The following is a 56,608-nucleotide window of genomic DNA, read 5'->3' on the forward strand; positions in this document are numbered from 1 at the left end:
GTAACGCCCGCGCACCTCGCCGCCGGTGACCGATTCCAGCATGAAGGAATTCGGCTGTGCCTCGGCAAGCTTGAGCATCAGCGAGACGGGCGTGTCGAGATCGGCGGCCAGCCGCGCATAGACGAGCTGGTTTTCACCCTTGGCCCAGCGGGCCTCGAACTCCTCGAAGGAGGGGGAGAGAGCGACCACCTTGGGCCTCCTTACTGCATCTGCGACTGCACCGCGGTCACGGCCTGGCTGTCGAGGCTGAGCCCCGCTTCGGCCTCCACGGCGGTCGCGTAGAAATTGAGCAGGTCATTGGCGAGCGAGCGCGAGAGCTGGCTGCCGATCTGGCCCGAAATCAACGTGGTATCGGCATCAGTCATATCCGCGGGGATCACCTTGTCGGTGACGATCACATAGACTTTGCCATTGGCGGTCACCTGCGCGGGTTTGCCCGGATCGGTTTCGAAGACCTTCGAGATCACCGCCGGCGGCAGTGCGTTGCTGAACCCGCCGCGGCCGATGCTGGCGATCGTGGTGGTCAGCAGCCCCGTTGCGCCGAGCGACTTGCCCCCTTCAACCTCTGCGACGATCTCCTTGGCGCGCGCCTCCTCGGCGGTGACCAGCTGATCGGCATGCCATGCCTTCGCCACCTCGTCCTTCACGCTGTCGAAGGGTTTGGGCGTGGGCGGCACGATCTTGTCGAGACGCAGCGCGAAGACACCACCATCCGAGAGCGTCTCGAGATCGGGATAATCCTCGGTCGTCGCGGCGTCCGCGGCCTTGCGGAATTCCTCGTAGCCCGCGATCCCGTCCGTGTCGCCCGCGGTATAGGCAATGGTCCCGAGCTCCATGTCGGTCTCCTTGCCCATCTCTTCGAGCGTTGCGCCGCCAGCCAGACGGTCCTGAAGGTCTTCGCTCATCTTGCCGATCTCACGGCGCGCCTTGTCGGCCTCGGCCTCGCCTGCGAGCTCCTCGCGCGCATCCTCGAAAGAGGTTTCCTGTGCCGCGATCACCGCGTTCATCTTGTAAAGCGCAGGCCCCAGATCGGTCTCGACCGGACCCACGACACCGGGTTCGCTCAGCGCGAAGACCGCATCGCCTGCCTTGCCCAGCTCAGCCTTGGTCACGTCGCCCAGATCCGCATCTTCCAGCGTCAGGCCGCGCTCCTTGGCGAGATCGGCAAAGCTCGTGCCTGCGTCGTATTTCGCCTTTGCAGCCTGCGCCTCTTCCATGTTCGGATAGACCAGACGCTCCACCAGACGCTTCTCGGGCTGCTTGAACTCGTCGATCCGGCGCTCGTATTCGGCCTTCAACGTCGCATCGTCGATCGCCACCTTGCTCTGGAGCATCTCCGGGGTCAGCCAGGCATAGGTGATCTCACGGGTCTCCGGCGCGGTGAACTGCGCGATATGGTCGTTGTAATAGGTTTGCAGCTCGTCATCTGTCGGCTGCGCCACCGGTGTGGTCAGATCACCCTCGGTGATCTCGGCCCAGGTGAAGCCACGCTTTTCGCTGACGAATTTCGTGTAAGCATCGGTGACGGCCTGCGGTGCCTCGACTCCGCCCGCGACCGCGCCCTGCACGATCGAACGGGAAAGATCGTCGCGCAGCTGTGCCTCGAATTCGTTCTCCGTATAGCCCTGCTGGCGCAGCGCGAATTTATAGGTCTCGCGATCGAACTTGCCCGAGGCATTGTGGAAGGCCTGGATGTCAAAGATCTGCTTTTGCAGCTCGGCATCGCCCACGGAGATCCCCAGCCGACGCGCGGCCTCCCCCAGAGCGGCCTGACCGATCAGCGTACCCAGCACCTGCTGGTCGAGACCCGAAGCGCGCATTTGCGCCATCGTGACCGGCTGGCCGGTCTGCTGGCTGCGGCTCTGCATCTCCTGACGCAGCGCGCGAGCGTAGTCATTGACCGAGATCTGGGTTTCCCCCACCGAGCCCACCGACTTGATCGAGCCGGAGAAGCTCTGCAACCCGAAGCCGCCGAGACCCAGGATCAGCATGGCCAGCAAGATCCAGACGACGACACTCTTGCCGTGGCTGCGCAGCTTCATCGGGGTTCCTCCTCGGGCGTTTCTCTTTCGAGGCTGTTTAGGGCTTTGACCAAAGGCCTGCAAGGTCAGGCGCGCGCAAGCTCCGCAAGCCGTGCGCGCAGCGTCGTGATCCCGTCCGCATCGACATTGGCAAAGGCGATCCGCATCTGTCGCGCGGCCCCCGGAGCGCCCTCGGGCATGAACATCGTGCCGGGCAGCATCAGCACACCCGCCTCGCGCACGAGAGCCTGCGCAAATTCGGCTGACGGGCGTGGATCGGAATGGGTGACATAGGCGAAATAGGCACCGCAGCCCATCAGGTCCCAACCTTCGAGATCGGCGAAGGCCGCTTCCATCGCGGCGCGGCGCGCGAGGATCTCGGCGCGCTCGCCGGCGACCCATTGCCGGAGATTTCGCATGCCCCAGAGCGCGGCGATCTGACCCAACTGAGACGGGCAGATTGCCACCGTGTCGAGGAATTTCTCGATCTCCGCCAGCCGGTCCGTGCCCGCCACGATCGCGCCCACGCGGTGCCCCGTGAGCCGGTAAGCCTTCGAGAAGGAATAGAGATGGATGAAATACTCCGCCCAGTCTGGATCGGCGAAGAGATCATGCGGCGCCCCGGACCGGCTGTCGAAATCGCGATAGGTCTCGTCGACGATCAGCGCGATGCGATGGGTGCGGGCCAGTTCGGCGAAGGCGCGGATCAGCTCGGCAGGATATTCCGCCCCGCCCGGATTGTTGGGCGAAACCAGCACGATCGCGCGGGTGCGCGGGGTGATCAGCGCCGCCGCTTCGTCGGGATCGGGCAACAACCCCGCGCCGGTGGCCAGTGGCACGGTCTGTACCCCCGCCATATCGAGCCACATCTTGTGATTGAAATACCAAGGCGTCGGCAGGATCACCTCGTCGCCGGTGCCTGCGAGGGTCGCCATCGCGGCACAAAACGCCTGGTTGCAGCCCTGAGTGATCGCGACCTGAGACGCGGCGATCTCACCGCCATAGGCGGCCGACCATTGCGCGGCAAGCTCACTGCGCAGCCCGAGCATGCCCAGAACGGGGCCGTAAAGATGCGCTTGCGGATCGCTCAGCGCGGCCTCCGCGATCGCCTGACGCAGCGCCTCGGGCGGTGGATCCACGGGGGCCGCCTGAGAGACATTGATCAGCGGGCGCTCGGGCGAGAACGTGACGCCCTCCAGCCAGCGCCGTGCCTCCATCACCGGGGGGGAGAAGGTTGCGGCGAGTGCGGGATTGAGCGGATGGGGCATGGATGTCCTCTTGGCTGACCGCGCGAGATCACCAGAGCGCCGCGTCCTTGGCAAGGGGCGGGAGCCTCCGGCGGAGATATTTAGATCAAGAAGAAGGAGACGCGTCTGCCTGTCTTCTTCTTGATGAAAATATCTCGGGGGTGAGGGCGCGAGCCCGAGGGGGCAGAGCCCCCTAGCGCGGGGAACGCCAGGCGAAGCCGTGCCGGACGCTCCATTCGCGCAAGGTCAGCGCGATCACCAGCAGATCGAGCAGGGTCAGCAGCAGCATCGAAATTGCGTGATGCAGGCTCCACAGATACATCTGATAGGCGACAAAGGCGGACATCAGCACGATCGCCATCGGATAGGCCCAGATCAGCCCGCGCATCAGCAAGACCACCACGATCAGTTTCAGCGCGCCGTGGCTGCTGAAATAGAAGCCATAGAAGCTCTGGGTCTCGATCGAGAAGTGATGGGCCGCGTTCAGCAACGCATTGGCGATTTGATCCTTGGGATCTTCGCTCAATTCGTGCCGCGTGATCCAATGCGCCGCATCGAGCACGGCGTTTTTCGGAAGGCCCAGAAGCGCGAGCCCCGAGAGCGTTTCGGCAAGCTCGAAGAAGCCTTTCAGGATCAGGCTCGCTTCGAACAGCCAATGCAGGAATTGCCCAAGCCGGGTGCCGGGCGCTCCGAGTTTCACGGCTTATTCCGTGCCCCGATAAGGCTGGACATATTGCAGCGCCATGTCCCAGGGGAAGAAGATCCAGGTGTCCTGGCTGACCTCGGTGATATAGGTATCGACCAGCGGCGCGCCTTTCGGCTTGGCATAGACGGTGGCGAATTGCGCCTTGGGGAAAAGCTCGCGCACCAGTTTCAGCGTGTTGCCGGTATCGACGAGGTCGTCGACGATCAGAATGCCCTCGCCGCCGTTTTCCATGATATCGGGCTGCGTCGGTTTGATGACCTGCGCCTCGCGCTGTTCCTGGTGGCTGTAGCTTTTCACCGAGATCGTATCGACCTTGCGGATGTCGAGCTCGCGCGCGACGATCGCTGCGGGAACCAGACCGCCGCGGGTGATGCCCACGACCGCGCGCCAGTTGCCGTCATCAGGTCCCTTCCCGTCGAGCCGCCAGGCGAGCGCGCGCGCATCGCGGTGGAGCTGATCCCAGCTGACATGGAAGCCTTTTTCGTGGGGCAGACGGTCGGACATGGTGTTTTCCTCAGGTCAGGGCGAGTTTCAGACCGAGCAGGGCGAGCAGCCCGCCGAAGACGCGCTCGATCACGGTTTTCAGGTTGAGATAGGCCGCACGGGTTTTCTCGAGCGAAAAGATCCGCGCCACCAGCACATTCCAGACGGTATCGTTGAACATCACGATCCCAAGGATCGCCGCATAGGCCCAGCCGGGGGCCGAGGGCGGGATGAACGTCAGGAAGACGGTGCCGAAAAACACGGCGGGCTTGGGATTGGCGAGCTGGGTCGAGATGCCAAGCCAGACCAGCCGCGGCACCGAGCGGGTGCGGGGCAGGTCGGGGATGTGCTGATCCAGCGGGTCGCCCGCATGGCGCCACATCTTGAACGCGAGCCACAGCAGATAGGCGGCGCCCGCGAATTTCAGCGTGGTCAGAAGCGCTGGGGCCACCTTGAAGACCAGCGCGAGGCCGAACAGCGCTGCCGCCGCCCAGATCACCGCGCCAAGCCCGATCCCCACCGCCAGCCACACGCCGCGGCCGAAGCCTTCGCGCAGGCTGGTGCGTGCGGCCAGCAAAACGGCCGGCCCTGGCGACATCGCTGCCGCCAGTTGCACGAAATAGATCGCCATGAGGGCCGCGAGGCTCATCGCGAGCGCCTCAGTCCTTGCGGCCGGTGACCACGTCGATATCGGGCGCGTCCACCGCCTTCATGCCCACGACGTGATAGCCCGCATCCACATGCAGCGTCTCGCCCGTGGTCCCGGAGCCGAGATCCGAGAGCAGGTAGAGCGCGGCTTTGCCGACCTCTTCCTGCGTCACGTTGCGACGCAGCGGCGAGTTCAGTTCATTCCACTTCATGATGTAGCGGAAATCGCCGATGCCCGAGGCCGCGAGCGTCTTGATCGGACCGGCCGAGATCGCGTTGCAGCGGATGCCGTCCTTGCCCAGATCCTCGGCGATATATTTCACCGACGCTTCCAGCGCGGCCTTGGCCACACCCATCACGTTGTAATGCGGCATGACCTGCTCTGCGCCGTAATAGGTCAGCGTCAGCAGCGAGCCGCCCTCGGTCATCATCGCGGCAGCGCGTGCGCAGACAGCCGTGAAGGAATAGACCGAGATGTCCATCGTCATGGTGAAATTGTCGCGCGAGGTGTCGACATAGCGGCCGCGCAGCTCGTTCTTGTCGGAGAATCCGATCGCGTGCACGACGAAGTCGAGCTTGCCCCACTTCTCTTTCAGCGTATTGAACAGCGCGTCGATCGAAGCGCCGTCGGCCACGTCGCAATCGACGAGGATATCCGAGCCAAGCTGCTCGGCCAGCGGGCCCACGCGTTTTCTCAGCGCATCGCCCTGATAGGAGAAGGCCAGTTCGGCGCCCGCATCCGCAAGGGCTTTGGCGATGCCCCAGGCGATGGATTTGTCATTGGCGAGGCCCATGATCAGTCCGCGCTTGCCCGCCATCAGGTTGTTCGACATGTCAGGTTTTCCCCCGCTTCGCTCTGGTAAGTTCGAATGCTTTAGGCGAAAGGTGAGGATGCATCAAGGCCGCTGACCCCTCGTCAAGCTTCGCGGCACCGACGAGAGGACCAGGGCGCGCAGAAAGCTGGAGGTGAGTGATGAGCGACCGGAGCGGGATTTTTGCGGGCGATGACCCCTATGCGATTGCGCAGCGCTGGCTGGGCGAGGCCGAAGCGACCGAGATCAACGATCCCAATGCGATCGCGATCGCGACCGTCGATGCCGATGGATTGCCGAATGTGCGCATGGTGCTTTTGAAGGATATCGAGGGGCGCGACATGCCCTCGGGGGGCGCGTTCGTCTTCTACACCAATTACGGCTCGGCCAAGGCGCGCGAGATCGAACAGGCGGGCAAGGCGGCTTTCGTGATGCACTGGAAATCGCTCCGGCGTCAGATTCGGGTACGCGGGCTGGTTGAGCGCGAGGAGGGACCGCAGGCTGATGAGTATTACGCTTCGCGCTCGCTCAAATCGCGGCTCGGGGCCTGGGCCTCGCGACAAAGTGAGCCTTTGTCATCGCGAACTGCGCTCATGGCCGAGGTCGCGAAAGTCACCGCAAGCCACGGTCCGAACCCGAAACGCCCGCCCTTCTGGGGAGGGTTCAGAATCAAGCCCTTGGAGATCGAATTCTGGGCCGATGGCGCCTTCCGGTTGCATGATCGTTTTCGTTGGCGGCGACAAACCCTTGCCGATGAGTGGGAAATTTCGCGCCTAAACCCGTGAATTTCACGCTTCGTGAATTGCAGAGGGTCTTGATTTACGAGGATTTCTCTTGAAGAGTTCGCCCGAGGTCGCATTCTCGTGGAGGATGTGGCAGGACGCGAACAGGAAAGCCCGAAAATGCAAACGGGATGGAAGATGCTGGGGGAAACGGTGACCGATCCGGAAGAGATCACAGGCACCGTGAAATGGTTCGACCCGGTGAAGGGGTTTGGATTCATCATTGATGATCGGGGTGGGCCCGACATTCTCCTGCATGCGAATGTGCTGAGAAATTTCGGACAGGGCTCGATTGCCGACCACGCGCAGATCCGGGTGCGGGTGCAAGTCACGCCGCGCGGGGCACAGGCCGTCGAGGTGCTCGAAATCGCGCCGCCCGAGGGAGAGACACTCGCGCCGATCGAGGATCTGGGTGAAAACACGCCTGACGAGATCGCGGCGCTCCCGCTGGAGCCCGCGCGGGTGAAGTGGTTCGAGAAGGCCAAGGGCTTCGGCTTTGCCAATGTGTTCGAGCGCGACGAGGATGTCTTCATCCACATGGAAGTGCTGCGCCGGTCGGGCTTTGCCGATCTCAGCCCCGGCGAGGCGGTCTGCCTGCGTGTGATCGAGGGCAAGAGGGGCCGCATGGCCGCACAGGTTCTTGCATGGGACGCTTCACTGAAATCCGGGCGCTGATCGCCTTTGCTTCCGTGTTTTTTGCCGCCCCTGCATTCGCGCAGGCGGGCGAGGCGGTGCAATGCCGCGAGGACTTGGCGATTCTGCGGCAGGGTGGCACCCGGGTCGAGTTCCATATCGAGATCGCCGATGATGCGGGTGAGCGCGCACAGGGGCTGATGGGCCGGACATCCATGGCGAGCGGGGCGGGGATGCTTTTCATCTATCCGGCGCCGCGTGAGGTGTTTTTCTGGATGCATGACACGCCGCTGCCACTCGACATGCTCTTCATCGACGCGGCGGGGCGGGTGGTCAATGTCGCGGCGAATGCGCGGCCCAATGACGACACCCCGATTCCCTCCGGCGCGCCGGTGCGTTTCGTGCTCGAGATCAATGCCGGGCTCGCCGCGAAACTCGGTCTCGGGCCGGGGGCCGAGCTTGCCCACCCCTCGATCGACCCCGCTCTGGCGGCTTTCCCGTGCAAATGACCCTTTCCTTGCGCCGGACCTCTTTGTAAGGAGGGGGCGTCGGGGCGTAGCGCAGCCTGGTAGCGCGTCTGTTTTGGGTACAGAAGGTCGTGAGTTCGAATCTCGCCGCCCCGACCATTTCCCGCGAAAAGCCCGAACAGAGTGGTCACTACATCTTGTAGGCGTGCCGAATTGTGGCACCAAGGTCACGGCGGGCGGCTTTGCCCAAAAAATCGGCAATCAGGCGGGAATAAATCCACAAGATATTGTGGTTTGTGGATCGTTTGCCGCAATTACGCCCTATCCCTGCGGTAAGCCCCAATGAAATTTGGCGTTTTTTCATGCTGCATTGCGGCGCTTGCGCGTTAACGAAATGTGGATGAATCGAGCAGGCTGCTCAGGGAAGGGGTGGTCAACTGAAAAATGCTGGTTTTCGTCATTAAAGTTTCGTTGACGCGTTGCGCGAGCTACGGCAGGTTGTGTCGTGTCGGCAGCAAAGCCACCAGATATAGTGGCGGCGGCAGGCTAAGGGACAGATTTCGATGATGCTCGCCTCGCAAGAAAGGCGCGCCCGCCTCGTGGTATCGACCGCGAGACGCTAAGCTGTCTTTGCCCGTCCGCCCGCCGCGATTGACTTTATTTTGAACGGGGACAGGGCAATGAAGATCGAACGCAAGTTCACCACCGAAGACACCGGCGCCTACGGTGCGCTCGCCTTCACGACGACGACCTCGGAGATTCGCAATCCCGACGGCAAGGTGGTGTTCCGCAACGACTCGGTCGAAGTGCCCGAGGGCTGGAGCCAGGTTGCCTCCGACGTGCTCGCCCAGAAATACTTCCGCAAGGCCGGCGTTCCCGCGGCCCTTAAGAAGGTGCGTGAAAAAGGCGTTCCGGAATTCCTGTGGCGTTCGGTTCCCGATGAGGACGCGCTCGCCCAGCTCCCCGAAGAGGCGCGCTTCACCGGTGAGAACTCGGCCAAGCAAGTCTTCGACCGTCTCGCTGGCGCCTGGTGCTACTGGGGCTGGAAAGGTGGCTACTTCACCACCGAGGCCGACGCGCAGGCTTACTACGACGAGATGCGCTTCATGCTGGCCGAACAGATGGCCGCGCCGAATTCGCCGCAATGGTTCAACACCGGTCTGCACTGGGCTTACGGCATCGACGGCCCGGGTCAGGGCCACTTCTATGTCGATTACAAGACCGGCAAGCTGACCAAATCGGCTTCGGCCTACGAGCATCCGCAGCCCCATGCCTGCTTCATCCAGTCGGTCTCGGACGATCTGGTGCAGGAAGGCGGGATCATGGACCTCTGGGTCCGCGAGGCGCGCCTGTTCAAATACGGCTCGGGCACCGGGACCAACTTCTCGTCGCTGCGCGCGGCGAACGAGCCTCTGTCGGGCGGCGGCAAATCCTCGGGCCTGATGGGCTTTTTGAAGATCGGCGACCGCGCGGCGGGCGCGATCAAGTCGGGCGGCACCACGCGCCGTGCGGCGAAGATGGTGATCTGCGACATGGATCACCCCGATATCGAGGAATTCGTCAACTGGAAGGTCATCGAAGAGCAGAAAGTGGCGAGCCTTGTCGCGGGCTCCAAGCTGCACGAGCGCGAGCTCAACAAGATCTTCGAGGCGATCCGCGAATTCGACGGCTCCGACGAGACCTCGGTCGATCCGACCCAGAACGAGGCACTGAAAGAGGCGATCCGCTCCGCCAAGCGCGTGATGATCCCCGAGACCTATATCAACCGCGTGCTCCAATACGCGCGCCAAGGCTACAGCTCGATCGAGTTCCCGACCTATGACACCGACTGGGACTCGGAAGCCTATGTCTCGGTCTCGGGCCAGAACTCGAACAACTCGGTGCGCGTCACCAACGCCTTCCTGAAGGCGGTCAAGGACGATGCCGATTGGGAACTGGTGCGCCGTACCGACGGCAAGGTCGCCAAGACCGTGAAGGCGCGCGATCTGTGGGAGCAGGTCGGCCATGCCGCCTGGGCCTGTGCCGATCCGGGCATCCAGTTCCACGACACCGTCAACGAATGGCACACCTGCCCCGAGGATGGGCAGATCCGCGGCTCGAACCCGTGCTCGGAATACATGTTCCTCGACGACACGGCCTGTAACCTCGCCTCGATGAACCTGCTGACCTTCTACAAGGACGCCAAGTTCGACGCCGAGAGCTACATCCACGCGACCCGCCTGTGGACCGTGACGCTGGAAATCTCGGTGCTGATGGCGCAGTTCCCCTCGAAGGAAATCGCGCAGCGCTCCTATGACTTCCGCACGCTGGGCCTTGGCTACGCGAATATCGGCGGCCTGCTGATGAACATGGGTCTGGGCTACGACTCCAAGGAAGGCCGCGCGCTCTGCGGTGCTTTGACCGCGGTGATGACGGGTGTTTCCTACGCCACCTCGGCCGAGATGGCGGGCGAGCTGGGCGCTTTCCCGGGCTATGAGAAGAACGCAGCCCATATGCTGCGCGTCATCCGCAACCACCGCAACGCCGCCTACGGCAACACCTCGGGCTACGAGGCGCTGGAGATCAAGCCGGTCGCGCTCGACCACAAGAACTGCCCCGATCAGGACCTGATCGAGCTGTCGCACAAGGCCTGGGACGAGGCGCTGAGCCTCGGCGAGAAGCATGGCTACCGCAACGCGCAGGTCTCGGTGATCGCGCCGACCGGCACGATCGGTCTCGTGATGGATTGCGACACCACCGGCATCGAGCCTGACTTCGCGCTGGTGAAGTTCAAGAAACTCGCGGGCGGCGGCTACTTCAAGATCATCAACCGTTCGGTTCCGGGCGCGCTCGAGACGCTGGGCTACAGCTCGTCGCAGATCGAAGAGATCATCGCCTATGCCGTGGGTCACGCCTCGCTTGGCAACTGCCCCGACATCAACACCACCGCGCTGATCGGCCACGGCTTCGGCCCGCGCGAGATCGAGAAGGTCGAGGCCGCGCTGCCGACCGCCTTCGACATCCGCTTCGTCTTCAACCAGTGGACGCTGGGCGAGGAGTTCTGCACCAAGACGCTGGGCATCCCGGCCGAGAAGCTGAACGACCCGACCTTCGACATGCTGCGTCACCTCGGCTTCACCAAGAAGCAGATCGACGCCGCGAACGACCATGTCTGCGGGACGATGACGCTGGAAGGCGCGCCGCATCTCAAGGACGAGCACCTGAACGTGTTCGACTGCGCCAACCCCTGCGGCAAGAAGGGCAAGCGCTACCTCTCGGTTGAAAGCCACATCCACATGATGGCGGCCGCGCAGAGCTTCATCTCGGGCGCGATCTCGAAGACGATCAACATGGCCAACCACGCCTCGATCGAAGACGTGAAAGCCGCGTATGAACTGAGCTGGTCGCTCGGCATCAAGGCCAACGCGCTCTACCGCGACGGCTCGAAACTGTCGCAGCCGCTGGCCGCAGCGCTGGTCGAGGATGACGAAGAGGCCGAGGAAATCCTCGCCACCGGCTCCCCGCAGGAAAAGGCCGCCGTGCTCGCTGAGAAGATCATCGAGAAGGTGATCGTCAAGGAATACGAGCGCAGCCACCGCGAAAAGCTCCCGACGCGCCGCAAGGGATACACCCAGAAGGCGGTCGTGGGCGGCCACAAGGTCTACCTGCGCACCGGCGAATATGACGATGGCAGCCTCGGAGAGATCTTCATCGACATGCACAAGGAAGGCGCTGGCTTCCGTGCGATGATGAACAACTTCGCGATCGCCGTCTCGGTCGGTCTGCAATATGGCGTGCCGCTGGAAGAGTTCGTGGACGCCTTCACCTTCACCAAGTTCGAACCCGCCGGCATGGTGCAGGGCAACGACTCGATCAAGAACGCGACCTCGATCCTCGACTACGTGTTCCGCGAACTGGCCGTGTCCTATCTCGACCGCACCGATCTGGCCCATGTGAAGCCGCAAGGCGCGTCTTTCGACGATATCGGCGGCGGCGAGAACGAGGGCAAACTGGTGGACGGCAATGTCGAGCCGGTCTCGGATAAGGCCTCGAAATCGCTCGAAGTGCTGCGCCAGATCTCCTCGACCGGCTACCTGCGCAAGCGCCTGCCGCAAGAGCTTCTGGTGCTGCAAGGCGGCAGCGGGGTCGAAACTCTGACCGCGCGCAGCGTGCAGGCCAGCGTGACCACCACCACCGCCGTGGCCTCGGGCTCAGTGCAGATGGATGCGCGCGCCAAGGCGAAGATGCAGGGCTACGAGGGCGAGGCGTGCGGCGATTGCGGCAACTACACGCTCGTGCGCAACGGCACCTGCATGAAGTGCAATACCTGCGGGGCGACCAGCGGTTGTTCCTGAGGGACAGGGGCTCCGGCGCTGGCCGGGGCCCCGACGACGAACCGGGTGTAGGGTCCGGGGGACAGAACGGAAGCGCCAAGGGCGCGTGACAGGAGCGGAAATTGGAACTGATCGTCGGCAATAAACGAGTGATGCCCAAGGCGCTGCGCCGGATCCCCGGCGGAGTGGAGGCTGAACTCGTGGGCGAGGGGCTGACCTCGGTGCTCGATGCGACCTTCGCGGGCGCCTCGATCGAGTGCCTGGGCGGGGATCTCGACCACCACGCGCTCGACGTGACCGATATCCGCATGGGCGGTGGCTCGACCACCGTCACCCTGATGACCGCGCGGGAAATGGCGCTGCATTGAGATTGAGGGTTGGGGCGCAGTGCGGCTACACCGCGCCCCGGCTTATCCTCCACTTCACCAGTGCGGGTGGGGGATTAACCAAATCGGTCCTGTCGGGCCGGTTTCAAAGGACTAACAACGTTCTAGAACGGAGATCAATAACGCGCTGCTTACCCACAGGAAATACATGGGTTATCCCCATGCTGTCTGTGAATAAGAGGACGTTTCGCCATGGCAAAACGGAAAAACTCTGAGGTGACGAGTGCCAAGGCTGCATCTGCTGCGGCCAAGGTGCTCCGCGACCGGAAGTCCTCGCCAGCTGCCAAGACAGCAGCGGCGTCGGCGCTGACACAGCGCCCGAACAAGAAGTGAAAATGTCTGGAGGTGGCGTGCTGCCTCCAGACATAGAAGATCCGGGGCGGGTGCGCTCGCCCTAGACGCTGAGAAGGCCCAGGCAAAACGACGATAAGCTCGGGCGGTCAACGAATGAGCCTGATCGGCGAAACTGGCCCCCTCCGGTCCCCAGCGGAGGGGGCCGCATTATGTTCGCCAGAGGGCTGCAACGAAAAAGGGCGGCCGTTTGGCCGCCCGAGTGGTCCGGTAAACCCGATCCGTCAGATCCCGTCGCCGACGAAAGCCTTCTCGACCACATATTCGCGCGGTTCGGAATTGGCGCCCTCGCGCAGGCCGAAGCCTTCGAGCACCGCCATCACGTCCTTGTTGAAGGCGAGTGAGCCGCAGACCATCGCGCGGTCGGTTTCCGGGTTCATCGGGGCGATCCCGAGATCCTTGAAGACCTTGCCGTTCTCGAGGTTGTCGGTGATCCGACCCATGTGGTGGAATTCTTCACGGGTCGTGGTCGGGTAGTATTTCAGCTTGCCCTCGACCATCTCGCCGATCAGCTCGTCATTGACGAGGTTCTCGACCAGTTGCTTGCCGTATTCCAGTTCCTCGATGGTCCGGCAGGTATGCATCATGATGACCTCGTCGAACTTTTCGTAGGTCTCGGGGTCGCGCATCAGCGAAGCGAAGGGCGCGATGCCGGTTCCCGTCGCCAGGAACCACACCCGCTTGCCGGGCAGAAGCGCGTCATGAACGAGCGTGCCGACGGGCTTGGGGCGCAGGATGATCTCGTCGCCCGGCTGGATATGCTGGAGCTTCGAGGTCAGCGGGCCATCGGGCACCTTGATCGAATAGAATTCCAGCTCCTCGTCCCAGTTCGGCGAAGCGATCGAATAGGCGCGCAGCAGCGGTTTGCCGTTATCGCCCATCAGGCCGATCATCACGAACTCGCCCGAGCGGAAGCGCAGGCTTTGCGGTCGCGTCACGCGGAAGGAAAACAGCCGGTCCGTCCAATGCGTTACTTCGGTCACTTCCTGGGCGTCGGGCAGGGTCTTTACCTTGGGGATCTCGGTCACGGCGCTCTCGTTCATTGTCACATCTCTCTCGGGCCGGGGCAGGCGCCTCGGTCAGGCAAATATGCAGATCGGATACAGCTTGCGAGAGGGCTGGCCCTTGATCTGGCTCAAATGCCGGTCGCGTTGGGGTTTATCGGATATCGGATGCGGGCGAAAGGCTCAGCCCGCGAGCCGGGCGCGGTAGTCATGCGCGGCCCAGTCGGCGCGGAAGAGCCATTGCGGGCTGGGCTGGCGCTCGGCCATCTCCGGCGGAATCTCGACCTCGTCGAAACCCACCCGGCGCGCCATCGGGTATTGATCCGCGATCAGCGGGCCGGCTGCACGCAGCCGGCCGGTGAAGCCGAGCGCCCGGATACGGCGCGCGAGCGTGAAGCCGCGCCCGTCCGAGAAGGCCGGGAAGAGCACACGGATCATCTGCGCACCCTCGATCAGCGCGGGCAGGTGGCCAGCATCGGTTTCGGGCGCGATGTCGAGGCTCGCCCCGGTGAAATCGTCTTCGTGGAAGCCGTCGTCGCGAACGATCACGCTCATGCCACTTTCTCCTTGTTCTCAATCTCTTGCGCGCCGCTCTTCACGCGAACGGCCTTGCCGCCGATGAAATGGATGCCGCATTCGGTTTTCGCAGCACCCCGCCAACGGCCCGCGCGCTCATCCTCGCCGGGCTTCACGGGCGAGGTGCAGGGCGCGCAGCCGATGGAGGGATAGCCCTGCGCCACGAGCGGATGCCGCGGCAGGCGGTTCTCGATCATGTAATCCTGCACGTCCTGCTTGTCCCAATGGGCGAGCGGGTTGATCTTCATCCGGCTCGCGGTCTCGACCTCGAAGAAATCGAGCGCCGCGCGCTGGCCGCCCTGAAAGCGTTTGCGCCCGGTGATCCAGGCGTCATAGCCCGAAAGCGCGTTCTCCAGAGGCACCGTCTTGCGCAGGGTGCAGCAGGCATCGGTGCTGAACTGGTGCAAGGTGCCGTCGGGATCGTCGCGCGTAATCGCGGCCTCGGCGGCACGGATCACCTGCACATTGGTCAGCCCGAGCTTGCCCGCGACCTCCTCCTGATAGGCGAGGGTTTCGGCAAACAGCATCTGGGTGTCGATGAACAGCACGGGCGTTCCCGGTGCGATCACCGAGACCATATGCAGCAGCACCACCGATTCCGCCCCGAAGGAGGAAACCAGCGCGACCTCGCCCACATCCGGGTCGCGCAGCGCGCGTTCCATCACCGCTGTCGCCGCGTGGTGGCGATAGCGGGCGTTCAGCGCGGTGACGCGGTCCTCGATCCCGATCCGGTCATTGAGCGGCATGACGTTGGGCCTCTTGGTAGAGCGCATCCTTGAACGGCTCGGGGCCGAGACGGCGCAGCGCCTCGAGGAAGCTCTCCGCCTGCGACTGGCGCAGGTCGAGATAGGCGCGCAGCAGGCGCTCCAGCGCGGGGATCACCTCCGTATAGGCAAACCCGGGGCCCGCGCGTTCGCCAAGCGCCATCGTCTCGGCCGCGTCACCACCCAGCGTGATCTGGTAGTTCTCCACGCCCGCGCGATCGAGGCCGAGAATGCCGATATGGCCCAGATGGTGATGGCCGCAGGCATTGATGCAGCCCGAGATCTTGATCTTGAGCGTGCCGATCTCCTGCTCCAGCCCGAGATCGCGGAAATGGGTCGCGATCTGTTGCGCCAGCGGGATCGAGCGGGCCGTGGCCAGCGCGCAGTAATCCATGCCGGGGCAGGCGATGATATCCGAGGTCAGTCCGATATTCGCCGTCGCCAGCCCGCCCTTGCGCAAGGTTTCGAACAGCGCGGGCAGGTCAGCCTTCGCGACATGGGGCAGGATCACGTTCTGCTCGTGGCTGATGCGCAGCTCGGACTGGCCATAGCGTTCGGCGAGTTCGGCGAGCAGACGCATCTGGTCCGAGGTGGCATCGCCCGGAGGGGCGCCGTGATCTTTCAGGCTGACCGTGACCACCGCGTAATCGGGGTTGCGATGCGCGCTGACCGACCGGGCGGCCCAATCACGCAGAAGCGCGTCGACATTGAGCGCGGTCTCGAAGCTGACGCTTTCGCGCGCGGGCAAAGATGGCGGCGCGAATTGCGCCTTTAGACCCGCGAGGATTGCCTGATCGGCACCCTTGAAGGCCGCGCGACGGGCCGAAAATTCCGCTTCGACCAGATCGGAAAAGGCCTCAATTCCAAGCTCATGCACGGTGATCTTGATGCGGGCCTTATACTTGTTGTCGCGCCGGCCCGCGAGATTCCACGCGGCCACCACCGATTCCAGATAGGGCACCAGATCGGCGGCGGGCAGGAAGTCGCGCAGCTCTTTTCCGATCATTGGCGTGCGGCCCAGACCGCCGCCCACGAAGACCTGAAAGCCGATCTCGCCGTTACGCTCGACCAGTTGCAGGCCGACATCATGGGCGCGGATCGCGGCGCGGTCAGCGCGCGCGCCGTTGATCGCGATCTTGAACTTGCGCGGCAGGAACTGGAACTCGGGATGGTCGGTGGACCATTGCCGGATCAGCTCTGCGTAAGGGCGCGGATCGGCGATCTCATCGGCAGCAGCGCCCGCGAAAGCATCGGTCGTCGTGTTGCGGATCGCATTGCCCGAGGTCTGGATCGCATGCATCCCCACATCGGCAAGCGCGTCGATCATATCGGGCACATCGACCAGTTTCGGCCAGTTGAACTGGATGTTCTGACGCGTGGTGAAATGGCCATAACCGCGATCCCAGGCATCGGCGATCTTGGCGAGCTGGCGCATCTGGCGGGCCGAAATCGTGCCATAGGGGATCGCGACGCGCAGCATATAGGCGTGCAGTTGCAGATAGAGCCCGTTCATCAGGCGCAGCGGTTTGAACTCGTCCTCGGTCAGGCTGCCGTCGAGGCGGCGCGCGACCTGAGAACGGAACTGGGCGGCGCGCGCGCGGATCGCGGCGCTGTCGAAGTCGCTGGGTTGGAACATGTCTTAGCTCCGGGCCAGATTGCTATGGGGTAGCTCGATTGAGGGGCCGGTGGCGCGGAAGGCCTCGCGGAAATGAGCGGGCTCGGGGCCGTTCGGGCCGAGCGTGGCGGGCGCGAGATAGGCGCCCACGACCTTCTCGGTCTGGGCGTTCGCGATGTTGAGCCACATCTCAGCAATCACCGGGTCATCGAGGAAGGCGGCGTCGCGCAAGCGCAGCACCCATTGGCCCGCGTCGTTCATATAGACGACATGGCCTTCGCGCAGATCATTGGCGCTGATCACGCCGGGGATGAATTTCTTGCTCATAGCGCGGCCTCCTTGAGGGCGGTGTGGGCGTCGCGCGGGGCGAGCCCGAGAAGAATGACGGCGGGGCCTTTGGCCTCGGCGGTAACGGTGGGCAGGGTGGCGAGCGTCGCGGCGCGGATCACCTGACCCGTGCGCGAGGCGTTCTCGACCACACAGGCGGGGGTCGCGGGGGAAGCGCCGTGCATCAGAAGACGGCTCTGCACGAAGCGCGCGGCGCGCTTGCCCATGTAGATCGCCGCGACCGCGCCGGGACGGGCCAGCGCGGCCCAATCCTGCTCGGCCAGACCTTCGGCGTCATGGCCGGTGATCAGGCGTAGCTCGCGGTTGCGGCCACGCTCGGTCAGGCTTTGACCCAGCGAAGCGGCGGCGGCGGAGGCGGCGGTGATGCCCGGCAGCACGCGATAGGCGATGCCCGCCGCGTCGAGCGCGTCGAGCTCTTCTCCCAGCCGCCCGAACACGCCCGGATCGCCCGATTTCAGGCGCAGCACGCGATGGCCGGATTGCGCGAAGGAGACGATCATCTGCGAGATGTCGTCCTGCTTCATCGCTGGGCCGAAGCCAGTCTTGCCGGTCTCGATCAGTCGCGCCTGCGGGCCCGCGAGCGCGAGCACCTCGGAGCTGACCAGCGTATCGTGCAAGATCACATCGGCGCGGGCCATCTCGCGCAGGGCAGCCACGGTCAGAAGATCCGGATCGCCCGGACCGGCCCCGGCAAGGATCACCTCGCCCTGTTTTTTCTGCTCGACCATGATGCGCTCCATTTCCGTGTTGCGTGACGGAAATATAGGAAATTATCCCTCTATAGTGCTATATGGGCTTGTGAATAAGGACGTTTGTTCTTTATCGGTACGGTGCGCGTGATGGTTTTCTGAAACTTGCGAGGGCAAAAGGATGGCGGCACGGATCGACGAACTGGATCGGAAAATCCTTTCCGAGCTTCAGGCGGATGCGAGTCAGTCGCTCGACGAGATCGCGCGGAAAGTGGGCTCGTCGAAGACCCCGGTCTGGAACCGGATTCGCAAGCTGCGCGAGGCGGGAGTCATCGGAAAACAGACGGTTTTGCTCGAGCCGGAGGCGCTAGGGTTCGACGCCTGTTTCTTCGTGTTGATCCGCACCTCGGAGCATGAAGCGGGCTGGCAAGAGAGGTTTCTCGCCACGCTGCGCGCGCGCCCGGAGGTGATGGAGGCACACCGGCTCGCAGGCGATATCGACTACATCCTCAAGGTCCGGGTCGAGAATGCGCGCGCCTATGACCGCTTCTATCAGGCGCTGATCGCTGAGGTGAAAATCCACAACGTCACTGCGCTCCTCTCGATGGAGGAACTGAAATTCACCACCGGATTGCCTCTCTAGGCCTTGGAATAGGTGACTTCGAGCCGCTCCAGCCCGTGGAAATGGTAGAGATCGGCGTAATAGGGGCGGCGCGGCAGGGACAGATCGCGCAGGCGCGCGAACAGCATCGGGATGGCGATGCGCAGTTCCAGCCGTGCGAGCGGTGCGCCGATGCAGAAATGCGCCCCCGCGCCGAAGCTGAAATTGGTGCGTACGGGGCGTGAGGCGTCGAAGACGCTCGCATCGTCCCAGGCGGAGGGATCGCGGTTTGCGCCCGCAAGCAGGAGACCGACCCGCTCCCCCTTCTTCAGAACCTGTCCCTGAAACTCCATGTCCTCGTAGAGCCAGCGGGTGAAGAGATGGAGCGGCGGGTCGAAACGCAGCAGTTCCTCGATCGTGCCTTCGATCCGCGCGGGCTCCAGCCAATGCGGCGCGACGCTTTGTTCGATCAGGGTTTTCACCCCGTTGCCGATCATGTGCACCGTCGCTTCGTGGCCAGCGTTCAGGAGCAGGATCACGGTGGAAATCAGTTCATCGCGGCTCAGATGCACGCCCTCTTCCTCGACCGCGATCAGCTCCGAGATCAGATCCTCACCGGGGGATTTGCGCCGGGCTTCAATCAGCGCACCAAGATAGGCCGCAAATTCAGCGGAAGCCTTCGCCGCATCTTCTTCGAGGCTGATATCGCGGCGCGCCTGATACATCTGCACCATTGCGTTCGACCAGGCCAGAAGCTGCGGGCCGTCCGTTTCGGGCACGCCCAGAAGACGCGAGATCACGATTACCGGCAGGGGCTTGGCGAAATGTTCCAGAAGATCGCATCCGTCCTCGGGTAATGCGTCGATCAGCCGATGCGAGAGCGCCACGATCTGCTCTTCCATTGCCGCGATCCGGCCCGAGGTGAAGGCCTTCGCAACCAGCTTGCGCAGCCTTGTGTGGCGCGGTGCCTCGAGTTCGAGCATCGAGTGGCGCTCGATCGCGTAGAAGGGCTCGAGATGGGACGGAATGTCGACCGCCTGATCGGGCGGCGCCTCGCGCCCCATGCGCCGGTCGCGCAGGGCCATGCCCACGATCGCGGCGCGCGCGGTCACACGAAATCCGTATTCGGGCCACACGACGAAAGGACCGCCTTGGCGAACGCGGTCATAGAACGGGTAGGGGTTCTGGACGAAATCGGGATCGAGCGGGGATTGGGAGAGGTTCTGCATGCACGCTCCGGTCTTGGCCTGTGCAGTTGGCCCGATGGCGACGCGCGATGCAAGGCTTGGCTTGCATCGGATCGCGGGAAGCCTCACGAAAGGGCAGGAGGGTCGCGATGCTGGGGCGCGTTGCCATTTTGATCATCTGGATCGGTCTGACGCTGGCCGCCTCGATCGGCGCGTGGCGGGTCTCGGCGCGCGATGGGCTGGCACGGATTGCGACTCAGGGCGCGTCCGACCTGCGGCTGGCCTCCGACCGGCTGGTGGCGGCGCTTTTGCAATTCCGCGAAGTCGCAGTGCTGGCGGCCGATCATCCCGACGTGGTGGCGCTGGCCGAGAGTTTCGCACGGGAAGGACGCGCGGCGGGTGACTGGCGCGATGCGGCGGTGAGCCTGACGTTGCAACGGCTCGCGGATCACGCGGGTGCGCGCGACATCTGGTTGATCGCGCCCGATGGCGCGGTTCTGGCCGGTCCCGCGGATGCCTCGGAGCGGGTCGTGATGAGCCGGGCGCTGGCCCGTGCAGCGCAGGGCGCGACCGGATCGGATCATTTCGTTGATCCTGCGACCGGCGCGCGGCTCTTTACCTTTGCGGCCCCCGTCTTCGGGCTGTCAGGCTCGGTCGACGGCATCGTCTTGTTGCGGCTTCCGGCCGAAGATGTCGAGGCCGAGGGGCGCGGCAATCCGGTTCCGGTCTGGTTCACCGATGCGGATGGGGTGAGCTTCCTCGCCAACCGAACCGATCTCGTTCTGCTGACTGAGCGCGGGGCCAAGCCCGATGCCGCGCTTTATCCCGCAGGCTCGATCGCGGGAGTGATCCGGCTCCATCGCCGCGATCTCGCAGGGCGTGAACTTGTGTCGGGGGCGGGCTCTCTGGCCGGACCTGCACTGGAGGTTTCGCGCGATCTGCCAGTGATCGGGATGCAGGGGCATGCGCTTGCCGCGGCCGATCCGGTACTGCGATCGGCGCGGCTTGCGGCACTCTCCACGGCGGCCGGGTTCCTCGCTGTCGGCGCGGTCATCTTTGCTCTCTGGGAGCGCCGGCGCGCGCTGGCCGAGGCCAATGCCGCGCTCGAGGCCCGCGTGGCCGAGCGCACGGCGGAACTCTCGGCAGCGAATGAGGAGCTGCGGCGCACGCAAGCCGAACTCGTTCAGGCGGGCAAGCTCTCGGCGCTGGGCCAGATGTCGGCAGGGATCAGTCATGAGTTGAACCAGCCGCTGATGGCGATCTCCTCTTACGCCGAGAATGCCGAACTGCTCCTGAGCCGTGGCCGGTCCGAGGAAGCGGGCGAGACGCTGGGCAAGATCGGGGCGATGGCGCATCGGATGGGCCGGATCATCCGCAACCTGCGCGCCTTTGCCCGACAGGAAAGCGAACCGGCGAGCCGGGTCGGGCTCGCGGCGGTGGTCGAAAGCGCGCTGGAGATGCTCGATCAGCGGCTGGTCAAATCGGGTGTCACCGTCGATTGGAAGCGCCCCGATTTCCCGGCGATCGTGATGGGGGGCGAGGTACGGCTTAGCCAGGTCGTGATCAACCTGCTCTCGAATGCGATCGAGGCGATGGACGGTCAGCCCGTGCGGCGTATCACGATCCGCCTGTCGCGCGAAGGCGAGATGATCCGGCTCACCCTGCGCGATACCGGCCCCGGCATCGCCGATCCCGAACGCATCTTCGATCCGTTCTACTCGACCAAGGAAGCGGGTTCGGCGGAGGGCCTTGGCCTTGGCCTGTCGATCTCCTATGGGCTGGTGCAGGGCTTTGGCGGCAATCTGCGCGGCGAGAATGCACCCGGTGGGGGCGCGATCTTCACCGTCGATCTGCGTGAGGCCGTCGAACGCGAGGCGAAGCGACGCGAGGTCAGGGCATGATGCGGCGGGTTCTCTTTGTCGATGACGATCGGGCGGTGCGTGAGGCGCTGGGCCAGACGCTGGAACTCGCGGGGCTGCGGCCCACGCTGGCGGGCAGCTATATCGAGGCCAAGGACCATATCTCGACCGAGTTCGAGGGCGTAGTGGTCACCGATATCCGGATGCCGGGCAAGGATGGGTTCGCGCTCCTCGATCTCGTGCAGAAGGCCGATCCCGAGCTGCCGGTGGTGCTTCTGACTGGTGAGGCCGATGTGCCGATGGCGGTGCGCGCGATGGCGGGGGGAGCTTTCGATTTCCTCGAAAAACCCTGCTCGGGCAAGGATTTGCTGGCCGTTGTCGAGAAGGCGCTCGAAACCCGCGCGCGGGTGATGGAGGCGCGGTTCTCGCGCGCGGCGGGCAAGCGCGGCGATGCGGCGGCGCGGATGCTGGTGGGGGCCTCACCCGTGGCCGAGGCTCTGCGTGAGGCGGCGCGGCGCGCGGCTCGTTCAGGGGCGGAGGTGCTGATCACCGGGGCTCCGGGGGCGGGCAATTCGAAACTGGCCGAGGTGATCCACCTGCTTTCCACCAACGCTCGGCGTCCTTTCGTGAAGCTGGCGGCTGCGGGGCTGGATGTCGACGCGCTGGAGGCGGGATTCGTGCAGGCCGAGGGCGGCACGCTCTATCTCGACGAGGTCGCCGACCTGCCGCAGCCCGCGCAATTCGCCCTGATCGAGCTGCTGGAGACCCGTCCCGCCACGCGCCTCATCGCGGGCACCTATCGCGATCTTCCGGGTGAGGCGCGTGCGGGCCGGTTCCATCCCGATCTCTATTGGCGGCTGGAAGCACTGAAGCTGCGCATCCCGTCGCTGTCGGAACGGCCCGAGGACATCCCGGCGCTGTTTCGCCACTATGTCGCGACCGCCTGCGAGCAGGCCAACCTGCGCGTGCCCGAGATCCCGCCCGAGTTGACCGCGCAGCTGATGGCGCGGGACTGGCCCGGAAATGCCCGCGCGCTGATGTCCGAGGCGATGCGCTTCGCGATGGGGCTGGAGGCGGGCGAGCCCCCGGCGGAGCTGGGCCTTGCCGAGCGCATGGCCGCGGTCGAGAGGTCACTTCTGGCCGAGGCGCTGGGGCGCGCCAAGGGCAATGCGACCGAGGCGGCGGCGGCGCTACGCCTGCCACGCAAGACCTTCTACGACAAGCTCGCACGGCACGGGCTGCGCGCGGAGGATTTCCGCGACTGAGCCACGCGGCCTGACCGGGGTGACTCGTGGCGAAATCTCGCATTGGGGTATGGGATGCTGTGCGGAATTCCGCACACGCTGTGCTACGGCCTTCGCGAGATATTTTGTTAAGTATAAGAAATATATAATTAAAATGACCGCGTCATAATGTCTTCACGAAACAGTTGATCGCGTGCCTCGGCGGCTTTTCTGTGTCGTCAATGCCGGGGAGGACCGGCACGGACTGATTTTCGGGAGGAAAATATGAAGAAATTCACCGCCGCCATTTCGGCGCTCGCCCTCGTGGCTTCGGCTGGCATCGCCATGGCCAATCCGGAAGGCTGCGACGATGGCGAAATGGTCATCAAGTTCAGCCACGTCACCAATACCGACAAGCACCCGAAAGGGATCGCTGCGGCGCTGTTCGCCAAGCGCCTGAACGCCGAGATGGATGGCAAGGCTTGTGTCGAGGTTTACCCGAACTCGACGCTCTACAACGATGACCAGGTGCTCGAGGCGATGCTTCAGGGCGACGTCCAGATGGCCGCTCCCTCGCTGTCGAAATTCGAGACCTTCACCAAGAAGTACCGCATTTTCGACCTGCCCTTCATGTTCAAGAACATGGATGCCGTGGACGAGTTCCAGAACTCCGAAATCGGTCAGAACATGAAGAACGCGATGGTGCGTCGTGGGCTTCAGGGTCTCGAATTCTGGCATTCCGGCCTGAAGCAGTTCTCGGCCAACAAGCCGCTGCTCGTGCCGGGCGATGCCGCGGGCCTGAAATTCCGCGTCCAGCCCTCCGACGTGCTGATTGCGCAGATGAAGGCGCTCGACGCCTCGCCGCAGCCGATGGCCTTCTCGGAAGTCTATGGCGCGCTGCAGACCGGCGTTGTCGACGGTCAGGAGAACACCTGGTCGAATATCTATGGCCAGAAGTTCTACGAAGTTCAGGACGGCACCACCGAGACCAATCACGGCCTGCTCGACTACATGGTCGTGACCTCGGTTGACTGGTGGGAAAGCCTCGACCCGGCGATCCGCGACCAGATCGCGACGATCCTGCACGAGGTCACCGTCGAGCGGAACGCTGCGATCAACGATGTCGAGGCGAACTCCAAGCAGTCGATCATCGACGCCGGCGGCGTGATCCGCGAGCTGACCCCCGAGCAGCGTCAGCAATGGGTCGATGTGATGAAGCCGGTCTGGGATCAGTTCAAGGACGACGTGGGCCAGGAAAACATCGACGCGGCTCAGGCGATCAACGCCAAGCACTGATCGAAACCCCGGACGGGCAGGCATCCCTTGACCTTGCCCGTTCACCGGCGCGCGCGGTCCCCACACGCTGCGCGCGCCCTTTCCTCTGCAACGCAAGGAGAGTCCCATGTCGCAGCGTTACGAGCCGCGCTCCGCCCTTTCGCGAGCAATCCATAATGCCGAAGAGACCCTGATCGCGCTGATCCTTGGCGTGATGACCCTGATCACCTTCGTCAATGTGGTGCTGCGGTATGTCTTCAATTCCTCGCTGATCTGGGGGCTGGAGGTGACGCTGATCCTCTTTGCCTGGCTGGTCCTGCTGGGGATGTCCTATGCGGTGAAAGTCACCGCGCATCTGGGCGTCGACGCGGTGATCAACATGCTGCGCCCCGGTCCGCGCAAGCTGGTCGGCCTTCTGGCCGCCGCGCTGTGCATCCTCTATGCGGTGCTGCTGATGAAAGGCGCGTGGGATTACTGGGCACCGTTCGCGGGGCTCGAACAGACGGGCGGGCGCTGGTTCCCGACCGGGTTCATCCAGACCCGCGACCGTGCCTTCTACGAGACCGACCAGGTGCCAATGGCGCATGGGCTCGCGGTCTGGCTGGGCAATCTCGTCAATCAGGGCGAAGCCTATGACAAGCTGCCTCGCTTCATCCCCTATTTCATCCTGCCCTTCGGGGTCGGGCTGCTGCTGATCCGCTTCGTGCAGGCGGGGATCGGGATCGTGCTCGGCAAGCGTTCGGCGCTGATCGTGAGCCATGAAGCCGAAGACCAGGTGGCCGATGTGGCCCATATGAACAAGGACGACTGAGGCATGGATATCCTTTTCCTCTTTCTGATGGTGATCGGCTTCATGCTGGTTGGCGTGCCGATCGCGGTCTCGCTGGGTCTGGCCTCGACGCTGTTCCTGCTGATCTTCTCGGATGCCTCGCTCGCCTCGATCGCGCAGTCGCTCTATGATGCGATGGACAACCACGCGACGCTGCTGGCGATCCCGTTCTTCATCCTCGCCTCAAGCTTCATGTCGACGGGCGGGGTGGCCAAGCGCATCATCCGCTTCGCCATCGCCGTGGTGGGCCATTTCCCGGGCGGTCTGGCGATCGCGGGCGTCTTCGCCTGCATGCTCTTCGCGGCGCTTTCGGGCTCGAGCCCCGCGACCGTGGTCGCCATCGGCTCGATCGTGATCGCGGCGATGCGGCAGGTCGGTTACTCGAAGGATTTCGCCGCGGGCGTGATCTGTAACGCCGGTACGCTCGGCATCCTGATCCCGCCTTCGATCGTGATGGTGGTCTACGCCTCGGCGACCGACGTTTCGGTTGGCCGGATGTTCCTTGCGGGCGTCATCCCCGGCATTCTCGCCGGCCTGATGCTGATGGCGACGATCCTCTTCATCGCGATCCGGCGCAATCTGCCCAAAGGCGACTGGCTGGGCTGGGGCGAGGTCTGGGCAAGCTTCCGCGATGCGTTCTGGGGGCTGATGCTGATCGTGATCATCATGGTCGGTCTCTACGGCATCCCCGGCATCACCGGCGGTATCTTCACCCCGACCGAGGCCGCGGCCGTCGCCGCTGTCTATGCCTGGATCGTGGCGAATTTCATCTATCGCGACATGGGGCCGCTCGATCAGGGCGAGACGAAGCTCTCGCTGCTGCAACGCCCGCAGGCGATCCTCGAAGTGTTCTGGCACAAGGCCACCCGCGACACGCTGTTCGAGGCGGGCAAGCTGACGATCACGCTGATGTTCATCATCGCCAACGCGCTGATCCTCAAGCACGTCCTCACCGACGAGCAGATCCCGCAGAAGATCACCGAGGCGATGATCGGCGCGGGCCTGGGCAAGATCATGTTCCTCGTGATCGTCAACGTGATCCTGCTGATCGGAGGGCAGTTCATGGAGCCCTCGGGGCTGATCCTGATCGTCGCGCCGCTCGTGTTCCCGATCGCGATGGAGCTGGGGATCGACCCGATCCATCTGGGCATCATCATGGTGGTGAACATGGAGATCGGGATGATCACGCCACCTGTGGGTCTGAACCTCTTCGTGACCTCCGGGGTCGCGGGGATGCCGATCATGCGGGTGGTGAAGGCGGCGGCGCCCTTCCTCGCGGTGCTCTTCGTCTTCCTGATCCTGATAACCTATGTGCCGTTCCTCTCGACCTGGTTGCCGACGATGGCGATGGGGCCGGAGACGATCGTGAAATAAAGCGTCGGGGCAGGGCCGAATGGTCAGCTGCCCCGCATACCGACCTGCGCGCCCATGGCCTGGCCATGCGGCGCGCTTTTTCTTGGCTCAGGCGACAGGGAGGCCGGATCGGCCCTCTCACGATCTCGCGCCGGGAGTCGGGATCCGGAACCGCCGGAAAATCGGTCAGAAGCGCGCAAGCTGCGGGTGACGCAAAATCCACGCATGCAGAAGGCTCGCGCGCTTCTCGTTTGACCCTTCCGGGCAAGGCGGCCTAGATAAGGGCCAGAGACGGGGCGCGGAGTTATTTGCCATGAAGGTCATCATCTGCGGGGCGGGTCAGGTCGGTTGGCAAATCGCACGGCATCTCGCGGGAGAGCGCAACGACGTGACGGTGGTCGATTCGAACCCCGATCTCGTGCGCCGCGCTGCCGATACGCTCGACGTGCAAGGCGTGGTGGGCTTTGCCTCGCATCCCGGTATCCTGGAACAAGCGGGCGCGCGCGATTGCGACCTGATGATCGCGGCGACCCATTCCGACGAGGTCAACATGGTGACCTGTCAGGTCGCGATGTCGGTCTTCGGGATCACCCGCAAGATCGCCCGGATCCGGGCGCAGAGCTATCTTCAGCCGCAATATTCCGATCTCTACCGGCGCGATCACCTGCCGATCGACGTGGTTATCAGTCCCGAGCGCGAGGTGGCCGAGGCCGCGTTGCAGCGTCTGGCGGCGCCCTCGACCTTCGATACCGAGAGCTTCCTTGACGAAAAGTTGCAGCTCCTGGGGATCGAGCTCGATGCCGATTGCCCGGTGCTCGACACGCCCCTGCGCCAGCTCACGGACCTGTTCTCGACCTTGCGCGCGCTGGTGGTCGGGATTCGGCGTGAGGGGCGGCTTTTCGCGCCCGAGCCGGGCGATCAGCTTTTCGCGGGCGATCAGATCTACGTTTTCTCCCATATCGAGGACGTGGCGCGCACGCTTGATATCTTCGGCAAAGCGACCCGCAAGCAGGAGCGCGTCGTGATCATTGGCGGCGGCAATGTGGGGCTGGGCGTCGCGCGCGCGCTCGAGGCGCGCACCGACCGGGTGCGTGCGAAGATCATCGAGCGCGATCGTTCCCAGGCGGAACGCGCAGCCGATGCGCTTGACCGGACGATCGTGCTCAATGGCGACGGGATGAGCGCGGAACTGCTTGAAGAGGCCAATATCGAAAGCGCCGATGCGGTGCTGGCCGTCACCGATGACGACAAGACCAATATCCTCGTTTCGGTGCGCGCCAAGCAGGCTGGCTGCAAGATGGCGATTTGTCTGATCAACGACCCGACGCTCGCGCCCTTGCTCTCGGCGCTCGATATCGACGCCTATATCAACCCCCGCGCGACGACCGTGTCCTCGATCCTGCGTCATATCCGGCATGGCCGCGTGCGCGCGATCTACTCGATCGGCGATGCCGAGGCCGAGGTGATCGAGGCACAGGTCATGGGCACCTCGCCCATGTCGGGCAAGGCCGTGCGCGAGGTGGATTTCCCCGAAGGCGTGCTGCTGGGTGCGATCCGCAAAGGCGACAAGATCGTCAAGCCGCACGGCAATACCCGCATCGAAGAGGGCGATATCGTCGTGCTCTTCGCGCTGACCCCCGATGTGCCAGAGGTGGAGCGCCTGTTGCAGGTCTCCATCGACTTCTTCTGAGAGCGGGCGGGCGATGGAGCGCGCGATCCGGGCCTTGCCTCTGCCGATCCTTCTGATGGGGGCGACGGCGCTGGCTATGTATCTGCCGGCGACCCATGCGTTGATCACCCATCACCACCACACCGCGCGGGCCTTCTTTTATTCGGGCACGCTGTTCTTGTTCCTCACCGCGCTGGTTGCGCTGGCCAATGCCGCCAATCCGCGCCCGCGCCGGGCAGGGCGGGCGAGCCTGCTGACGATGCTGGGCGCTTTCACGATCCTGCCCGCGATGCTGGCCGTGCCCTTCGATGTGGCGGTGCCCGATACGAGTTTCTTCAACAGCTGGTGGGAGATGGTCTCGTCCTTCACCACCACGGGCGGCACGCTCTACGAGCCTGACCGGTTGATCGGATCGGTGCATCTCTGGCGCGGCCTGGTCGCGTGGATGGGGGGCTTCTTCATCCTCGTGATGGCGATCGCGGTGCTGGCGCCGATGCGTCTGGGTGGCTTCGAGGTGTTTTTCTCGGGCGGGCCGTCGGGCGCGCCGAGCGCCGCGGCCCCCGCCGCTGATGGCGGCGCGGAGACCTCCGAGCGCATCGCCCATTATGCCGTGACCATCGCGCCGATCTATACCGGGCTCACGATCCTGCTCTGGGTGCTGTTGCTGATGGCGGGCGACGAGCCGCTGGTGGCACTGATCCATGCGATGTCGACGCTGTCCACGTCCGGGATCTCGCCAGTGGGCGGGATGCAGGGCACGGGCTCTGGCCTGTCGGGCGAGGCACTGATTTTCGTCTTCCTGCTGCCCGCGCTCTCGCGCCGGCTCTGGCCCGGAGGCGGAGAGCTGCGCGCTTCCGAACGCCTCGGCAATGATCCTGAGCTGCGTCTGGCGGGCGCATTGGTGCTCATCGTGCCGGCCTTCCTGTTCCTGCGCCATTGGATCGCGGCGCTCGAAGTGCGCATGCCCGCCGATTTCGGGGCGATCTTCAACTCGATCTGGGGGTCGCTGTTCACCTCGCTCTCGTTCCTGACCACCACCGGCTTCGAATCGAGCGCCTGGCACGATGCGCGCGACTGGTCGGGGCTGAGCACGCCGGGGCTGATCCTCGCAGGGCTCGCGATCATCGGCGGGGGCGTCGCCACGACGGCGGGTGGCGTCCGCCTGCTGCGTGTCTATGCGCTCTTGCGTCATGGCGAGCGCGAACTCGACAAGCTGATCTATCCCAACTCGATCGCAGGCGGTGGCTCGATGGCACGCAGGCTGCGTCGCGAAGGCGCCTATATCAGCTGGATTTTCTTCATGCTTTTCGCGATTTCGATCGCGGCGGTGATGATGGCGGTCTCGCTTTTTGGACTGTCCTTCGAGCCCGCGTCGATCCTGACCATCGCGGCGCTCTCGAATACCGGCCCGCTTGCCGGGATCGCGGCGGATGTGCCCCTGAGCTGGGCGCATCTGAGCGACCCGATCAAGGCGATCTTCGCACTGGCGATGGTGCTCGGGCGGCTCGAGACTCTCGCCATCATCGCGCTTTTCAATCCCGAATTCTGGCGGGGTTGAGTTTCCAGATCGTGCGCAAAAAGCCGCCTTCTGCCTAACAATATGTTTTTGGGGCTGGAATCTCCCGCGCGGCGCTGCATACTTGTTAACAAGAGGGCAGGCCGTGTGAGGCCACCCTGGACGCGCGACAAGAACAAGGGCAAAAACAATATGGCTGGCGACAAACAGAACCTGCAAGACGCATTTCTCAACCATGTGCGCAAGACAAAGGTTCCCGTCACGATCTTCCTTATCAACGGGGTGAAGCTGCAAGGCGTGATCACCTGGTTTGACAACTTCTGCGTGCTGCTGCGTCGTGACGGGCAATCGCAGCTGGTCTACAAGCATGCGATTTCGACCATCATGCCGGGCCAGCCGATTTCGCTCTACGAAGGCGACGATTGAGCGACATCGCATCCTGAGCGAAGCGCATCTTGAGCGAGACGAATTCCACCGAGACGCCCGAAACCCGGGCCTATGTCATCCATCCCGACATCCCGTCGCGTGAGGGCCAGCGGCACTTGCCCGAATTCGCGCTGGCCGAGGCGGTGTCGCTGGCGGCGGCCCTGCCGCATCTGGAGGTCGTGGGCTCGGAGATCGCAAAGCTGAGGAAGCCCGAGCCGGGGCATCTCTTCGGCTCGGGAAAACTTGCCGAGATCAAGGAGCGGCTTGAGGCGAACGACGTCGATCTGGTCCTGATCGACGGGCCGGTGACGCCCGTGCAGCAACGCAATCTGGAGAAGGAATGGGGGGTGAAACTCCTCGACCGGACCGGGCTGATCCTCGAGATCTTCGCCGATCGCGCGCGTACCCGTGAAGGCGTGTTGCAGGTCGAGCTCGCCGCGCTCAGTTATCAACGCACGCGGCTGGTGCGCGCCTGGACCCACCTCGAACGCCAGCGCGGCGGATTGGGCTTCGTCGGCGGTCCCGGCGAAACCCAGATCGAGGCCGACCGCCGCGCCATCGACGAGCAGATCGTGCGCCTGCGCCGCCAACTTGCCAAGGTGGTGAAAACGCGCGAACTGCACCGCGCCGCGCGCCGCAAGGTGCCGTTCCCGATTGTCGCGCTGGTAGGCTATACCAACGCTGGAAAATCCACGCTTTTCAATCGTGTGACCGGGGCCGAGGTGCTGGCCAAGGATATGCTGTTCGCGACGCTCGATCCGACCATGCGCGGGCTCACGCTGCCCTCGGGGCGCAAGGTGATCCTGTCCGATACGGTGGGCTTCATCTCGGACCTGCCGACCCAGCTCGTGGCGGCCTTCCGCGCGACGCTCGAAGAGGTGTTGGAAGCGGATCTGATCTTGCATGTGCGCGACATCTCACATCCCGAGACCGAAGAGCAGGCGCAGGACGTGAACGACATCCTCGCCAAGCTCGGCGTGGCCAAGGACGTGCCGCTGATCGAGGTCTGGAACAAGATCGACGCGGTCCCACCCGAGCCGCGCGCGGCGCTTCTGGTGCAAGAAACCCGCGAACCCGATCTTCAGGCGATCTCGGCCCTGACCGGCGAAGGGATCGCGGGGCTGCTGGCAGCGGTCGATGAAAAACTCGCCGAGGAACGTTTCATCGAAGAGATCACGCTGCGCTTCGCAGAGGGTCGCAAGCGCGCCTGGCTGCACGAGCAGAACGTCGTGCGGGCAGAGCGCCAGACCGACGACGGCTGGTCATTCGAGGTGGAATGGTCAGGCAGCCAGCGCAACCGTTTCCGCGCCCTTTAAGCGCGGGCAGGGGCGCTGCCCCTCTTGGCTGCGCCAATTCACCCCGAGATATTTTCGTCAAGAAGAAGAGGGGGCGCCTTCTTCTTGATTTAAATATCTCCGCCGGAGGCATCCGCACGTGCCACAGGCGCTGCGATCCGGAACAGGTAGCGGCTCAGCGGGTCGCGCGGGCGTGGAAGATGAAACCGAGGAAATTCAGCAGCACTTGGGCCGCGAGGATCGGGGTCGAGCCGCTCGGGTCGTAATCGGGGGCGACCTCGACCAGGTCGATGCCGACGACCTCGTGGCGTTTGGCGATCCCCTGGAGGATCTCGAGCACCTCGTAATAGAGAAAGCCACCATGGCTGGGTGTGCCCGTGCCCGGCGCGATCGAAGGATCGAAACCGTCGATATCGATCGTCACATAGATCCGCGCACCTTCGGGGATGCGGTCCAACACGCCCTCGGTGCCGAGTTTGCGTACCTGGCGCACCGAGAGGAAATCGTCGCCCATCGCGCGGGCCGCTTCGTAGCCGTCCTTTGCGGTGGAGGAGACGTTGCGGATGCCAAGCGCGGTGATGCCCGAGACGTAACCCTTCTCGGCGGCACGCCGCATCGGATTGCCGTGGCCTTGCGTGACGCCGTGGCGCTCGTCGACGAAATCGAGATGGGCGTCGATCTGGACGATATGGATCGGGCCTTTCTCGGCGCAGTCTTCGGCGAAGGCTCGGATGCAGGGGATATTGACCGAGTGATCGCCGCCGATCACCACCGGCAGCGCGCCCGCGGCAAGCATCGCGCGCACGCCGGCCTCGATATTGGCGTGGCTTTTCACCGTGTCGGTATGGACGATGTCGGCATCGCCTATATCGACGATCCTCACCTCGGGGCCGAGATAGGTCGCGTCATCCTCGTGGTCATAGGCGCCCGCATGGCCGAAGGAAAAAAGCGTCGAGGCTTCACGCACCGATCGCGGTCCGAACCGGGCGCCAGCACGGAACTGCGTCCCGGCATCGAAGGGGGCGCCCATCACGGCGACATCGGCCGCGATCTTGTCCCAATCGGCCACGTAGTCTTTCTTGCCGAAAGTGGCGATCCCGACGAAGGGCAGGTTCAGCCGCCCTGTTTCATACCCGTGCCCTGCCATTTTTGCCCCCGTGCCTGTTGGATGTCCTCTCGGGCGTCAGCTTTTCGCCGTGCGGGAAATATTGCAAGCGCCCGATTTGCGGGGATAAGACTGGGGCGGTACTGAAAGAGGAAACCGCAAATGTCCTTTGCTCCGCCCAAGATGACGCCCAAGGGCCTGTTCCGCCGTACGCCGCCTGCGATGTTTCCGCCGGTTTTGGGGCTGATGGGGCTGGGGATCGCCTGGCGGCGCGGGGTACGGGAATTTGCGCTGCCGCCGGATCTGGCCGAGCTGTTTCTCGGTGCGGTCACGCTGCTCGCGGTGTTCACGCTTCTGGCCTATGTCGCGAAGATCGTCCGCCGACCGGGGGTCGTGACCGAGGATCTGCGAATCCTGCCGGGGCGGGCAGGGCTCGCGGCGGGGGTGCTGGTGATCTATCTCGTGGCGGCGGCTCTTGCGCCTTACGGGATCGTGGCGCTCGCTCTGTTCTGGCTCGGGGTCGCGGTGCATCTGGGCTTCATCGTCACGGTGATCTACACGCTGATGACCGGTCCGGCCGAGCAGCGCCGGGTCAATCCGACCTGGCAGCTGACCTTCTCGGGTTGGATCGTCGGCGCACTGGCCGCGCAGGCGCTGGGTCTGGTGCAGCCGGCGCTGGCGATGTTCTGGGTCGCATTCGGCGCGACAGTGGGAATCTGGCTGGCCTCGATCAACCAGTTTGCCCGCGAGAAGGTGCCCGCGCCACTGCGCCCGTTGCTTGCGATCCATCTCGCTCCCGCGGCCGTTATCGGCACCGTTGCGACCGGGTTCGACGCGGTCGGGATCGCGCAGGTGATGGCCGGGCTCGCGGGGCTTTACGCGCTGGTTCTTCTGGCCTCGATCCGTTGGCTCCTCGCGGGCGGTTTCAGCCCGCTCTGGGGCGCCTTCACCTTCCCGGCGACAGCGCTTGCGGGGTGCTGGCTGGCGCAGGGCGGGCCTTGGTCGATGCCGGGGGCCGTCGTGCTGATCGCAGCGACGCTGATCGTCATTCCGATCGCGATCCAGGTGTTCAAACTTTGGGCCAAAGGCCAGCTCGCGATGAAGACCAACGCGGCCATCGCCTGAGGCGGCCCTCAGGCCGATCGGGACAAGGGGCCCGCGCGCACAACCCGTTGCGCGCCTTGGGGGTTGCCTTCGCGTCCATTGCGTGAAACAGCAAACTGCCAAACGCATCTGGACACCGGAGATCCCCCATGCAGATTCGCGAGGCGCTCACCTTCGACGACGTTCTTCTTGTTCCCGCGGCCTCTTCGGTGCTGCCCGCGACGGCTGATGTCTCGACCTATGTGACCCGGAAGATCAAGCTCAACATTCCGCTTCTGTCCTCGGCGATGGATACCGTGACCGAGGCGCGCATGGCGATTGCGATGGCGCAGGCGGGGGGCATGGGCGTGATCCACAAGAACCTCACCGTGGCCGAGCAATCCGACGAGGTCCGCCGCGTGAAGCGCTTCGAGAGCGGGATCGTCTACAACCCGATCACCCTGCGCCCCGATCAGACGCTCGCCGATGCCAAGGCGCTGACCGAGCGCTTCGGCTTCTCGGGCTTTCCGGTCGTCGATGAAAACCGCCGCGTCGTGGGGATCGTGACCAATCGCGACATGCGCTTTGCGCAGAAGGACAGCACGCCCGTTTCGGTGATGATGACCAAGGAGCGTCTTGCGGTGCTGCAAGAGCCTGCGGACCGGGCCGAGGCGATTGCGATGATGCGCGAGCGCCGGATCGAGAAGCTTCTGGTCACCGATGCGGAAGGCAAGCTGACGGGGCTTCTGACCCTGCGCGACAGCGAGCAGTCCGTTCTCAACCCGACCGCCTGCAAGGATGAGCTGGGTCGGCTGCGCGTGGCCGCCGCGACTTCGGTCGGCGATGCGGGGTTCGAGCGGTCCGAGGCGCTGATCGACGCGGGCGTCGATATCGTCGTCGTCGACACCGCCCATGGTCACAGCCAGGGCGTGATCGACGCGGTGCTGCGGATCAAGAAGCTGTCGAGCGATGTGCAGGTGATCGCGGGCAACGTGGCGACTGCCGAGGCAACGAAGGCGCTGATCGACGCGGGTGCGGATGCGGTGAAGGTCGGGATCGGCCCGGGTTCGATCTGCACCACACGGATCGTGGCAGGCGTGGGCGTGCCCCAGCTCACCGCGATCATGGATGCGGCTGCGGCGGCGGGCGACATCCCGATCATCGCCGATGGCGGGATCAAGTTCTCGGGCGATTTTGCCAAGGCCATCGCGGCGGGCGCGAGCTGCGCCATGGTCGGCTCGGCCATCGCCGGCACCGATGAGAGCCCCGGCGAGGTGATCCTTTACCAGGGCCGCTCCTACAAGAGCTATCGCGGGATGGGCTCGCTCGGCGCGATGGCGCGCGGCTCGGCCGATCGCTATTTCCAGAAGGACGCGGCGAATGACAAGCTCGTTCCCGAAGGGATCGAGGGCCAGGTGCCCTACAAAGGCCCTGCCGGCGCGGTGATCCACCAACTCGTGGGCGGTCTGCGCGCGGCGATGGGCTATACCGGCAACGGCACGATCGCGGATATGCGCGGCGGGTGCAATTTCGTGAAGATCACCGGTTCGGGGCTCAAGGAAAGCCACGTGCATGACGTTCAGATCACGCGGGAATCGCCCAACTACCGTATCGGCTGAGGCCGCCTGAGATTTGGACAAAGGCAAACGGCGCGCTTTCCATGACGGAGGCGCGCCGTTTCCATTTCCGTGGCCGGCGCGCGTGCGGCCGCGCATCGTTTCGGCCTTACAGGGGGCGAAAATCAAGCGCGCCCAAGCGCTTGGTGCCTCTAGTGCCAGAGATTTCCTGGCAATGTCGCAAATCCATTGACGGTTGACTGAATTTCGAACCCTGCCGCTGCGTCAATCGCCATAGTTTCGCCTAAATCGCCCGTTAACTGTAGACGCTACGAAACGATAACCCTCGAGTCGAGGAATGAGGAAACCAAGATGCAGCGCGTTGTCGTCCGCAATTCGCAGGTCCAGATTCCGACCATGTCGAAGCTCTTCGCTGGCATCATGCTCGCGGCTACAGGGTTCATGGCGGCCCAGAGCATCTTGCCCAGGGTTCCCGCCGGTACCGATGGGGCGGAGGAGCTCCCTCTGATCATGGCGTCCTTCGGATTGATGTTTGGCTGGCGCGTCGTGGGCGTGCGCCCAGGACGTCGCTGGGTTGATGCCTGCAATGACGGTCTGCGCGGCGCGCTCTACCTGCTCGCGGCAACCTTCGCCTTTCTCGGCACGATCCAGATGTTCAAGCTCGCGGTGCGGATGCGCTACGATGATGTCCTCTCGGCAATCACCGATGTGGCCGGGCAGGGGATCGGGATCGGGCTGGCCTCGCTGAGCGTGCAGCCGCTGCTGACCCTCGGGATCGGCGCGATGGTTGCCGGCGTGCTTTCCGAATACGGACATCGTCGCTTCGGGCGCTGAGCCCCGTCGCTTGACATCTCCGGCCGCTTCCGCAGGCTGGGCCGCGCCGCGCAATTCGCGCGGCGTTTGCTTTGGACTGTGATGATACGTCATTTCTTCTACGGAACGCTTTGCCACCCGCCACTTCTGGAAGCCGTGATCGGTCGGGTTCCCGCGCTGCGGCCCGCGCGCCTGCCCGGTTTTGGTGTGTATGAGGCCTGTCGCAATGGACAGGGCCTGGGCTTTCCGATCCTTCAGCTCGAGGAGGGCGCGGCGGTACAGGGGCTGCTCGCGGATCTTACCGCGGTCGAGGCCGAACGCATCTCCTGGTACGAGGCGGGCTATGACGCGGTGCAACGCGAGGTCACGACCGCGCAGGGGCCGTATCTGGCCAAGCTCTGGCTGCCTCAGGCCGGACGCTGGGAACTCGGAGACCCTTGGACGCTGTCGGACTGGACGCCGAAATGGGCCGCGCTCAAGACCGAAGGCGCGCGACGCTTCATCGCCGAGGCCGAGGTGATCGGACCCGAACGTGCCAATGCCCGCTATCATGCGATCCTCGTGCGCGCGGCCTCGACCCTGCGCGCCCGTGCCGAGCCGATGCCGCAGGCGCTGCGCCGTTCCGTCGCTGATGGCGATCTGAAGATCGACGCGCAAACCACTGCCTACGCGAAGTTTTTCGCCGTCGAAGATTATGATCTGCGCCACCGCCTCTTCGCGGGCGGGATGAGCGCCAAGCTCGACCGTGCGGCATTCGTCTCGGGCGATGCAACGGTGGTTCTGCCCTATGACCCGAAGCGCGACCGGGTGCTGCTGGTCGAGCAGTTTCGCACCGGCCCGTTGGCGCGCGGTGAGCCGAACCCGTGGATGATCGAGGCGATCGCGGGGCGGGTCGATCCCGGCGAGACGCCCGAGCAGGCGGCGTTGCGTGAGGCGGGCGAGGAAGCGGGGATCACGATCGAGCGCCTGATCGAGGCGCCACGCTATTACCCTTCGCCGGGTGCGAAGTCGGAATTCATCTATTCCTATATCGGGATTGCCGATCTGCCCGATGGCGCGGGGGCGCCCGGCGGCGTGGAAGCCGAGGGAGAGGATATCCGTCCGCATCTTCTCTCCTTCGATGCACTTCTTGGGCTTGTGAGTACGGGTGAGGCGGGCAATGCGCCCCTGATCCTGCTTGCGCTCTGGCTTGATCGGATGCGCGAACGGTTGCGCGCCGAGGCTTGAGGTGGGAGGCGCGTCAGCCTAAGTCTGGATCCAACGGCCCCGAAGCGGGGCGCGCGAAGGGAGAGTGGAGATGCGCATCAGTGGCGATCTGGCAGCGGCGATCGGAAACACACCGCTTATCAAGCTCAGGAAGGCGTCCGAGGCGACGGGGTGCACGATCCTCGGCAAGGCGGAATTCCTGAATCCGGGCCAGTCGGTGAAGGACCGCGCCGCGCTCTACATCATCCGCGATGCGATTCAGCGCGGCGAGCTGGCGCCGGGCGGCACTATCGTCGAGGGCACGGCGGGCAATACGGGCATAGGTCTGGCGCTGGTGGGGGCCTCGATGGGCTTTCGCTCGGTGATCGTGATCCCTGAGACCCAGAGCCAGGAAAAGAAGGACATGCTGCGGCTCGCCGGGGCCGAGCTGGTGCAGGTTCCGGCCGCGCCCTACCGCAATCCGAACAATTACGTGCGCTACTCCGAGCGGCTCGCGAAAGAGATCGCCAAGACGGACCCGAACGGGGCGATCTGGGCCAACCAGTTCGACAACACCGCGAACCGTCAGGCCCATATCGAGACCACTGGCCCCGAGATCTGGGATCAGACCGGCGGCAAGGTGGACGGGTTCATCTGTGCGGTGGGCTCGGGTGGCACTTTCGCGGGTGTCGGCATGGCGTTGCAGCCCAAGGGCGTGAAGATCGCGCTGGCCGATCCCGATGGCGCGGCGCTTCACAGCTTCTACACCACGGGCGAGCTGGCCTCGCAGGGTTCCTCGATCACCGAAGGGATCGGGCAGGGACGCATCACGGCGAACCTCGAGGGCTTCACCCCGGACATGAGCTTCAACATTCCCGATACCGAGGCGCTGCCCATCGTGTTCGATCTTCTCTCGGAAGAGGGGCTGTGCCTGGGCGGCTCGTCGGGGATCAACGTCGCCGGCGCGATCCGCATGGCGCAGGAAATGGGGCCGGGCCACACGATCGTGACGGTCCTGTGTGATTACGGCACCCGCTACCAGTCCAAGCTCTTCAATCCCGACTTCCTCAAGGGCAAGGGGCTGCCGGTGCCCGACTGGCTCGACCGCGCGCCGCGTGACGTTCCGGAGGTCTTCGCGGAATGATCCTGCGCCTGACCCGTCTGCTGCTGCTTGTCCTGACGCTGGCCCTGCCGGGGCTGGCGCTGGCGCAGACCAGCGATCCGCTCGATTACGATAGCTGGGACCGGTTGGCGACGCGTGCCGAAGAGATGGTGCAGGCGGATAGCGCGCCGCAAGCGGCTTTTGACAGTATCCGGAATTCGCTGACCGACTGGCGCACGAAGTTCCAGGAGGCGGAAAGCACGAACGCGACGCAGATCTCGACGGTGAAGGCGCAGATCGAAGCGCTCGGTCCCGCACCCAAAGAGGGCGAGACCGAGGATCAGGCGATCGCGGACCGACGCAAGGCGCTCACGGAACAGCTCGCGCAATTGCAGGCGCCCGGCATTCGTGCCACCGAAGCGGCAAGCCGCGCCGACAGTATCATCGCCAATATCGACAAGCTTCTCAGGTCGCGACAGACCGACAAGCTGATGCGGCTCACACCGTCCCCGCTCAACCCGATCAACTGGCCCGCTGGGGTCAAGGTGCTCTCGGGGCTCGGCGGGGCGCTTGCGACCGAGATGAGCGGGCAGCTCGAAAAGCCTGATCCCTACGCGACCGCGCGCGAGCGTGCCCCGGTGATCGTGGCGCTGCTGCTGGTGGCACTTCTGCTGGTTGCGCGCGGACGGCTCTGGATCATGAGACTGGCCGATCTGCTCGAGAAGCGGCTCGCCTGGCGCGCCCAGAGGGTGATCGACTTCATCGTCTCCTTCGGTCAGATCATGTTGCCGATCATCGGTGTCGCGTTGCTTGTCACGGCGTTGATCCAGACCGCGCTATTCGGCGCGCGCTGGACAGAGTTCCTGATGGCGATCGGGGTGGTGCTTTCGGCCTTTTTCGCGGCGATCTGGCTGGCAGGGCGGGTCTTTCCGCGTACGGATCGCCAATCCGCACCCTTCACGTTGCAACCCGAGCGTCGCCGGGAGGGGCGTTTCCTGACCGTGTCGCTGGCGATTCTGGCCGCTGTGCAGGGGCCGTTCGGCGATTGGGTGGTCCAGCGCGGCGAGGCGGTTCTCGATACCGGCGCCTCGACTTCGGAGGCGGTCGACTCGGTCGGCAAGCTTCTCGATGCAGGCTTCGGCGTGCTGGCCTTCCCGCTTCAAGTGCTCGCGGCAATCCTTTTGTTCCGCTTTGGCCAGCTGCTGCGCCGCCACTTGCGCAACGAGACCAGCGCGAGCGCGGAGAGCGCCTTCCGCGACCGTCTCGTCGGGCTCATGGGCAATGCGCTGATCGCGATCTCGGTGATCGCTCCGATCCTGGGGGCGATCGGCTATGTGAACGCGGCAAACGCGCTGATCTGGCCCACGATCATGACGCTGGGCCTTATCGCGCTGGTTCTGGTTCTGCATCTCTTCTTCACCGATCTTTATGTCTTCGTCACCCGGCGCGATGACGAGGGACGCGACTCGTTGATTCCAACGCTGATCGGTTTCTTGCTGAGCATCGCGTCGCTCCCGTTCGCGGCGCTGATCTGGGGGGCGCGACCGGCCGATCTGCTTGAGATGTGGACGCGGTTCCGCAACGGGATCTCGGTCGGCGGGATTACGATTTCGCCCGGTATCTTCCTGACCTTCGCGATCATCTTCGTGATCGGCCTGATGGCGACGCGGCTGGTGCAGGGCGCGCTCAAGACCTCGCTTCTGCCCAAGACGAAGATCGACAAGGGCGGGCAGAACGCGATCATCTCCGGCGTCGGTTATATCGGGATTTTCCTCGCCGCAGTGGTCGCGATCTCTTCCGCCGGGATCGATCTGAGCTCGCTCGCCATCGTCGCGGGTGCGCTCTCGGTCGGCGTGGGGTTTGGTCTTCAGACGATCGTCCAGAACTTCGTCTCGGGGATCATCTTGCTGATCGAACGCCCGATCTCGGAGGGTGACTGGATCGAGGTCGGTGGGCAGATGGGGGTCGTGAAGGCGATCTCGGTGCGCTCCACCCGGATCGAGACCTTCGATCGCACCGAGGTGATCGTCCCCAATGCGGATCTGATCGCGGGGCAGGTGACGAACTGGACGCGCGGCAATCTGACCGGACGCCTGATCCTGCCGGTGGGCGTGGCCTATGGCACCGATACCCGCAAGGTCGAGGAGATCCTGCTCGATATCGCGAAGAACCAGTCACTGGTGATGATGAACCCCGAGCCCACGGTGATCTTCAACGGCTTCGGCGCGGATAGCCTCGATTTCGAGGTGCGGGTGATCCTGTCGGATGTGAATTTCATCATGCGGGTGAAATCCGAGATGAACCACGAGATCAACCAGCGCTTCACCGAGGCCGGGATCGAGATCCCGTTTGCGCAGCGCGATGTCTGGCTGCGCAATCCCGAAGTGCTGCAAGGCGTGCAGCCGAAGCCCGCGGTCGAGGCCGACACGACGCCCCATCCGGTGACCCGCGAGGATCTGGGGACGCCCCAGCCGGGCGAAGGTATGGAAGGCATTGAACGGCAAGATGGAGGATCGGATGGTGGAGACCGCTGACATGCCCGAGGAGCAGAGCTTCCGCGTTCACCCCTATGCGCGCGATCTCGAAACGCGCGTGACCGGGCTGACCGAGGAAGGCGGGATCTATTGCGCGGATTCGATCTTCTATCCGACTGGAGGCGGCCAGCCCGGCGATAGCGGGCGGCTGCGCTGGGAGGGCGGCGAAATCGAGATTGCCACGGCCGTGAAGGCCGAGCCGGGCGCGCCGGGGGCAGTGATCCTTGTCCCCGCCGAGCCCCAGCCGCTGCCGCCCGTCGGCACGAAAGTCCGCCAGGAGATCGACTGGGAACGTCGCCACCGCCATATGCGTGTCCATACCGCTCTGCACCTGCTTTCGGTCGCGATCCCGCTCCCCGTGACGGGCGGGCAGATCGGCGCGGAAAAGGGGCGCCTCGATTTCGACATGCCCGAGAAACCCGAGGATCTTGAGGCGATCGAGCGCAAGCTCAATGACTGGGTGGCGCGCGATCTCAAGGTGACGGAACAATGGATCACCGACGAGGAGCTGGAGGCCCAGCCGGAACTGGTCAAGACGATGTCCGTGGCCCCGCCCACGGGGCAGGGCTGGGTGCGGCTGATCGCGATCGGCGAAGGGGCGGAACGGATCGACCTGCAACCCTGCGGCGGCACGCATGTCGCCTCGACCGGCGAGATCGGGGCGCTGAAGATCGGCAAGATCGAGAAGAAGGGCAAGCTCAACCGCAGGGTCCATCTGCATCTGGCCTGAGGGTCGATGCCGTGGGCAGGGCAAGGCGCTCCCCAGATCGACGGATCCGCGACAAGCCTTGGAGCGGAAGGGGGCGCTGCCCCCTCTGGCTTCGCCATTCACCCCCGAGATATTTTCATCAAGAAGAAGGGGCAAGGCGGGATGTGCGCCACCGGGGGGCGGAGGCGCACGGGTCTTTAGTGTGACACTCGCTCAGCCGAGCTCGACCAGCGCGTGGCGTTTCTTGCCTGCGCTGAGTTTGACCGGTTTCGCCAGATCGGCAGCGGCAAACATGCGGCCCGCATCGGTGCAGGTTTCGTCGTCGACCTTGAGACCGCCTTCCGCGATGAGACGCTTGCCGTCCTTGCCCGATTTCGCGAGCCCCGAGCGCACGACGAGCTGGGCGAGCGAGATCCCCTCGCCGAGTTCACCGGCATCCAGCGTCAGGGTTGGCAGGTCATCGCCCACGCCGCCCTTCTCGAAGACCTCGCGTGCGGTGGTCTCGGCAGCTTTCGCGGCCTCCCAGCCGTGGCAAAGTGCGGTGACTTCGTTGGCCAGACGCACCTTCGCCTCGTTGATCTCCGAGCCTTGCAGCGCGCCGAGGCGTTCGCATTCCTCGATGGGCAGCTCGGTATAGAGCTTGAGGAAACGACCGACATCGGCATCGGTCGTGTTGCGCCAGAACTGCCAGAACTCGTAGGAGCTGAGCATGTCTTCGTTGAGCCAGATCGCCCCGCTCGCCGATTTCCCCATCTTCTTGCCGTCCGAAGTGGTCAGCAGCGGCGAGGTCAGGCCGTAGATCTCCTGATCGAGCACGCGGCGCGTCAGGTCGATCCCGTTGACGATATTGCCCCACTGATCCGAGCCGCCCATCTGCAGCAGGCAGCCGTAACGGCGGTTCAGCTCCAGGAAGTCATAGGCCTGCAGGATCATGTAGTTGAATTCGAGGAAGCTGAGGCTCTGCTCGCGATCGAGGCGCGATTTCACGGATTCAAAAGACAGCATCCGGTTCACCGAGAAATGCCGCCCGATATCGCGCAGGAAATCGAGGTAGTTCAGCCCGTCGAGCCACTCGGCGTTATTGAGCATCAGCGCCGGCACCTCGGCCTCGTAATCGAGGTATTTCGCAAAGACCTGCTTGATGCCCGCGATATTGTCGTCGATCTGGTCGGGCGTCAGCAGCGGGCGTTCATCAGCGCGGAAGGAGGGGTCGCCCACCTTCGTCGTGCCACCGCCCATCAGCGTGATCGGCTGGTGGCCGGTCTTTTGCAGCCAGCGCAGCATCATGATCTGGATCAGCGAGCCGACATGGAGAGATTTCGCCGTCGCATCGAAGCCGATATAGCCCGGCACGGTACCTTTGACCAAAGCCTCGTCCAGCCCCTGATAATCGGTGCAGTCGGCCAAAAAGCCCCGCTCGATCATCACGCGCATGAAGTCTGATTTCGGATGGTAGGTCATCGTGCTTGTTCCTTTTCGCTGCACGTGCATATATCGGGACAGGCGGCGAGAGGGAAGCCATGTTGAAATCCGGGCCGGTCTGGGCAGCAGGTGCCATGTCGGGCACGTCTCTGGACGGTGTGGATGCAGCGCTGGTGCTGACAGATGGCACCCGGATCCTCGATTTTGGCCGCTCTGATTACCGCCCCTATACCGAAAGCGAACGCGCCGCGCTCCATGCCGCCCTTGGCCGCTGGCCCGGTGAGGCGGGTGTCGAGGAGGCGGCCGAGGTGGTCGAGACCGCCCATGCCGAGTTGCTCAGCGGGCTGGGTGAGGCGCGCCTGATCGGCTTTCACGGCCAGACGCTCGCGCATGATCCCGAGGGACGCTTGGGCCGGCGCCGCACCCATCAGGCGGGCGACGGGACGGTTCTGGCCGAGGTGCTGGGCAAGCCGGTCGTCTGGGATTTCCGTTCGATGGATGTCGAGATGGGCGGGCAGGGTGCGCCGCTTGCGCCGTTTTTCCATTTCGCCTGCGCGAAACATGCGGGGCTTGAGGCACCGGTGGTGTTTCTCAATCTCGGTGGCGTCGGCAATGTGAGCTGGGTCGATCCGCGCCAGCCGAGCGCGGAGGTGCCGGGCGCGGTTCTGGCCTTTGACACCGGACCGGCCAATGCGCCGATCAACGACCTGATCCGTCTGCGGTTGAAGGGCGAGTTCGATGCCGGAGGAGAGCTTGCGCTTCAGGGGCGGGTCGACGAGAGCGTGCTCGAGGCCTTTCTTGCCCATCCGTTCTTCCTGCGCATGCCGCCCAAATCGCTCGACCGCAATGACTTCCACGACATCCTCACACTGGTGAGCGCGCTTGATGACGCTGATGCGGCGGCCACGCTGACGGCCTGTGCCGCCGCGGCCGTCGCGCGCGGGGGCGAACATTATCCCGCCCCGCCTGCCGCGATCTATGTCACGGGCGGCGGGCGGCTCAATCAGGCGCTGATGGTGGCGCTGCAATCGCGGATCAACTGCCCGGTCCAGCCGGTCGAGGATATCGGGCTCGATGGCGACATGCTCGAGGCACAGGCCTTCGCCTATCTCGCGGTGCGGGTGGCGCGCGGGATGCCGACGTCGGGACCTTCGACGACGGGCGTTGCGGCGCTGATCGGCGGGGGCAAGATTTCGCAGCCAGACTAAGAAGCCTCACCGGGCGGCGGATTTGACCACGATCATGGCTGTGCGAAACCGATGCGCCTAGAGTGACGCAAATCGTATTGGAGCTGTGCCATGTCCCATTCCGATCACGACCCTTGCCCGACCCCCGCCGCCCGCAAGCAAGCGCCGTTCTCACCGCGCGCGGCGGCGGTGTTCCTCGTGGGGCTCAGTTTCCTCGTGATGGTGGTCTCCGGGCTGGCCGTGACCATCGCTCCCTCGGGCCGTCTCGCCCGCGAGCTTGGATGGACGCTTTTGGGTCTCGGGCGCGCGCAATGGGAGTTGTTGCACCTGTCGATGGGGCTGCTCTTCATCGGCGCCGGGGGCTGGCACATCTGGCTGCATTGGCCGGTGATCCGCAACCTGCTCTGGTCGGCGGCTGCGCAGACGCTGTGTCACCGGCGCGAGTTGGCGCTGGCCGTTGGGCTGGTCGGGGGCGTGATCGTGCTCGTCCTGTTCTGGTGGCCGCCGGTCAGCTGGCTTGACCTGATCGTGCAGGGGTTCCGGCGCGGCGGGTGATCTAGCGCGGAATGTCGAAACCCGGCGCAGCCAGTTCGAACCCTTCGAAACGAAAGCCTGGCGAGACGGTGCAGCTGACCAGTGTCCAGTCTCCATTGGATCGTGCCGATTGCCAGTGATGGGCCGGCACGATCGCTTGCGGTTGCTGGCCCGCTAACACATCGGGGCCAAGGGTCAGATCCTGCGCCGGACCGCTTTCGCGCGCGGCGAGGCTGAGCGTCAGCGGGGCGCCCGCGTGAAAATGCCAGATCTCCGCCGCGTCGACACGGTGCCAGTGGCTGCGCTCGCCCGCCTTGAGCAGGAAATAGATGCAGGTCCCCGCCGGACGCTCCCCCGGCGCGGCTTCGGCCTGCCAGGTCTGGCGGTAATGTCCGCCCTCGGGATGCGGCGTGAGCTTAAGGGCCGCGATGATCGCCTCAGCGTCCATCGGCCAGCCTCTGCGCAAGCGACAGAAAATCCGGGGCGATGACATCCCAATCCGCCTCCGGCCCGAGGTCGCTGCGCTGATCGGGCCCGTATTCGGTAAGGCGCGGAACGAAAGCGGTCTTCAGCCCCAGGGCGCGCGCGGCGGCGAGATCGCCATTATGCGCCGCGACCATCATCACCGCCTCGGGCGGCAGGCGCAGCGCCGCACAGCTTGCAAGATAGACCTCGGGTTTGGGCTTGTAATCGCGCGCGATATCGGCGCCGAGGACGCAATCCCAGGGCAGGCCCGCATGACGCGCGAGCCGGGTCATCAGCGCAATCGATCCGTTTGAGCAAGGCGCGATGATGCGCTGGCGTTTCAGTGCGCTCAGACCCGCCACCGTGTCGGGCCAGGGATCGAGCCGCTCCCAGGCATGGGAAAGAGCGTCGGGCGCGATCACCCCGAAGCGCTCCGCCACCCGGTGCAGGTTCTCGCGATGCAGATCGTCGAGCGCGACATAGCCCCGCCCGCCTTCGCGGATCCGCGCCATCGCCGGGTCATATTCGCCCCGCCACGCATCGGCAAAAGCCAGCGCGTCCACCTCTGGCAGCACGGCGGCCACCTCGCGCGCGATGGCGCTGCGCCAGTCGACGCAGGTGCCGAACACATCGAAGAGAAGTGCCTTGATCATGGCCCGAGACTGGCCCGGATTAAGCGCGGGTGCAATCGCTGCGCGTGCCGTCGTCATCACCTCTGACGGAGGGCAGGGCCGGACCGCCGGGTGGGCGCCGCTCGGCAAGGGGTCTGCGCTTTATCGCGGCCAGATCCGGGCGACCTCGATCCGCGCTCTGGCGTTGTCAAAGCGCCCGCCCGAGGGGGCGGTCGGGCGCTGCCCGGGCCGCTGACGCGGCTGATCCGGGCATGGCGAAACGAAAACCCCGCCGGGGCGGGGTGCCTCCGGCGGGGATATTTCGACCAACTCGAAGTCGGCTTACTTCAGGATCGAGCGGCCCGCATATTCGGCGGTCTCGCCGAGGCTTTCCTCGATGCGGATCAGCTGGTTGTATTTTGCCAGACGGTCCGAGCGCGCCAGCGAGCCGGTCTTGATCTGCCCGCAATTGGTTGCGACCGCGAGATCGGCGATGGTCGCGTCCTCGGTCTCGCCCGAGCGGTGGCTCATCACGTTGGTATAGCGCGCACGATGCGCCATATCGACGGCCTGCAGGGTCTCGGTCAGGGTGCCGATCTGGTTGACCTTGACCAGCATCGAGTTCGCGACGCCCTGCTTGATGCCATCGGCCAGACGCGCGGGGTTGGTCACGAAGAGGTCGTCACCCACGAGCTGCACCTTGCCGCCCAGGCGCTCGGTCAGCAGCTTCCAGCCATCCCAGTCATCCTCGGCCATGCCGTCTTCGATCGAGATGATCGGGTATTGGCCGACGAGCTTCTCGAGATAGTCGACGTTTTCTTCCGAGCTCAGCGACAGGCCTTCGCCCTTCATTTCGTATTTGCCGCCCTTGTAGTATTCGGTCGAGGCGCAATCCATCGCGAGGTAGATGTCCTCGCCCGGCTTGTAGCCCGCTTTCTCGATGGATTTCAGAATGATGTCGAGCGCGGCGGTGGTCGAGCTCAGCTCCGGCGCGAAGCCGCCCTCATCGCCCAGACCGGTGTTCAGGCCCGCCGCCGAGAGCTCTTTCTTCAGCGTGTGAAACACTTCCGAACCCATGCGCACCGCGTCGCGGATATTGCCCGCCGAGACCGGCATGATCATGAATTCCTGGATGTCGATCGGGTTGTCGGCATGCTCGCCGCCATTGATGATGTTCATCATCGGCACCGGCAGGATGCGGGCCGAGGTGCCGCCGACATAGCGATAAAGCGGCAGGGCCGAGAAATCGGCCGCGGCCTTGGCGCAGGCCAGCGACACGCCGAGAATGGCGTTTGCGCCGAGGCGCGACTTGTTCTCGGTGCCGTCGAGTTCGATCATCGCACGGTCGATCTCGACCTGCTCGGTCGCGTCCTCGCCAACGAGAGCTTCGGCGATCTCGCCATTGACCGCCATCACGGCTTCCAGAACGCCCTTGCCCATGTAGCGCGACTTGTCGCCGTCGCGGCGCTCCACCGCCTCATGCGCGCCGGTCGAGGCGCCCGAGGGCACCGCGGCGCGGCCCATCGTGCCGTCTTCGAGGATCACGTCGACCTCGACGGTCGGGTTGCCGCGGCTGTCCAGGATCTCGCGGGCGTGGATGTCGATGATGGTGCTCATGGGGGCTCTCCTCGGGCTCCAGTAAATGCTTGGCGCTTGCATACACCCGTGCTGCATCCGCGAAAAGGCCGGAGAGGCGTTTTCTGGTCAGATTGTTATCGCTAACGGCGGTCGGATTGTGATGTTAGCGACGCAACCTGGCCTGTCGCCATAGCGTGTAGAGCCCTGAAGCGACGATCACCGCCCCGCCGATCAGCGTCCAGCGGTCCGGCGGTTCGGAAAACACCGCCCAGCTGATCACCATCGCGAAGATCAGGCGTGTGTAGCGAAACGGCGTGATCACCGAGACCTCGCCGATCCGCATCGCGGCGATCAGCGCATAATAGCCCAGGGGACCCACGATCAGCGCACCTGCGATCATCCCCCATTCGGCGACGCTCGGCATCAGCACCGGTTCCGGCGTGAACAGTTCGATGACGATCCCGGCTGGGACCAGAACGCCAAAGCCATAGGTCGCAAGCTGCATCGAGGTGATCGCGCGTGGCACCCGCCGGGTCGCCAGATCACGCACGGCTAGGCCCACGACAGCCACCACCGCGAGAAGCGACAGGATGGTGAACCCTTCCGTGCCGGGACGGATCACGATCAACACGCCCGCAAAGCCGATCAGGATCGCCGACCAGCGCCGCCAGCCGACCTTCTCGTCCAGAAACAATGCCGCCCCCAGCGTCACGGCCAGCGGCGTGGCCTGCAAGATGGCGGAGGCCTGTGCGAGCGGGGTGAAGATCACCGCCGAGACGAAGCAGATCGTGCCGAGGATCTCGCCCGCATTGCGCATGAGCACCGAGCCCGCGAGCAGATCGCGCGAGATCAGGCGGTCGCCGCGCCAGAGCGCGATTGCCCCGAAGATCAGCGCGCCGCCCGCGCCCAGAAGCGCCAGAACCTCGCCCACCGGCAGCCGCGCGCCCATCGCCTTGATGAACATGTCCTCAAGCGCGAAGCCCGCCATGGCGGCGACCATCAGCAAGGAGCCGTGAAAGTTTTCGCGCAGATTGTCCATGATCGCCCTCTGACCGAATGGTCAAACCCCTCTAGCCGCGCCCGCGGAGCAGGGCAAGCACGCTCAGTCGAATTGCGGGCGATGCCGGATCCCGCCGATATCGGCCCAGATCGGCAGGTGGTCTGATGCGATGCGCGTGACCGGCGTATCGAGCACGCCCTTGCGCACCACCCGCAGCCCGGGGCTCGTGACGATCCGGTCGAGCTTGCCAAGCGGCGCGCGCGAGGGGTAGGTCGCGCCGGGCTCATGGATATGAAACCCGGTCAGCGCTTCGAAGCCATGCTTGGCGCGCCACTCGTTGAAATCGCCGATCGCGAGGGCGGGATCGGGGCGTGCCTCCTGCATCGCGCGGGCGATGCGCGACCACTGCGCGCGCCGGTCCATCCGACGTAACCCCAGATGGGCCGCGACCAGCAGGAAACGCGCGCCGCTATCGGGCACGATATTGACCGCCAACGCCCCGCGCGGCTCAAGGCCGGGCAGGGTGATCGGCTCCACATCGAGCACTTTCGAGCCCCGCCGCACCAGCACGACCTGCCCGTGCCACCCGAGGCTGTCCGGCCCGGTGCGCGGCATCTCATGGCGAATGAAATCGGTCTCCGCTTCGATCAGCTTCTGCGGCAGGGCAGCTGGCCGCGCCCCCATCCGCTTGTCGACCTCCTGCAAGGCAATCACATCGGCCTGCAGCGCGTTGATCACGGCAATGATGCGCTCGGGGTCATGGCGCCGGTCGGTGCCAACGCATTTGTGCAGATTGTAGGAAGCGACCCGGACCGTCATTCTTTCAATGCCTTATCTCGCGAGGTTCATGTGCCGCAGAAGGTGCGCTGGACCCGTTCCGCCGGGCTTGGCGCGGCCTCGTACTCGGCATAACGCGCATCCTCCGCGTAGGGTTCAGCCAAGGCCGCGAGAAGCCGATGCAAGGGCGCGTCGTCGCCCTCCATCGCCGCCGCGATCATCTCCTCGACCCGGTGATTGCGCGGAATGCGCAACGGGTTTTCGGTGGCCATCACGCCAGCCGGATCGGCCTCGCGCGCGATCCGCGCCTCCCAGCCTTCGCGCCACAGATCGAAGGCCATCGGTTCGGTGAACTCTGTGCGGGCCGCTTTAGGGTCGCGGCGCAACGCACTGAAGACGCGTGTGAAATCGGCCTTCTCGGTCGCCATGCGGCCCAGTAAGTCCTCGATCAGCGACAGATCCTCTTCGCCGGCCTCAGTGATCCCGATCTTGCGCCCCATCCGGCGCAGCCATTCCCGCTGATAGACCCCGATGAAACTGTCGACCGCGGCACTTGCCTCCTCGACGGCGGCCTCGCGTTCGCCCATCAGGGGCAACAGGCAGGTGGCGAATTGCGCAAGGTTCCAGACCGCGATCTGAGGTTGGCGCGCATAGGCGTAGCGCCCGAACTGGTCGATCGAGGAGAAGACACGACCCGGATGATAATGATCCATGAAGGCGCAGGGGCCATAGTCGATCGTCTCGCCCGAGAGCGCCATATTGTCAGTATTCATCACCCCGTGGATGAAACCCAGGGCCATCCAATGCGCGACCAATTCGGCCTGCCGCGCCGCAACCGCCCGCAGCACCTCCAGCGGCGTTTCGCATTCCGGATAATGGCGCTCGATCAAGGTGTTGAGAAGTGTTCTTAAGCCTTCCAGATCATCGCGCGCGGCGAAATACTGAAACGTTCCGACGCGGATATGGCTTGCCGCCACCCGCACGAGGATCGCGCCGGGTCGCCCCATCGCGTCGCGCACCACCGTCTCACCGGTGCGCAAAGCGGCCAAAGCCCGCGTCGTGGGCACGCCAAGCGCCGCCATCGCCTCGCTGAGCACATATTCGCGCAAGACCGGCCCGATCCAGGCCCGCCCGTCCGAGCGTCCGCGCGAAAAAACCGTCCGCCCCGCGCCCTTCAATTGCAAGTCGAAGCGCGCGCCATCAGTCGCCACGACCTCGCCCAGCATCACCGCGCGCCCATCGCCCAGCCGAGGCACGAACCCGCCGAATTGATGACCCGCATAGGCCTGCGCGATCGGCTCGGCGCCCTCGGGCAGCGCATTGCCCGCCAGCATGGCGATGCCTTCAGGGCTCTCCAGCCAATCCGCATCGAGCCCCAGCCGCGCCGCCAGGTCGCGGTTCAGCACCACCAACTCCGGCGCCTTCACCGGCACCGGTTCCTGACGCTCGAAGAACCGCTCGGGCAGGCGGGCATAGCTGTTATCGAAGGAAATGGTCATTGGCGCTCCTTGGCTCATATCTAAGCCACCTTGCGCGCAATCCAATCCCCTTCTTCTTGATCCAAATATCTCGGGGGGCTGGCCGCAGGCCGGCGGGGGCGGCGCCCCCTCTTTCCCTGTTAAGTGTCGCCGTCCGGCGACGGGGGCAGCGCCCCCTCCCACGTCTCAAAGCCGTGCGAGCCGTTCGGTCAGAAGTGCATAGAACCCGGCCGCATCCACATCGCCCATGAACATCGCATTGGGCGCCCGGTCCGTCACGCGCCACCAATCGGCGACTGTCATCCCCATGGTCAGCTCGGAACTGGTTTCGATCTCGACATTGATATGGCGTCCCGAGAACAGGTCCGGTTTGAGCAGATATGCGATCACACAAGGGTCGTGCAGCGGGGCGCCCTCCGAGCCGTATTTCGCCATGTCGAAACGCTCGAAAAAGTCGGTCCAGCTCGCGACGGCATGGCCGACCGGCGTGCCGAGATTGCGAAACGCTTCGACGCGGGCGCGGGTCGTCAGCGCCTTATGCGTCACATCAAGCGGCATCACCACCAACGGCACGCCGGATCCGAATACGATCTCGGCGGCTTGAGGGTCGACATGGATGTTGAATTCGGCGGCGGGCGTGGTGTTGCCGACCTCGAAATAAGCCCCGCCCATCAGCACGATCTCGGAAATGCGCGCCGCGATTTCGGGGGCGCGCTGCAAGGCGGTCGCGATATTGGTCAGCGGACCGAGCGGGCAGAGCGTGACCGTTCCCGCAGACTCCGAGCGCAGCGTCTCGATCAGGAAGTCGACCGCGTGGCGTTCTTGCAGCGCCATGCTCGGCTCGGGCAGGGCGATCCCGTCGAGCCCGGTCTTGCCATGCACATATTCCGCGGTGACCAGCTTGCGCGCGAGGGGGCGGTCGCAGCCCGCAAAGACCGGCACTTCGGTCCGGCCCGCCAGCTCGCAGACCACGCGCGCGTTCTTCGAGGTCAGCGCCAGCGGCACATTGCCTGCGACGCAGGTGATGCCGAGCACGTCGAGCTCGGGGCTCGCCAGCGCCAGCAGGATCGCCACGGCGTCATCCTGACCGGGATCGGTGTCGATGATGATCTTGCGTGTCATGGCCGTCTCCTTGCTGCGGGCTCGCGCAGACTGGCGCGGGCAGCTGGCGAAGTCCAGCCGCCCCAGGACGCCGCGAAGCTTTCCCCAACCCGGCGCGATTTCGCCACAATCCGTGACTAACTCAAAGGTCAACGAGAGTAACAAGGGCGGAGTGTTTCATGATCCGGCAGCACCATCTCTTCATCGCGGCCCCGGCATCGGGCGGGCTTGGCGCGCAAATGGCGCGCAGCCTCGCGCATGGCCAGAAGGCACTTGCGGCGGCGGGCTATGGTGCGGCGGTGCTCGGGCCGCATCCGCGCGGCCAGATCCATCTTGATTCGCGCCTGATCGGCGACAGCGCCTCGGGGCTGTTCCATTTCTTCGCCCGCACCCGCGAGCGTGCGGCGCGGTTTGCCGAGCTGCTCGATGCACCGATCGGGCGGGTGGTCCTGCATCTGCCCTGCTATGACGCCTATTATCCGATGCTTTGGCGCGATCTGGCCGAAAAACGCGCGCTCAAACCCTTTGACGGGGCCGTGCCGCGTCTGATGGCGCGTGCGCGCGGCTGGGTTGATGTGGTGAGCGATCTCAAGGCGGCGCTCAATCCGCGCGAGATCATCGTGCTGCCAGCGCCGGTACTGATCGAGGAAGCGCTGACCGCGCTGGTTCCGGGGGCAGACATTGCCTCCCAGCCGGTTCAGCCGGAGCGTCAGTCAGACAGTGTCATCGCGATGATGCAGCGCCTGCATCATTCGGGCATCCAGATCGGCCCCAAGCAGATGCAGCGGCTTGCGAAGTTCCACGACCGGCAGCCCCAAGGCGCGCCGATCGCGGAGTTCGATGCGCTGGCGGGGGCGCATCTGCGCCGCCGTTTCCAGCGTGATCTGGTGCAGCTCGCGGCGATCGAGGGTGTCCGTATCGGGGCCGAACCCGTTCTCGCCGTGGCGGCGCAGTAAGCCTGTTCAGCCGTCGAAATCGACCTCGTCGATCAGCTTGAGCGCCTCGGGGCGCAACTCGGCCAGCGTGTCGAGCGTGAGTGTGTCAGGCGTGAACTCGCCCCAGCTCTGCACCAGTTCGGACCGTGCCACGCCGGGCTTGATCGGAAATTCGTGGTTGGTCTGGGCGTAGATCTGCTGGGCCTCGTCCGAGACGAGAAATTCCATCAGCTTCAGCGCGTCTTCGCGGTTCGGCGCCGCCTTGGTCATCGCGACGCCCGAGACGTTCATATGCGTGCCGCCATCCTCGAAGACCGGGAAGATGATGCGGACCGAATTGGCCCATTCGGTCTGCTCGGGATCGGCAAGCATCTGGCCCATGTAATAGGTGTTGCCCAGCGAGATATCGCATTCGCCCGCCCAGATGGATTTCACCTGAGAGCGGTCATTGCCCTCGGGTTTCTTGGCAAGGTTCGCCTTGAGACCTTCGAGCCAGGTCTTCGTGGCCTCCGCCCCGTGATGGGCGAGATGGGCCGAGGTCAGCGCGACGTTGTAATCCGAGGTAAAGGAGCGGGTGCAGATGCGGCCCTTCCATTTCTCGGTGGCGAGGTCTTCGTAGGTCGTCACTTCGCCATCGGCCACGCGATCTTTCGAGGCATAGACGATGCGCGCCCGCGAGGTCAGGCCGAACCAATGATTGTCGGCATCGCGAAACGGGGCAGGGATCGCTTCGGTCAGGGTCGGGTCATCCACGGCCTGCGTGACGCCGGCATTCACCACCTCTTCGAGCCGCGCGATATCGACGGTCATCACCAGGTCGGCGGGCGAGCGGTCGCCCTCGGCCTTGAGCCGTTCGACCATGCCTTTCTCGACATAGGCGGTATTGACGTTGATCCCGGTTTTCGCGGTGAAGGCGTCGAGCACCGGCTGGATCAGTTCGGGCTGTCGGTGGGAGTAGATATTCACGTCAGCCAGCGCGGGCGCTGCGATCGCGGTCGTGATGAGAGCGAGGGCAAGGGTCCGTTTCATTTGCGTCTCCATTCGCGTGTTTCCGAGGCGAGAGGTAGAGGCGGATCACGGAGGCGTCAATAGTTGAGTGAAGTTGTCGGAAATATTTTTGGGGAGGCGCGTAGGCAGTCTACGCTTTGTCCAAGGCCCGCCCGATGCGCGGCGAAGCCGCAGGGCGAGCGCCGGCCCGTTCCGGCGGGCTGGCGCTTTGGTCTCCGGCGCGCGACGGTCTGAACGAAGAGGGGTTTGGGCGGGATAAAGAGCACCCGTGCGCAGGTCAGACGCGCCATCCCACGGGCCAGCGCGCGCCCTGCTTGCCGTTTCGCGCTACTTCCGGAATTGCTTGCGATAGACGCCCGGCTCGGATTGCAGCGCTTCCTGAATGGCGCGGCTTTCGGCAATTTCCGCCTCGGTCATCTCGGCGATTTTCAGTGCGGGCCGTTCGCGCGGCACCGGGATCACCTGCGCGACGGGCGTGCCCTTGGGCAGAACGCCCTCAAACCCCGGATCGGTCCAGAGCGCGGGGAAATGCACATAGCCGAGCCCGAAATGATCCGCGCTCACCAGACCAGATAGGGTCAGGAAGGGCAGGTCGGCGCGGTTCATCGGATGGGTGATCAGAAGCTGCCAGCCCTCCGGGGCCTCCAGCGTCCAGTAATTGGTGAACTTGATCGCGAGCGTCCCGGGCGCCAGCGGCAGCGGCGTACCCGTGGCCTGTTCGGGCAGATGGGCCCCCAGCGGCGCGCGGGTCAGGGGTGCGTCGGTGATCGTGGGGAAGTCCCAGTCCCAGTGAAACGCGCCTTCTTTCACCTCGATATCGCAGGGCAGCGGGATCATCACCCCGAGCCCGAGCGCGTCGATCAGCGGCGGGCATTGCTTGAGCGTGCGCAGACGCTCGCCGCCGAGGCTCTCGGCCAGCACTTCGGTGGGCATCGCGCGCAACCAGTCGGGCAGGGCCTTCTCCGCGGGCACAGGCTCGGGGATCAGGCCTTTCAGGGCCGGGTGGCAGCGCGCGATCAGACTCACTTGCGCTTCTCCTCGCGCCGTTTCATCAGCGCATGCGCCAGCGCGGCCGCGACGGTGATCAGGATGATCGCGGTGCCGACCGCGTTGATGACCGGCGGGTGGCCGTTGGGGTTACGCGCCATCGCACCGATCTCGGTGGCGAAGGTGCACGAGCCCCCCTTGGCGAACATCGTGGTGTTGTAGTTCTCCATCGAGGCGAGGAAGGCCACCACGGCGGCCGAGAACAGCGCAGGCGCAAGGAAGGGCAGGGTGATGCGCAGGAAGGAGCGCAGCGGCGAGGCGCCGAGGTCACGCGCGGCTTCCTCCAGCTCGATCGGCTGGCGTTGCAGCCGCGCCATCAGCACCAGCATCGGATAGCCCGCGATGAAGGTCACCTGCGCCATGACGATGGTGAAAAGACCCGCGCCGACGCCCAGCCGCGCCCAGAACACCAGCGCCGAGAGACCCAGCACCACGCCCGGCGCGAGGATCGGCGACAGAAGCACCCACCACAGGATGCCATTGGCCTTCGACGACCAGCGCGTGAGCATGATCGCCCCCGCAAGCCCCAGCAGCAGCGACAGCGGCACCACGGCGGCGGCCACCACCAGCGAATTGCCGAAACAGCCGATGAAGCGGCCCCGGTCGAGCGTGCGCAGCACCGGGTCGGCGGCGATCTGGCTCTGGTCCATCCAGAAGAAACTATACCATTTCGTCGTGAACCCGTGCCAATCGGTGACCGAGGGCGGCGAGATGTTGTTGAAGCTCGCCACGATCATCAGCAGCAGCGGCGCGAACATGAAGGCGAGGAACGCCCAGGTATAGAGGCTGAGAATACGATCCGATTTCATTGCGCCCTCGCGAAATCCTTGAGCCGCGTGCGCATCGCCCACATGAAGAGCGCGACCAGCACGAAACAGACCAGCGTGTAGGTCAGCGAATAGGCGGCGCCGACATTCGAGGCCTGGCTCTCGAAGAACTTGTTGTAGATGGTCTGCGCGAACCACTCCGCCTGCAAGCCCCGCGAGATGATGCGCGGCACCGAGAAGGCGCCGGCCGCCAGCATGAAGGTCGAAATGCAGCCCACCGCGATACCCGGCTTGGCATGCGGGATCACCACCCGCCAGTGCAGCCTTGCGGTCGAGGCGCCAAGATCACGCGCCGCCTCGATCTGGTTGCGATCGAGCGTCGACATCACGTTGAGCATCGGGAAGACCATGAACAGGACGTAAGTATAGGCGATCACGACGAAAACCGTGCCCGGCATCCGGTTGAACGGGATCGGGCTGTCGGTGATCCCGATGCCCATCAGCATCTGCCCATCAGCATCGAGTTTATCAGCCCGTGATTGTCGATGATCGTGGTCCAGGCGTAGATACGCATCAGCTCGACGATGGCATAGGGGATGATGAGGCCGAGCATCAGCCAGATCTGTTGCCGCTCGGGGGTCGCGAGTGCCGCCTTGAAGGCGATCGGGTAGCAGATCACCAGCGCCAGCATCGTCACGAGGATCGCGAAGAACAGGGTGCGGGTGAGGTTCGTGAGGCCGAGGCGTTCATAGACGTCGCCGTTCTTCTCGAAGCGCAGCCCCATCAGACCGTAGAGCTTGTTCTCCCAGGACGCCGCCTCGCTCGCTTTCGCGCTGTCCGACAGCGGAATGCGCGTCGCCGCGACCATCGTCTTGAAATTGTCGCTCGAAAAGCGCGAGCGGGTCGATTCGTCGATCCGCAGTTTCGCGGCCAGTTCCTGACCCAGATCGCGGATCTGCTCGGCCTGTTTCATTTGCTCAGGGAGCGGGGCCTTGTCGTCGACCTTCATCGTCGGCAAGCCATAGGCCGTGTCGATATAGGCGGCGGGCTGGCCCGCGTCGCGCTTGAGCTGCTTATGCGTGTCGGCGCGGTCGCATTGCAGGATATAGGGGCGCGGCGCGCCGTTCGAGGCACCTCCCATCGAGGGCACGGCCATGCCGCCCATCGAAGGCACGGCCATCCCGCCCGAATTCCCGCCGGGATTCATCGAGGGGATCGCCAGACCGCCATTATCCGCAGGCTGCGTGGCCGCGTCCTTCTCGTAGGTTTTCAGCACGGTCAGACAGGTCGAGGCATCGTTCGAGAGCGTCTGCGCCACCGAACTGTCGAGCGAGCGTTTCGGCGCGATCAAAGCGCGCTCCATGATCGTGGCCTGCGGCAGCAGGATCAGCATCAGCCCCCAGAACAGCACGGCGGCGACGAAGACCGACGTCAGGAGCTTGCCGTAAGTGCGGAGAAGCTGGCTCATTGCGCGGCCATCTCCTCGCGTCCGGTGCGCGCGAGCGGCCCTTC

The 56,608-nt window shown here is 64.6% G+C and carries 55 protein-coding genes and 1 tRNA gene (2 of these 56 cut by a window edge); 27 read left to right on the forward strand and 29 right to left on the reverse strand.

The features are described from left to right. The 7 genes from trpE to fabI all read right to left on the reverse strand — a co-directional run. Positions 1-189, reverse strand: partial view of an anthranilate synthase component I gene (trpE, locus tag TP2_RS02005; protein ID WP_038072753.1) — the 5' portion only. The gene continues 1,323 nt to the left of window position 1, outside the view; only the first 189 of its 1,512 coding nucleotides appear in the window; its start codon is at positions 187-189; its stop codon lies off the left edge, out of view. Positions 190-200: 11 nt separating this feature from the next. Next, the gene (locus tag TP2_RS02010) at positions 201-2,042 is read right to left on the reverse strand and encodes a SurA N-terminal domain-containing protein (RefSeq protein WP_038072763.1); all 1,842 of its coding nucleotides are present in this window, start codon (positions 2,040-2,042) and stop codon (positions 201-203) included. Positions 2,043-2,107: 65 nt separating this feature from the next. Next, positions 2,108-3,289 (reverse strand): aminotransferase, encoded by a 1,182-nt coding sequence (locus TP2_RS02015; protein ID WP_038072765.1) that lies wholly within the window; start codon positions 3,287-3,289, stop codon positions 2,108-2,110. Positions 3,290-3,461: 172 nt separating this feature from the next. Then, on the reverse strand, positions 3,462-3,968 hold the full coding sequence (locus TP2_RS02020) for a DUF2127 domain-containing protein (protein ID WP_038072767.1): 507 nt from the start codon (positions 3,966-3,968) through the stop codon (positions 3,462-3,464). A 3-nt stretch (positions 3,969-3,971) separates the two neighbouring features. Beyond that, the gene (gpt, locus tag TP2_RS02025) at positions 3,972-4,478 is read right to left on the reverse strand and encodes a xanthine phosphoribosyltransferase (protein WP_038072769.1); all 507 of its coding nucleotides are present in this window, start codon (positions 4,476-4,478) and stop codon (positions 3,972-3,974) included. Positions 4,479-4,488: 10 nt separating this feature from the next. Beyond that, positions 4,489-5,106 (reverse strand): LysE family translocator, encoded by a 618-nt coding sequence (locus TP2_RS02030; RefSeq protein ID WP_038072771.1) that lies wholly within the window; start codon positions 5,104-5,106, stop codon positions 4,489-4,491. Positions 5,107-5,116: 10 nt separating this feature from the next. Beyond that, positions 5,117-5,938: an enoyl-ACP reductase FabI gene (fabI, locus tag TP2_RS02035; protein ID WP_038072772.1), complete on the reverse strand. Its 822-nt coding sequence runs from the start codon at positions 5,936-5,938 to the stop codon at positions 5,117-5,119. A gap of 140 nt (positions 5,939-6,078) precedes the next feature. Here fabI and pdxH point away from each other — a divergent pair, with 140 nt between their 5' ends. The 7 genes from pdxH (at position 6,079) to TP2_RS18590 (ending at position 12,831) form a co-directional block, all read left to right on the forward strand. After that, positions 6,079-6,702: a pyridoxamine 5'-phosphate oxidase gene (gene pdxH, locus TP2_RS02040; protein WP_038072774.1), complete on the forward strand. Its 624-nt coding sequence runs from the start codon at positions 6,079-6,081 to the stop codon at positions 6,700-6,702. A 135-nt stretch (positions 6,703-6,837) separates the two neighbouring features. After that, complete coding sequence (locus tag TP2_RS02045; protein ID WP_038073356.1) at positions 6,838-7,374, forward strand: cold-shock protein; 537 nt, start codon at positions 6,838-6,840, stop codon at positions 7,372-7,374. Beyond that, positions 7,344-7,841: a DUF192 domain-containing protein gene (locus TP2_RS02050; RefSeq protein WP_038072775.1), complete on the forward strand. Its 498-nt coding sequence runs from the start codon at positions 7,344-7,346 to the stop codon at positions 7,839-7,841. Before TP2_RS02045 ends, TP2_RS02050 begins: the two co-directional genes overlap by 31 nt. Positions 7,842-7,881: 40 nt before the next feature. Continuing rightward, positions 7,882-7,958: transfer RNA gene (locus TP2_RS02055), tRNA-Pro, on the forward strand. 521 nt (positions 7,959-8,479) lie between these two features. Next, positions 8,480-12,133: a vitamin B12-dependent ribonucleotide reductase gene (locus TP2_RS02060; protein WP_038072776.1), complete on the forward strand. Its 3,654-nt coding sequence runs from the start codon at positions 8,480-8,482 to the stop codon at positions 12,131-12,133. Positions 12,134-12,234: 101 nt separating this feature from the next. Then, the gene (locus TP2_RS02065; RefSeq protein WP_038072778.1) at positions 12,235-12,480 is read left to right on the forward strand and encodes a hypothetical protein; all 246 of its coding nucleotides are present in this window, start codon (positions 12,235-12,237) and stop codon (positions 12,478-12,480) included. A gap of 210 nt (positions 12,481-12,690) precedes the next feature. Beyond that, positions 12,691-12,831 carry a hypothetical protein gene (locus TP2_RS18590; RefSeq protein WP_169739495.1) on the forward strand — a complete coding sequence of 47 codons (141 nt, stop codon included), beginning with the start codon at positions 12,691-12,693 and terminating at the stop codon, positions 12,829-12,831. Positions 12,832-13,073: 242 nt separating this feature from the next. Here the strand turns inward: TP2_RS18590 and TP2_RS02070 are convergent, their stop codons facing one another. The 6 genes from TP2_RS02070 to cobA form a co-directional block, all read right to left on the reverse strand. Further along, positions 13,074-13,892 (reverse strand): ferredoxin--NADP reductase, encoded by an 819-nt coding sequence (locus TP2_RS02070; RefSeq protein WP_038072780.1) that lies wholly within the window; start codon positions 13,890-13,892, stop codon positions 13,074-13,076. Between the two features lie 144 nt (positions 13,893-14,036). After that, positions 14,037-14,408, reverse strand: a complete 372-nt coding sequence (locus tag TP2_RS02075; RefSeq protein WP_038072782.1) for a DUF934 domain-containing protein — start codon at positions 14,406-14,408, stop codon at positions 14,037-14,039. After that, positions 14,405-15,175 (reverse strand): phosphoadenylyl-sulfate reductase, encoded by a 771-nt coding sequence (locus TP2_RS02080; protein WP_038072785.1) that lies wholly within the window; start codon positions 15,173-15,175, stop codon positions 14,405-14,407. Before TP2_RS02080 ends, TP2_RS02075 begins: the two co-directional genes overlap by 4 nt. After that, positions 15,162-16,829 (reverse strand): nitrite/sulfite reductase, encoded by a 1,668-nt coding sequence (locus TP2_RS02085; protein ID WP_038072786.1) that lies wholly within the window; start codon positions 16,827-16,829, stop codon positions 15,162-15,164. The genes TP2_RS02080 and TP2_RS02085 overlap by 14 nt, the downstream gene beginning before the upstream one ends. Positions 16,830-16,832: 3 nt before the next feature. After that, on the reverse strand, positions 16,833-17,135 hold the full coding sequence (locus tag TP2_RS02090) for a DUF2849 domain-containing protein (RefSeq protein ID WP_051692115.1): 303 nt from the start codon (positions 17,133-17,135) through the stop codon (positions 16,833-16,835). Next, positions 17,132-17,884: a uroporphyrinogen-III C-methyltransferase gene (gene cobA, locus TP2_RS02095; protein ID WP_206198299.1), complete on the reverse strand. Its 753-nt coding sequence runs from the start codon at positions 17,882-17,884 to the stop codon at positions 17,132-17,134. Before cobA ends, TP2_RS02090 begins: the two co-directional genes overlap by 4 nt. 142 nt (positions 17,885-18,026) lie before the next feature. On the opposite strand from cobA, the gene TP2_RS02100 reads away from it, so the two are divergent. Beyond that, positions 18,027-18,488 carry an Lrp/AsnC family transcriptional regulator gene (locus tag TP2_RS02100; RefSeq protein ID WP_038072792.1) on the forward strand — a complete coding sequence of 154 codons (462 nt, stop codon included), beginning with the start codon at positions 18,027-18,029 and terminating at the stop codon, positions 18,486-18,488. Here TP2_RS02100 and TP2_RS02105 read toward each other — a convergent pair. After that, a complete protein-coding gene (locus tag TP2_RS02105; RefSeq protein ID WP_038072794.1) occupies positions 18,485-19,675 on the reverse strand; it encodes a cytochrome P450 in 1,191 nt (396 codons plus the stop codon). The two genes, TP2_RS02100 and TP2_RS02105, sit on opposite strands and share 4 nt — an antisense overlap. A gap of 107 nt (positions 19,676-19,782) precedes the next feature. On the opposite strand from TP2_RS02105, the gene TP2_RS02110 reads away from it, so the two are divergent. From TP2_RS02110 to hflX, 9 genes are all read left to right on the forward strand, one after another. After that, entirely contained in the window at positions 19,783-21,534 is a 1,752-nt protein-coding gene (locus TP2_RS02110; RefSeq protein ID WP_038072798.1) for an ATP-binding protein, read from the forward strand. Then, positions 21,531-22,757 (forward strand): sigma-54-dependent transcriptional regulator, encoded by a 1,227-nt coding sequence (locus tag TP2_RS02115; RefSeq protein WP_038072800.1) that lies wholly within the window; start codon positions 21,531-21,533, stop codon positions 22,755-22,757. The genes TP2_RS02110 and TP2_RS02115 overlap by 4 nt, the downstream gene beginning before the upstream one ends. A 243-nt stretch (positions 22,758-23,000) precedes the next feature. Next, positions 23,001-24,011 carry a DctP family TRAP transporter solute-binding subunit gene (locus TP2_RS02120; protein WP_038072802.1) on the forward strand — a complete coding sequence of 337 codons (1,011 nt, stop codon included), beginning with the start codon at positions 23,001-23,003 and terminating at the stop codon, positions 24,009-24,011. 106 nt (positions 24,012-24,117) lie between these two features. After that, complete coding sequence (locus TP2_RS02125; RefSeq protein ID WP_038072803.1) at positions 24,118-24,801, forward strand: TRAP transporter small permease; 684 nt, start codon at positions 24,118-24,120, stop codon at positions 24,799-24,801. 3 nt (positions 24,802-24,804) lie between these two features. Then, positions 24,805-26,193 carry a TRAP transporter large permease gene (locus TP2_RS02130; protein ID WP_038072805.1) on the forward strand — a complete coding sequence of 463 codons (1,389 nt, stop codon included), beginning with the start codon at positions 24,805-24,807 and terminating at the stop codon, positions 26,191-26,193. A 292-nt stretch (positions 26,194-26,485) separates the two neighbouring features. Beyond that, positions 26,486-27,862 carry a Trk system potassium transporter TrkA gene (trkA, locus tag TP2_RS02135; RefSeq protein WP_038072807.1) on the forward strand — a complete coding sequence of 459 codons (1,377 nt, stop codon included), beginning with the start codon at positions 26,486-26,488 and terminating at the stop codon, positions 27,860-27,862. 13 nt (positions 27,863-27,875) lie between these two features. Then, complete coding sequence (locus tag TP2_RS02140) at positions 27,876-29,399, forward strand: TrkH family potassium uptake protein (protein WP_038072810.1); 1,524 nt, start codon at positions 27,876-27,878, stop codon at positions 29,397-29,399. Positions 29,400-29,549: 150 nt separating this feature from the next. Beyond that, on the forward strand, positions 29,550-29,783 hold the full coding sequence (hfq, locus tag TP2_RS02145; protein WP_038060695.1) for an RNA chaperone Hfq: 234 nt from the start codon (positions 29,550-29,552) through the stop codon (positions 29,781-29,783). 29 nt (positions 29,784-29,812) lie between these two features. Next, on the forward strand, positions 29,813-31,099 hold the full coding sequence (gene hflX / locus TP2_RS02150) for a GTPase HflX (protein ID WP_038072811.1): 1,287 nt from the start codon (positions 29,813-29,815) through the stop codon (positions 31,097-31,099). Positions 31,100-31,253: 154 nt separating this feature from the next. Here hflX and speB read toward each other — a convergent pair whose 3' ends face one another. Beyond that, the gene (gene speB / locus TP2_RS02155; RefSeq protein WP_038072813.1) at positions 31,254-32,225 is read right to left on the reverse strand and encodes an agmatinase; all 972 of its coding nucleotides are present in this window, start codon (positions 32,223-32,225) and stop codon (positions 31,254-31,256) included. Between the two features lie 120 nt (positions 32,226-32,345). On the opposite strand from speB, the gene TP2_RS02160 reads away from it, so the two are divergent. The 7 genes from TP2_RS02160 (at position 32,346) to TP2_RS02190 (ending at position 41,207) form a co-directional block, all read left to right on the forward strand. Then, positions 32,346-33,308, forward strand: coding sequence for a TDT family transporter (locus TP2_RS02160; protein ID WP_038072820.1), 963 nt, complete (start codon positions 32,346-32,348; stop codon positions 33,306-33,308). A 128-nt stretch (positions 33,309-33,436) separates the two neighbouring features. Then, on the forward strand, positions 33,437-34,885 hold the full coding sequence (gene guaB / locus TP2_RS02165; protein WP_038072822.1) for an IMP dehydrogenase: 1,449 nt from the start codon (positions 33,437-33,439) through the stop codon (positions 34,883-34,885). A gap of 309 nt (positions 34,886-35,194) precedes the next feature. Then, positions 35,195-35,677 carry a TrgA family protein gene (locus TP2_RS02170; protein ID WP_038072828.1) on the forward strand — a complete coding sequence of 161 codons (483 nt, stop codon included), beginning with the start codon at positions 35,195-35,197 and terminating at the stop codon, positions 35,675-35,677. 81 nt (positions 35,678-35,758) lie between these two features. Continuing rightward, the gene (locus TP2_RS02175) at positions 35,759-36,883 is read left to right on the forward strand and encodes an NUDIX domain-containing protein (RefSeq protein WP_038073363.1); all 1,125 of its coding nucleotides are present in this window, start codon (positions 35,759-35,761) and stop codon (positions 36,881-36,883) included. Between the two features lie 70 nt (positions 36,884-36,953). Beyond that, positions 36,954-37,985, forward strand: a complete 1,032-nt coding sequence (locus TP2_RS02180) for a cysteine synthase A (RefSeq protein ID WP_038072829.1) — start codon at positions 36,954-36,956, stop codon at positions 37,983-37,985. After that, positions 37,982-40,477 (forward strand): DUF3772 domain-containing protein, encoded by a 2,496-nt coding sequence (locus tag TP2_RS02185; protein ID WP_051692117.1) that lies wholly within the window; start codon positions 37,982-37,984, stop codon positions 40,475-40,477. Before TP2_RS02180 ends, TP2_RS02185 begins: the two co-directional genes overlap by 4 nt. Continuing rightward, a complete protein-coding gene (locus TP2_RS02190; RefSeq protein ID WP_240473686.1) occupies positions 40,461-41,207 on the forward strand; it encodes an alanyl-tRNA editing protein in 747 nt (248 codons plus the stop codon). The genes TP2_RS02185 and TP2_RS02190 overlap by 17 nt, the downstream gene beginning before the upstream one ends. Before the next feature lie 192 nt (positions 41,208-41,399). Here TP2_RS02190 and tyrS read toward each other — a convergent pair whose 3' ends face one another. Further along, positions 41,400-42,647: a tyrosine--tRNA ligase gene (gene tyrS, locus TP2_RS02195; RefSeq protein WP_038072830.1), complete on the reverse strand. Its 1,248-nt coding sequence runs from the start codon at positions 42,645-42,647 to the stop codon at positions 41,400-41,402. A gap of 59 nt (positions 42,648-42,706) precedes the next feature. On the opposite strand from tyrS, the gene TP2_RS02200 reads away from it, so the two are divergent. Next, entirely contained in the window at positions 42,707-43,816 is a 1,110-nt protein-coding gene (locus TP2_RS02200; RefSeq protein ID WP_038072839.1) for an anhydro-N-acetylmuramic acid kinase, read from the forward strand. Positions 43,817-43,906: 90 nt separating this feature from the next. Beyond that, positions 43,907-44,350 (forward strand): DUF4405 domain-containing protein, encoded by a 444-nt coding sequence (locus TP2_RS02205; RefSeq protein WP_051692118.1) that lies wholly within the window; start codon positions 43,907-43,909, stop codon positions 44,348-44,350. Between the two features lies 1 nt (position 44,351). On the opposite strand, the gene TP2_RS02210 is transcribed toward TP2_RS02205, so the two are convergent. The 7 genes from TP2_RS02210 to TP2_RS02240 form a co-directional block, all read right to left on the reverse strand. Beyond that, a complete protein-coding gene (locus tag TP2_RS02210; protein ID WP_038072840.1) occupies positions 44,352-44,777 on the reverse strand; it encodes a cupin domain-containing protein in 426 nt (141 codons plus the stop codon). Continuing rightward, positions 44,767-45,504 carry a haloacid dehalogenase type II gene (locus TP2_RS02215; RefSeq protein WP_051692119.1) on the reverse strand — a complete coding sequence of 246 codons (738 nt, stop codon included), beginning with the start codon at positions 45,502-45,504 and terminating at the stop codon, positions 44,767-44,769. Before TP2_RS02215 ends, TP2_RS02210 begins: the two co-directional genes overlap by 11 nt. 243 nt (positions 45,505-45,747) lie before the next feature. Beyond that, a complete protein-coding gene (eno, locus tag TP2_RS02220) occupies positions 45,748-47,022 on the reverse strand; it encodes a phosphopyruvate hydratase (RefSeq protein WP_038072842.1) in 1,275 nt (424 codons plus the stop codon). 124 nt (positions 47,023-47,146) lie between these two features. Continuing rightward, positions 47,147-48,022, reverse strand: a complete 876-nt coding sequence (locus TP2_RS02225; RefSeq protein ID WP_038072844.1) for a DMT family transporter — start codon at positions 48,020-48,022, stop codon at positions 47,147-47,149. Positions 48,023-48,085: 63 nt separating this feature from the next. Continuing rightward, the gene (locus tag TP2_RS02230) at positions 48,086-48,802 is read right to left on the reverse strand and encodes an endonuclease/exonuclease/phosphatase family protein (protein ID WP_038072845.1); all 717 of its coding nucleotides are present in this window, start codon (positions 48,800-48,802) and stop codon (positions 48,086-48,088) included. 26 nt (positions 48,803-48,828) lie between these two features. Next, a complete protein-coding gene (locus tag TP2_RS02235; RefSeq protein ID WP_038072846.1) occupies positions 48,829-50,259 on the reverse strand; it encodes a protein adenylyltransferase SelO in 1,431 nt (476 codons plus the stop codon). A gap of 165 nt (positions 50,260-50,424) precedes the next feature. After that, complete coding sequence (locus TP2_RS02240) at positions 50,425-51,360, reverse strand: nucleoside hydrolase (protein WP_038072847.1); 936 nt, start codon at positions 51,358-51,360, stop codon at positions 50,425-50,427. Positions 51,361-51,518: 158 nt separating this feature from the next. Between TP2_RS02240 and TP2_RS02245 the strand changes: the two genes are divergently transcribed. Continuing rightward, positions 51,519-52,295: a hypothetical protein gene (locus TP2_RS02245; protein ID WP_038072848.1), complete on the forward strand. Its 777-nt coding sequence runs from the start codon at positions 51,519-51,521 to the stop codon at positions 52,293-52,295. A gap of 6 nt (positions 52,296-52,301) precedes the next feature. Here TP2_RS02245 and TP2_RS02250 read toward each other — a convergent pair whose 3' ends face one another. From TP2_RS02250 to TP2_RS02270, 6 genes are all read right to left on the reverse strand, one after another. Beyond that, positions 52,302-53,303: a Fe(3+) ABC transporter substrate-binding protein gene (locus tag TP2_RS02250; RefSeq protein ID WP_157617015.1), complete on the reverse strand. Its 1,002-nt coding sequence runs from the start codon at positions 53,301-53,303 to the stop codon at positions 52,302-52,304. Positions 53,304-53,609: 306 nt separating this feature from the next. Then, on the reverse strand, positions 53,610-54,308 hold the full coding sequence (locus tag TP2_RS02255) for a hypothetical protein (RefSeq protein ID WP_038072851.1): 699 nt from the start codon (positions 54,306-54,308) through the stop codon (positions 53,610-53,612). Further along, complete coding sequence (locus tag TP2_RS02260; RefSeq protein WP_038072852.1) at positions 54,305-55,138, reverse strand: ABC transporter permease; 834 nt, start codon at positions 55,136-55,138, stop codon at positions 54,305-54,307. Before TP2_RS02260 ends, TP2_RS02255 begins: the two co-directional genes overlap by 4 nt. Beyond that, the gene (locus TP2_RS18825; protein WP_240473687.1) at positions 55,135-55,596 is read right to left on the reverse strand and encodes an ABC transporter permease; all 462 of its coding nucleotides are present in this window, start codon (positions 55,594-55,596) and stop codon (positions 55,135-55,137) included. Before TP2_RS18825 ends, TP2_RS02260 begins: the two co-directional genes overlap by 4 nt. Continuing rightward, entirely contained in the window at positions 55,596-56,564 is a 969-nt protein-coding gene (locus TP2_RS17820) for a hypothetical protein (RefSeq protein ID WP_051692121.1), read from the reverse strand. Before TP2_RS17820 ends, TP2_RS18825 begins: the two co-directional genes overlap by 1 nt. Then, on the reverse strand, positions 56,561-56,608 hold the end of the coding sequence (locus tag TP2_RS02270) for an ABC transporter ATP-binding protein (RefSeq protein WP_038072853.1). Its footprint extends 1,062 nt past the window's final position; 48 of the gene's 1,110 nt are visible here — the last part of the coding sequence; its start codon lies beyond the right edge, outside the window; its stop codon occupies positions 56,561-56,563. Before TP2_RS02270 ends, TP2_RS17820 begins: the two co-directional genes overlap by 4 nt.

Origin of the sequence: Thioclava pacifica DSM 10166, from assembly GCF_000714535.1 — a bacterium.
Lineage (GTDB): Bacteria > Pseudomonadota > Alphaproteobacteria > Rhodobacterales > Rhodobacteraceae > Thioclava > Thioclava pacifica.

Coding starts and splice junctions, on each gene's coding strand:
- TP2_RS02225 (WP_038072844.1), bottom strand. CDS start 48,022: ATGGACAATCTGCGCGAAAACTTTCACGGCTCCTTGCTGATGGTCGCC.
- TP2_RS02170 (WP_038072828.1), top strand. CDS start 35,195: ATGCAGCGCGTTGTCGTCCGCAATTCGCAGGTCCAGATTCCGACCATG.
- TP2_RS02200 (WP_038072839.1), top strand. CDS start 42,707: ATGTTGAAATCCGGGCCGGTCTGGGCAGCAGGTGCCATGTCGGGCACG.
- hfq (WP_038060695.1), top strand. CDS start 29,550: ATGGCTGGCGACAAACAGAACCTGCAAGACGCATTTCTCAACCATGTG.
- TP2_RS02215 (WP_051692119.1), bottom strand. CDS start 45,504: ATGACGACGGCACGCGCAGCGATTGCACCCGCGCTTAATCCGGGCCAG.
- TP2_RS02030 (WP_038072771.1), bottom strand. CDS start 5,106: ATGAGCCTCGCGGCCCTCATGGCGATCTATTTCGTGCAACTGGCGGCA.
- TP2_RS02140 (WP_038072810.1), top strand. CDS start 27,876: ATGGAGCGCGCGATCCGGGCCTTGCCTCTGCCGATCCTTCTGATGGGG.
- TP2_RS02230 (WP_038072845.1), bottom strand. CDS start 48,802: ATGACGGTCCGGGTCGCTTCCTACAATCTGCACAAATGCGTTGGCACC.
- TP2_RS02110 (WP_038072798.1), top strand. CDS start 19,783: ATGCTGGGGCGCGTTGCCATTTTGATCATCTGGATCGGTCTGACGCTG.
- TP2_RS02245 (WP_038072848.1), top strand. CDS start 51,519: ATGATCCGGCAGCACCATCTCTTCATCGCGGCCCCGGCATCGGGCGGG.
- TP2_RS02160 (WP_038072820.1), top strand. CDS start 32,346: ATGTCCTTTGCTCCGCCCAAGATGACGCCCAAGGGCCTGTTCCGCCGT.
- TP2_RS02090 (WP_051692115.1), bottom strand. CDS start 17,135: ATGAGCAAGAAATTCATCCCCGGCGTGATCAGCGCCAATGATCTGCGC.
- fabI (WP_038072772.1), bottom strand. CDS start 5,938: ATGTCGAACAACCTGATGGCGGGCAAGCGCGGACTGATCATGGGCCTC.
- TP2_RS02060 (WP_038072776.1), top strand. CDS start 8,480: ATGAAGATCGAACGCAAGTTCACCACCGAAGACACCGGCGCCTACGGT.
- TP2_RS02070 (WP_038072780.1), bottom strand. CDS start 13,892: ATGAACGAGAGCGCCGTGACCGAGATCCCCAAGGTAAAGACCCTGCCC.
- speB (WP_038072813.1), bottom strand. CDS start 32,225: ATGGCAGGGCACGGGTATGAAACAGGGCGGCTGAACCTGCCCTTCGTC.
- TP2_RS02185 (WP_051692117.1), top strand. CDS start 37,982: ATGATCCTGCGCCTGACCCGTCTGCTGCTGCTTGTCCTGACGCTGGCC.
- TP2_RS02175 (WP_038073363.1), top strand. CDS start 35,759: ATGATACGTCATTTCTTCTACGGAACGCTTTGCCACCCGCCACTTCTG.
- TP2_RS02100 (WP_038072792.1), top strand. CDS start 18,027: ATGGCGGCACGGATCGACGAACTGGATCGGAAAATCCTTTCCGAGCTT.
- TP2_RS02120 (WP_038072802.1), top strand. CDS start 23,001: ATGAAGAAATTCACCGCCGCCATTTCGGCGCTCGCCCTCGTGGCTTCG.
- TP2_RS02210 (WP_038072840.1), bottom strand. CDS start 44,777: ATGGACGCTGAGGCGATCATCGCGGCCCTTAAGCTCACGCCGCATCCC.
- TP2_RS02180 (WP_038072829.1), top strand. CDS start 36,954: ATGCGCATCAGTGGCGATCTGGCAGCGGCGATCGGAAACACACCGCTT.
- TP2_RS02190 (WP_240473686.1), top strand. CDS start 40,461: ATGGTGGAGACCGCTGACATGCCCGAGGAGCAGAGCTTCCGCGTTCAC.
- TP2_RS18825 (WP_240473687.1), bottom strand. CDS start 55,596: ATGGGCATCGGGATCACCGACAGCCCGATCCCGTTCAACCGGATGCCG.
- TP2_RS17820 (WP_051692121.1), bottom strand. CDS start 56,564: ATGAGCCAGCTTCTCCGCACTTACGGCAAGCTCCTGACGTCGGTCTTC.
- TP2_RS02260 (WP_038072852.1), bottom strand. CDS start 55,138: ATGAAATCGGATCGTATTCTCAGCCTCTATACCTGGGCGTTCCTCGCC.
- trkA (WP_038072807.1), top strand. CDS start 26,486: ATGAAGGTCATCATCTGCGGGGCGGGTCAGGTCGGTTGGCAAATCGCA.
- TP2_RS02085 (WP_038072786.1), bottom strand. CDS start 16,829: ATGTTCCAACCCAGCGACTTCGACAGCGCCGCGATCCGCGCGCGCGCC.
- pdxH (WP_038072774.1), top strand. CDS start 6,079: ATGAGCGACCGGAGCGGGATTTTTGCGGGCGATGACCCCTATGCGATT.
- TP2_RS02045 (WP_038073356.1), top strand. CDS start 6,838: ATGCTGGGGGAAACGGTGACCGATCCGGAAGAGATCACAGGCACCGTG.
- TP2_RS02075 (WP_038072782.1), bottom strand. CDS start 14,408: ATGAGCGTGATCGTTCGCGACGACGGCTTCCACGAAGACGATTTCACC.
- cobA (WP_206198299.1), bottom strand. CDS start 17,884: ATGGTCGAGCAGAAAAAACAGGGCGAGGTGATCCTTGCCGGGGCCGGT.
- TP2_RS02105 (WP_038072794.1), bottom strand. CDS start 19,675: ATGCAGAACCTCTCCCAATCCCCGCTCGATCCCGATTTCGTCCAGAAC.
- TP2_RS02050 (WP_038072775.1), top strand. CDS start 7,344: ATGGGACGCTTCACTGAAATCCGGGCGCTGATCGCCTTTGCTTCCGTG.
- TP2_RS02115 (WP_038072800.1), top strand. CDS start 21,531: ATGATGCGGCGGGTTCTCTTTGTCGATGACGATCGGGCGGTGCGTGAG.
- TP2_RS02125 (WP_038072803.1), top strand. CDS start 24,118: ATGTCGCAGCGTTACGAGCCGCGCTCCGCCCTTTCGCGAGCAATCCAT.
- guaB (WP_038072822.1), top strand. CDS start 33,437: ATGCAGATTCGCGAGGCGCTCACCTTCGACGACGTTCTTCTTGTTCCC.
- TP2_RS02010 (WP_038072763.1), bottom strand. CDS start 2,042: ATGAAGCTGCGCAGCCACGGCAAGAGTGTCGTCGTCTGGATCTTGCTG.
- TP2_RS02250 (WP_157617015.1), bottom strand. CDS start 53,303: ATGAAACGGACCCTTGCCCTCGCTCTCATCACGACCGCGATCGCAGCG.
- TP2_RS02240 (WP_038072847.1), bottom strand. CDS start 51,360: ATGACACGCAAGATCATCATCGACACCGATCCCGGTCAGGATGACGCC.
- eno (WP_038072842.1), bottom strand. CDS start 47,022: ATGAGCACCATCATCGACATCCACGCCCGCGAGATCCTGGACAGCCGC.
- gpt (WP_038072769.1), bottom strand. CDS start 4,478: ATGTCCGACCGTCTGCCCCACGAAAAAGGCTTCCATGTCAGCTGGGAT.
- TP2_RS02205 (WP_051692118.1), top strand. CDS start 43,907: ATGTCCCATTCCGATCACGACCCTTGCCCGACCCCCGCCGCCCGCAAG.
- TP2_RS02015 (WP_038072765.1), bottom strand. CDS start 3,289: ATGCCCCATCCGCTCAATCCCGCACTCGCCGCAACCTTCTCCCCCCCG.
- TP2_RS02080 (WP_038072785.1), bottom strand. CDS start 15,175: ATGCCGCTCAATGACCGGATCGGGATCGAGGACCGCGTCACCGCGCTG.
- TP2_RS18590 (WP_169739495.1), top strand. CDS start 12,691: ATGGCAAAACGGAAAAACTCTGAGGTGACGAGTGCCAAGGCTGCATCT.
- TP2_RS02235 (WP_038072846.1), bottom strand. CDS start 50,259: ATGACCATTTCCTTCGATAACAGCTATGCCCGCCTGCCCGAGCGGTTC.
- TP2_RS02130 (WP_038072805.1), top strand. CDS start 24,805: ATGGATATCCTTTTCCTCTTTCTGATGGTGATCGGCTTCATGCTGGTT.
- tyrS (WP_038072830.1), bottom strand. CDS start 42,647: ATGACCTACCATCCGAAATCAGACTTCATGCGCGTGATGATCGAGCGG.